The organism is Bradyrhizobium sp. P3_C3, from assembly GCF_056402655.1.
Genome location: NZ_JBFUGY010000001.1, coordinates 216,704 through 270,901, shown reverse-complemented (window position 1 = coordinate 270,901; position 54,198 = coordinate 216,704). Strand labels below are relative to the sequence as shown.

Sequence of the window (54,198 nt, the reverse complement as noted above, 5' to 3'; positions counted from 1 at the left end):
GATTGATGAACTGCGGATTGGCGACCAGCACGCGGTTGCCCGCGGGGACGAGATCGGTTGCGCCCCAGATCGTCCACCAGCGGCCGTTCCAGTCGCGCACGCGGCGGTCGGGGGCGCCGCGAGTCCTGAACACGCGCAGGATCTGCATCGCGCCGTCCATCCAGAACGGCGCCGCGCCGTCGATGGAGTTGCTGAGGATACTGATCGCGAGCTCGCAAGCGGGGATGGAGCAGGTCCGGGAGATGTAACCCTGAAAATGGCCGCCATGGCCGAACCAGTCCCAGCCGTCGGTTTTGCCGGCGTTGATGCCAAGGCCGTAATAGGCCTCGAAACTCTGCGGGATGCGCCAGTGATGCCGGGTCATTTCGCGGCGGCTTGCGACTGAGAGCACGCTCTTCCTGGCGTTGGGCGCAAGCTGCGCGAAGAAGCGGGCCGTATCGCCGGCGGTGGCGGCGAAGCCCGTAGCGGACGCCATCGCGTGCGTCGGATTGTCGCCGGGGATCACGCAACGCTCGCCCAAGGGCACCTTTCGCGTGTGGCCGCGCGCGAACGATGCGCCCTTGGGAAGCGGCGCATCCGGCTCAGTCTCGCGCAGGCCTGCGGGCTCGATGATCTCGCGCTTGATCCAGGCGGCGTAGGGCTCCTTCGACACGGCTTCGATGACGAGGCCGAGCAGGCCAAAGCCGTGGTTGGAGTATTTGAAGCGCGTCCCCGGCTCGATCGCGGTCGGCAGCTTCAATTCCGCGAGCAACTCCCTGGCGTTGAGATAGGGACGGTTGTCGATGAACTGCCCGGAATCGGCGCCATCGCGCGTCAGCCCCGCGCTGTGCGAGAGCACCTGCGCAATCGTCGTCTCGGCGACGCGCGGATGCAGGCCGCCGACATGTTGGCCGACCGTGTCGTCGAGCCGCAGCTTGCGCTGGTCGCGCAGCTTCATGATGCCGGCGGAGGTGAAGCTCTTCGAATGCGAGGCGATACGGCAGCGGTGGCGCGGGGTGAGTTTTTCGCCGGTGTCGAGATTGGCAAGACCAAAGGCGTGCTCGGCGACGATTTCGCCGCGATGGGCAAATGCGACGATGACGCCGGGCTGCTGGAATGTCGTCTGTTGGAATTCGATCCAGGAGCCGATGTAGTCGATCGCGGATCGCAGCCACGTATCCATTGCGCACCAATTTGCGAGGGGAGCACTTGATGCGAGAGGCTAACCGAGAAAGCGGAACGGGCACAACCCCGAGGTTGTGCCCGTTCGTTTCGTTCGAGGATGCGATGTCTCAGTAGACGAGCGTCGCGCCGGTCGGCTTGTCGAGCGCCGCGGCGAGCGAGCGATACTCGGAGCTGTCAGTGCCGGCGAGCGAGGCGATCTTGTTCAGGTGGTACTGCGCCTGTTCGCGGTTGCCCTGCTCGAGCTGCCAGAGGCCGTAATACTGCCAGGTGCGGACGTGGTTCGGATCGTCCTTCAGCGCGATCTCGTAATAGACCTTGGATGACTGGTAGTCGCCGAGCTTGCGATAGGAGTAGCCGATCAAATTGGCGACGTCGGCGACGTCGTCGCGCTCGAGCGACTTCAGCTGGCCGATCGCGCTCGTGTAGTCGTGACCGTCGTAGATCGTGGTGTAGGCGGTGCGATAGGCCGCGAGGAATTTGGGATCGCTGATGGAGGAGCTCTTCTTCTTCCCCTTCTTGGCCGAGCTGTCCGACTTCGGCGGCGGCGAGGGCTCGTCGCTGCCCGCGGCGTAGGCGCTGGTCAGCATCGGTCCGGCGGCCAACGCCATCGAGACAAGCCCCGGTACCAGAAGCATGGAAAGTTTGCGCATCTATCTTCTCCCGTATGGAACGTGGCGATCCTACACGATTGCCCAAAGACCGGAACACCCAGAGGGCAAAAACATTCCCGCTTCGCACGATCTATTCGCCCCTCCGCAGATGACAAACTTGTCATCGAGATGAACAGAAGCCTGCAAGGGACTTCAGACTGGGTTCAGCGCGCGCCGCCTAGGCTCCCACCCACGATCGAAGAGTAGGCGAGAGGGCGCCGCCTCAAGATCCTTCCAAGAGGAGACCAACCATGTTGAAGACCATTTCCGCAGCCTTGCTCGCCGCTTCCGTAATCGCAGCCCCGGCCTTCGCCGCTGAAGCCGGCAAGACCACCACGACCGCGCCGGTGATCAAGGCGGACCAGAGCCAGACCAAGGTGTCGACCACCACCGTGAAACCCGAGGCCGGCGTCAAGGCCGACACGAAGGCCGCCGACGTCAAGGCGGACGCCAAGGTGGATACCAAGTCGAAGGCGATGAACGCCAATGCCGCGGTCACGCCCGATGAGCACAAGGCCGTGCGCACGCATCGTCACCACCACAAGCATCTGTCGGCCAAGAAGTCGCTGAAGGCGCAGCCTGACGTGACCAAGCCGGCGGCCATCGACAAGCGCAGCTAACGACTGATCCGGCGCGGCGGCATCCCTGGCATTGCCCGCCGCCGCGTGCGGAATTCAGGCCCGGCCCGTCGTCTCGGCGTCAGCGCGAAAGCGCAGGCGCCGGCGGCGGGGCGGTGCGTTATTTGCGCAGCCTACGAGCAGGAGCGAATTCCCTTCGTGCAACCTTGGAGCTAGAACATCCTCCGAGTCTGATCGAGCGGAGAGCGTGGCCTGTGGGGCGATTGGCGAAGCGTGCGGTGATCTTGGCGTTGGTTCTGGTCTTGCCGCTGGCGCTCGCGGCATGTTTCGGCAGCGACGGTGATCGTCCATCCCTGATGGAGGGGACCCAGGCGGGAGGGCCGCAGCCGTTTCCCGACAATTTTCGCAGTGACACGCTGGCCTTGATGCGCGCTTACCTCAACAATCCCGTCGGCGTGCGCGAGGCCACCATGGCCGATCCGGTGCTCCGCGAGATCGGCGGACGGCAGTTCTACGTCGCCTGCCTGCACTTCACGCCACGCGAGACCGACGGCAGCTACAAGGGCATGCGCGAACGGGCCGCCGTGTTCGTCAACGGGCGGGGCGACCGCATCGTCGATCGCGCCGGCGAGCTCTGCGCCGGTGCGGTTTACGCACCCTTTCCGGAACTGGAAAAGATGGCGCGGTAGCGCAAAGCCGGCCTTCATCGGCAGGTGCTAGGACAGGGGCCGCCGGAGCCGCTGGATCACAATTTGGCGAGCTTTGAACGGGGCTGGTTTGCCTTGCGACAGATCGTTACAGCCCGCCTTGCGCAGACGACGAAAACAGTCGGTGCAAGCAGGTGTGACGGAACAAAATCGCGTTGTTGCCAACCCGTCACAGTTACAGACGATCAACGTTCCGGCATCGCCGCGAAGCAACCTAATTCACGCCACGTTGTTTCCTGAGTGTCGAATTTGAAAGAACGGGGATGATCATGAAGACGATTTTGCTGGGCGCCGTCGCTCTGCTGGCGCTGGCTGCACCGGCCGCCGCGGCCGACATGCAGCCGCGCACCTATACCAAGGCGCCCGCCTATACGCCGCCGCAGGTGATCTACAACTGGACCGGTTTCTACATCGGCGGCCATGTCGGCGGCGCGTTCGCCGGTGACAGCAGCTTCCAGTCGAGCGACGCCCGCTTCCTGGGCGGCGTGCAGGGCGGCTTCGACTACCAGTTCGCGCCCAATTGGGTGGTGGGCATCGAGGCCCAGTACTCCTGGCTGCCGACCAACAACAACGGTGTCACGTTCCCGCTGGGGACGCAGGTGACGTCCAACACCGACCAGCTCGGGTCGGTGACCGGCCGCATCGGCTACACCTGGGGACCGGCGCTGGTCTATGCCAAGGGCGGTTACGCCTGGCGTAATGGCGGCCTCGGCGTCAACGTCGCCGGCGTGGCGCAGCCCTTCACCGCCACTGGCAACAACAAGGACGGCTATACTGTCGGTGCCGGCCTCGAATACATGTTCGCACCGAGCTGGTCGGCCAAGGCCGAGTACCAGTACTACAACTTTGGCAGCACGACGTTCACCTCCGGTCCGGCCGACGTCGTCGGCGTCCGGGGCCGGGAGGACGAGCATACCGTCAAGGTCGGTGTGAACTACCGCTTCGGCTGGGGTGGACCGGCGGCCTCGCGCTACTGACGCTCAACAGCGACCACGACCTGACAAGGGCCGGCTCACGCCGGCCTTTCGTTTGCCAGGCCCTTGTTTGCCTGCCTGTTGTTTGCTTTGCGTGAACCATCTGGCGCGTCATTTGCAAGCAAACGGTCTGGCGCGCGCGTTCTCACGCGCGTCATGGGACTGGCGTAAAGCAAAAATAATTTTTGCCGCCTACGGAACTCGCGCTCCGGAAGGCGTTATATGAGAATTACCGGGCTGGTGGGACGACGGACATGCGTATCTTTGTGTCGGCAGTAGTGCTCTCGTGCTTCATCTCCCTGCCGTGCGCTGCACAGACAATCCTCAAATCCGAGCCTCTGATGCTGGCACCCTATGAGGTGGCCTTCGTCAAGGACGCTTCCTGCCCATCCGGCAAGGTGCTGAAGGTAACGGGCGCGATCCGCGGGCTGCACCGTCGCAAGGCGTGCGTGGTGCTGGCGGGCGAGCAGGCCTCGCTGGCGACCGCGACCCCCTGAGAGATCCCTTGCTGAGATACCCTGGGCTTGCGGCCGAACCTCAGGAATTCAGCTCAAGCTCCATCCTCGACTGCTGCTCGGCCTCGGCCTTGTTCCTGGCGGGGTCCTCGCCCTGGGCGGCCCGGCAGGGCTTGATCTCGTAATCATTGTCCAGGACCCGGCGCGGCCCGTGGCGCTGGTCGTCGGTGCTGACATCCACGACGAGGCCGCTTTGCTGCGCGAGCTGCCAGACGTCGGCCTCGCTGGGATAGGCCTTGCTGATTTGGGCGTCGTTGCAGAACAGGGCGTAGGGCATTCTTCCCGCTCCCGGAAAGCGCGTTAACGGCTTCACGGGGCAAGGGGTTCCGGGGCGATCACGGGGGCGTGATCGGGGCCGCGGGCCCTGAGTCTTTAACGAGTCCTGAATCCCCAAAAAAAGAATCCCTGGGACTCATTTGCCGGAATCAGCGGATGTTTTCGGCCATGACGACCGACCTCAAGACCTGCTGCGGGCACATGCTGTTGCCACTGACGCTGGGATTGCTCAGCGCCTGTGCGGCCAATCTCTGGTTGGTCTGGTCCTGGCTGTAGGTGTCCGATCGACCGTCGGCCCTAGTTTTCGGCTGGCGGACGGAGGGAGGGGTCGCGAATGGCCGCGCGGAGCCTGGTCAGGGTCGCCGCGCAATACTCCTCCCGCTCACGCTCGAATCGCTCCTGATGCTTGCGGAAATTGGCGATGCGGGCCTGCATCTCGGAGCGGAAATCGCCGCCTGTCCGTGCTGGCGGGATCATGACGGCTGGGGCGAGCGGGACTGGCGGCGGATTGATCTCGACCGCCAATGTCTCGACCGCCACGGTCTCGACGGTGACGCTCCCCACCGGCACGTCCGGTGCAGCCGTCGGTCTCTCCGGCGGATGGAAGTCACCCTTCTTGCCGGTTACCGATTGGACGAAGGCCATTGTCTGCGCGATCAGTGCGTCGCGCTCGCTGATCCACTTCATGGTCCACCTCTGTTGGAGCTATTCCAGCAAAGCTGGCCGGCCGAATCAAGGAGGTGTCCGGCTGGGGATTGCATATTTTTCCCGCCCGCCCGACAGTGAGGAATGGACGTCAAATCAGACCAGTCGGACGAAGCGCAGGGCCTGAGGCTCGTCCGTGCGTTCTTGTCGCTGCCGCCCGACAGGCGGGCGGAGGTGATCGCGTTCGTGGAGGAATTGGCGCGGGCCCAAGGCCGGCCCGAGGCAGGCGCAGAGGCATCGCCGACGTGAGCGCTATCGCTCGCGCGGGTTAATGTTGGGCTCGAACGGCGCCCCCACCACCCGGACTGGTGTCGGAGCCGTAACGTCGATCGCCGCGCGTTCGGCGACCTGCGTTGCCGGAGCCGGCCCTGGTGCCAGCTTGAACAGCGCAACGGTGCCGGCCACGGCGACACAGCACAGCGTCACCGTCGCCAGCAGAAACATGTTTCGGTTTTCTTCCTTGATCCGCATGGGCCGACAACGACTGACGCCGGCGACCGGTTCCGGCCGGTCATGTCCGGATCACGCCCCCAAAACAGGCAGAAGCTTACACGAGGCTTACGCCGACCCCCCGAATAGTTATTTTTCCGTAAGACTACTCGGGGGATTTGGCATCAATCTTAACGTCCGCCGGTTCCAATGCCCGTTGCTGGGATTATGCGTCGGCAGAAGCATTGGGGCGGCTGTTATGAGCTTTTTGAACAATCTGAAAATCGTGTGGAAGGTCGCACTAATCGTGGCGGTGATGGGATGCGCGATGCTCGCCGTCGCCGGCTTCGCCGCGCGTGAACTTTCGGCGACTGTCGACGGATTTACCGAACTCTCCGCCGCGCAATCCTCGGCGCTCAACCTGACGCGGGCCCAGCGCCGCGCGGAGACCTATCATGCCGCGCTCTATGCGGTCTTCACCGAAGCGACGGAGGCGGGCAACGCTGGCCGTCTCAAGATCGCGAACCAGAACCGCACCGAAATCAGTCAGTACCTCGATGCGGCCGTGCAGGACGACCCGTCGCGCGCCAGCCAGGTCAAGAGCATCGGGGACCAGCTGAAGGCCGCGTTCGCCAGCTGCGATCCGGTACTCCAGGCCGGCGCGCAGGCAAGCAGCGTGGAGGAGAATGCCAAGGCCGCCGAACGTGCGCACAAGGAGTGCGATCCGGTGCTGGACGCGGCCCTCGCACGCATCGTCCAGTTCGTGACCGAGTCCGCACAGGCGGTCAGCAACCGCAAGGAAGCCATCAACCGCGACGCCAGATCCGCGACCTGGACCGTGATCGGCGTCAGCGCCGGCGGCCTGATCGTCGGCATCGCAATCGCGCTGTTCATCGGCCTCAATGCGATGTCCCGGCCGATCGCCCGGCTCAAGCTCGCCATGGCGGGTCTCGCCCGCAACGATCTCAAGACCGAGGTGCCCGAGAAGGAGCGGAGCGACGAGATCGGCGACATGGCCAGGACCGTCGAAGTCTTCAAGACCAACGCGCTCGAGGTCGAACGCCTCAAGGCTGCGCAGCTCGAGATCGAGAAGCAGGCTGCCGAGCAGCGCCGCCGTGACATGGTCAACCTGGCCGACGGCTTCGAACGCGCGGTCGGCGAGATCATCGAGACGGTGGGCTCGGCGTCCACCGAGCTCGAAGCGTCGTCCTCGACGCTGGCCACCACCGCGCACCGCGCGCAGGAGCTGACCTCGGTGGTCGCGGTCGCTTCGGGTGAAGCCACCGGCAACGTGCAGTCGGTGGCGACCGCCACAGAGGAGCTGTCGTCCTCGGTCAACGAGATCAGCCGGCAGGTGCAGGAATCCGCGCGGATGGCGGGCGAAGCCGTCACCCAGGCGCGCACCACGACCGAGCGGGTCAGCGAGCTCTCGATCGCGGCGACGCGGATCGGCGATGTCGTCGAGCTGATCAACACCATTGCCGGCCAGACCAACCTGCTGGCGCTGAACGCCACGATCGAGGCGGCACGCGCCGGCGAGGCCGGCCGCGGCTTCGCGGTCGTCGCCTCCGAGGTGAAGACGCTGGCCGAGCAGACCGCGAAGGCGACCGGCGAGATCAGCCAGCAGATTTCCGGAATCCAGACCGCGACCCAGGAATCCGTCAACGCGATCCGCGACATCTCCGCGACGATCGAGCGGCTATCGGAGGTGTCGTCCACCATTGCCGCGGCCGTCGAGGAGCAGGGCGCCGCGACCCAGGAGATCTCACGCAACGTGCAGCAGGCCGCTCACGGCACCCAGCAGGTCTCCACCAACATCACCGACGTGCAGCGCGGCGCGGCCGAGACCGGTTCGGCGTCCTCGCAGGTGCTTTCGACCGCCAAGATGCTGGCGACCGACAGCAACCGGCTGAAGGACGAAGTCGGAAAATTCTTGCGGACCGTGCGCGCGGCGTAAGTGTGTGCGGCGGCACTCGTCCGCCGCGCTCGCCGCGCCTAATGCGGAAGCAAGAGGCCGAGCGCGAACACCAACAGCATGGCCGTCATGACGACGGCCGTCACGGCGCCGGCAACGATTTTGGCCTTCTCTTTGCTGGTAGTCGAGCGCATCGGATGCGCAGGCTACCTGATGTTGAACTCTGATCCAATCTGCGGTCAGGAGCCATCTTCGTGACCCGCCTCGATCAGGCGGCGAGCCTTGGCTGGAAGAACCGTGTGACGCGATCGATCGCATCGGATGTCATCGGGTCGGTGCCGGAGAAATCAAAGCCGTGGGCTTTGCCTGGATAGGGCACGAATTCGGCCTCGGCGCCGACCGACTTGCCGAGCTCGACCAGTTGCCGTCCCTTCGCGACCGGCACGTTCCTGTCCGCCTCGCCATGCAATGCGATCAGGGGCGGCAGGTGCTTGACCTTGGCGGCCATAGCGTCGGGCATGCCGCCATAGAGCACCGCGAGCGCGGTGATACGCGTGTCCCGCGCGGCGGTGTCGGCGGCGACGTAGCCGCCCAGCGAGAAGCCGAGCAGGCCGATGCGCCCGGAACTGTCGGACCGGCCCAGGATGGCCGTCACGGTGGCGGAGACCGTGTTGGCCCAATCGTCGAACCGCGTCGTGTCATAGGCATCGCGGCTCTCATGCGTGCTGGACTTCGGCGTCAGCGCGGCCTTATCGGCCGGTGTCATATAGCGGAGAAAATAGACGTCGATGCCCTTGGCGGACAGCGCATCGGCATATCGCTCGTAGGCGCGGAGCCTAAGCTCGATGCCGCGGGACCCGTGCAGCACGATCACGGCAGGGCGCTTCCCGGCCACCGTCGCCGCGTAACGTGATACGGGCAGGCTGTCATTGCCGGAGGTGACGCTGAACTGTTCGCCTGGTGCACCGTGTGCAGGGATAGACGTCAGCAGCGCGGCGATGCCGGTCATGGCCGTTCGTCGGGTAATCATCAGCGAACTCGCGCCAGGGAGATTTCGGAGGCGACGCGTCGGCTGTATAGTGTGCTTGCGACGGAATCTTGACACGAGTCCCGCCCGATGATCCCCAATCGTCCACCCGTGCTCGCCCATGAGCGCTTCGTTGCGGACCGCGAGAGCTTTGACGGCCTCGATCTCGCCGCGCGGTTCGAGCGGATCGAGCGGACCAACCTGTGGGGCGCGGCCACATCAGTCTCGGGCCTCGGCTCGGAGGACCCGGCGACCGCCGCGATCCGGGAGGAGCTTCCTCCTCTGCTGCAACGGCTCGACGCGCGCTCGCTGCTCGATGCGCCCTGCGGCGATGCCGGCTGGATCGGCCGCATCAAGCTCGACCTCGACTACACCGGCATCGACATCGTCCCGTCGCTGATCGAGACCAATCGGCGGCGTGTGGCCGGCGGCGAATTGTCCGGCCGGTTTCTCGTTGCCGACATCACGCGCGATGCGCTGCCGCGCGCGGATGTCATTCTGTGCCGGGACTGCCTGGTTCATTTGAGCTTCGACAACATCGCCCGCGCCGTGGCCCGCTTTGCCGAAAGCGGCGCGGGCTTCCTGCTGGTCACGACATTTCCAGAATGGGATGCAAATCGCGATTGCGCGGATGGCGATTGGCGCGCGCTGAACATGGAGAAGGCACCATTCAACTGGCCGTCGCCGCGTGCGCTGATCAACGAGCGTTGCGAGGAGGGCAGCGGCGGCTGGCGCGACAAGAGCCTTGCCCTATGGCGTCTGGATGAACTGCCCGATCGTATCCGCATGGCCACGGCGACGTGACGGACGCAGGCGGAACTCCATTGCGTCCGCGATCGCAATGGCGATACACTTCAGGTTGTGTGACGCGATCTTTGGGTCGCGTGTCGACGATGCCGGAGAACGCCATGAGGCCGAGTTTTGCCGTAGCGGCTCTGTTGATCTGGTGCTCCACGCCGGCACTGGCGCAGCAGGACGGCGCCGCGCTCTACACAGCGCATTGCGCGCAATGTCACGATGCCGGCGATGCCCAGAGCCGCGCGCCCGCGCGCGGCGCCATGCAGGCGATGTCGTTCGATCACGTGCTGGGGACGCTGACCTCCGGCAGCATGGCCGCGATGGCGAAGGAGCGCAGCGACGACGAGCGTCGCGCGATTGCTGCTTTCGTCACCGGCAAGGCCGCAATCAACAGTGCGTCTGACGGGCAGGGCCGCTGCACGCAGCAGATCAGCGGCTTTCCGCAACCGCTCGACGGTCCACGCTGGAACGGGTGGGGCGTCGATCTCAACAACAGCCGCTTCCAGCCGGCCGACATGGCGGGGCTGACCGCGGCGCAGGTGCCGCGCCTGCGGCTGAAATGGGCCTACGCGTTTCCCGGCGCCTCGGTGTCCTTTGCGCCGCCGACGATCATGGGCGGCCTGCTGTTCATCGGCGGCACCGACCGCAAGGTACATGCGCTCGACGCGGGAACCGGCTGCGCGCTGTGGACGTTCGCGATCGATGCGGCGGTGCGCGCCGCGATCACGGTCGCACCGCTTCCCGGCTCCGATCAGTTCGCGATCTTCTTCGGTGATTTGCGTGCCAACGCCTATGCCGTGAACGCGCTGACGGGGGCGTTGATCTGGAAGACGAAGGTCGACGAGCATCCGGCCGCGCGCATCACCGGCGCGCCGGTGCTGCATTCCGGCATGCTCTACGTGCCGGTGTCCTCGCTCGAGGAAGCCGCCGGCTCGCAAGCCTCTTACGAATGCTGCACCTTCCGCGGCAGCGTGGTGGCGCTGGAGGCCGCGACCGGCAAGCCGGTCTGGCAAGCCTATACGATCCCGGAAGTGCCGCATCCGACCGACAAGAACGCGAAGGGCGTGCAGCTGTTCGGCCCGTCCGGTGCCGCGATCTGGTCGGCGCCGACGATCGATGTGAGGCGCGGCGCGATCTATGTCGCGACCAGCAATTCCTATTCGAATCCGCCATCCGCGACGAGTGACGCGATTCTCGCCTTCGACCTTGCGACCGGAAAGCTGCTCTGGAGCCAGCAGGCCACGCCGAAGGACGCTTATGTCGTGGCATGCTACGGCGTGGACAAGACCAATTGTCCCGAGGATCACGGACCCGACCACGATTTCGGCCAGTCGCCGATCCTGGTAACTCTGCGCGACGGCAGGCGCGTTCTTGCCATCGCACAGAAATCCGGCGTCGTGCACGCGCTCGATCCCGACGACGGCGGCAAGATCCTGTGGCAGACGCGGATCGGGAAGGGCGGTGCGCTCGGCGGCAGCGAATGGGGCTCGGCCGCCGATCAGGATCGCATCTATGTCGCGAACTCCGACGTGCGTTTCCTGCGTGACGGCACCAGGCGTCTCGACTCCACGCAAGGCGGCGGCCTGTTCGGGCTCGACCTCGCCAGCGGGACAGTCGTGATGGAGGTGCCTCCGGTCGCCTGTGGCGATCGACTCCAATGCAGCCCCGCGCTTTCGGCGGCGGTGAGCCTGATCCCCGGCGTCGTGTTCTCCGGCGGCGTCAGCGGCTTCCTGCGGGCCTATGCCAGCGACGGCAAGCTGCTCTGGGAGTTCGACACCGCGCAGGATTACAAGGCCGTCAACGGCGTCCCCGCCCATGGCGGCGCGATCGACGGTCCCGGACCGGTCATCGCCGGCGGCATGCTCTACACCAATTCCGGCTACGGCCAATGGAGCGGCGTCGCCGGCAACGTGCTGCTGGCGTTCGAGGTGGGGACGGAGTGAGCGCGACGTTCGGAGGCGCGATGATCGATGCCCGATGCAGTTGTGGCGCCGTTGCATTGTCGCTCGCGGGGCCATCCCGCGCGGTCGTTGCTTGTCACTGCATGGACTGCCAGCGCCGAACCGGTGCGCCCTTCGGCGTCGGCGCCTTCTACGCGGCTGAGGCCGTCACGATCTCGGGGACCCCAAGCGAATACGTTCGCAAGGCCGCGAGCGGCGGCAACGTCCGCAGCTATTTTTGCACCCATTGCGGTTCGACGGTCTACTGGAAGGCGGACAATCTGCCAGGGATGATCGGCGTCGCCGTCGGCGCGATGGCGGATCCGAATTTCCCGGCTCCGCTAAGATCGGTTTTCGAGCAGTCGAAACATGGCTGGGTCGAAATCAGTGGTGCGGAGCACTTTCAGCAAAGCGGTGCGCCAAAGAATGCAAGCTGAGGTTTCCACCTCAAGCGCTGGTGCCGGCTGAGGGGATTGGACCCCCGACCTTCGAGGCGATCTACGAAGCTTGACCACAGCGCTGGGCATGTGGTGCGCGTTCCCGTTCACTGCGGCACTGCTGTTTGTGGTGCTCGGTTGAAGCGGCTCACGCTCGCGGCCGCCTTCGGGGGGCGCATTGTCGGCCGCGCCGGCGCCTGCCGCCGATCTCGATCCATACGCCTGTTTCGGCGGCGCGCGTTACGTCGCCATGGGCACCGGCTTCCAGTGCGCGGATCTGCCGGCGTTCTGTGCCGGCGCGCGGGTCCTGCTGGCCGAGGCTGGCGGCAATGAGGCCGCAGCCGAGAAGCTTGCGCGAAGCCGCGGCCATGGCCGGCTGTCGATCGCGCTCGCGCACCGTTTCTGCAAATAGGGAGGGACGCATGCGGAGCTATGTCATCGGCGCCGTGCTCGCGCTCGTGGGGCTGTGGTTCGTGGCTATCCGCGCGCTGATGTTGAGCTGTGGGAACGCTAGGTTCTTAGTTCCGGTTCCGCAATGAAGCTCAGCTTAGATTGCCACATAAGTCACCTTGCCGCGCGGTGAAAAACCGCGCGACGATGAGTAGCATTGCTTTTTTGATCGCCCAGTTCGTTCTTCTTGGAGAGCAGATCTTGTCGATCGTGGGTGCACTCTCGCGAGAAGCCAGCACGTGATTGAGCTTTGGAACAAGTGGTACGGGACCTTGGCCTCTGTCGAGGCGCTGGCAGCCGTCGTCGTTATTGCCGTGGTGACCGCTGGCATTCTTACGTTAATTGAGAGTCAGCGGCATAGGACAAAACATTGATGGGGAGACGTCGGAAAACGATCAGCTAGACCAGAGTAGTTCAGCAGGTGAGTGGCGCTAAAAAATGCTCCTATGCAGGAGGATCAAATGATCCTTTCTCGTGCAAGTTGGACAAACAGGAATGCTTCTTGGCGGCAAGCATTTTGCACATGCGCGGTGTTCAGCATACTGGTCGCAGCTCCTGCATTCTTGATGATACTCCTGCTGGATTCCCAGCTCGTCTTACCAGCGCTCAGTATTCTATTTTTCTCAGACGCGATGATCACTGCGGTCTTGGCTTGGGCAAAGTCGGGAAATGCGACATTAGAAAATGTAACGCTATGGGATGTTGCCGGGGCATTGACCATGTTGGGTTGTGCCGCAGCGATTCTTGGCGAACCAGATCAAGTGGCACTTCTTTTCGAGCAACCGGTCAGACTACATTCGGACGCGGCTCTAGGCGATAGCGCTAGCCCCTGATAACCGGCGGCGTTAGGACCCCCGTTTCTTGGGGGCAGGTATCGGTCAACCGATCCGATAGACGTATGCGATCTCGCTTGCAGCTGCCCATTCCCCTGCGGCGGGGACATGACCCGTGCCTGATTATTACGATACAGATGTCCTTAGCGTTTTCTTGCAGATCGTTCTGATCGATCTGGTGCTCGCTGGCGATAACGCCATCGTCATCGGTCTTGCTTCAGCCGGACTTCCTGAGGCGCAACGAGGCAAGGCGATTTTGATCGGTATTGTTGCCGCGACGATACTGCGCGTCTTACTCGCCGGGTTGGCGACGCAAATCCTCCAGATCGTCGGCCTCTTGCTCGCTGGCGGGATCCTGTTGTTGTGGGTATGCTGGAAAATGTGGCGAGAGTTGCGCACATCCTCCACAGGGCCAACAGGTGCGATGGACGCCGCTGGAGCAATTGCAGGCAGCAAAGCTCGCAAAACACTCGCTCAAGCGAGTTGGCAGATTGTCGTGGCCGACGTTTCCATGTCTCTCGACAACGTTCTGGCCGTGGCAGGGGCAGCACGCGAGCATCCGATGATCTTGATTTTCGGCCTGGGGCTTTCCATCGCGATGATGGGCGTGGCCGCTTCTTTCATTGCGCGCCTTCTGCAAACTTATCGATGGATTGCTTACGTCGGTCTAGCCGTCATCCTTTATGTGGCGGGTGACATGGTCTTTCGCGGGACGTTGGATGTCATCAACGTTGCGTCGATATGAGATGCTGTTTCACCCTAGGTATCCTAAGTCGTCAGGCAGAATTCGAACGCAGTACGCATAGGCTGCAGATGGGGTGTGAAGCCCGCAGAAGAAAGGGCCGCCTTTGTGGGGCGGCCCTGTCCAAAGTCTATCGACGCCGATCAAAAAAATTAGGTTAGAGCAAAGCCAGCCCCGGGAATGAAAACAACTAAGGGTACAAGCGCCGCGCCCGGTTGAGGGACATCGAAATAGAACAAGCTAAGCGCTGGTGCCGGCTGAGGGGATTGGTCAGTTTAGCCGACAGGATTCGCCGGGGATTGTGAGCTTCGGAATCTGGTCGGAGCAGAAACCGCCCGAGCAAGCCCTCCCAAGCGCCGTTAGGCCCGCCGGTCGTTCTTAGAACGTTCTGATTTCGCCATCCGTTCTCTTGGACGTAGTGTCGCTGGCCTGTTTTAACCCCTAGTGGCCCAAATTGATTTTCGGAGTGGCCCGTTTTCGTTTTGTGCCGACCTTGAGATAAATCAAGGCATTGAGTCCGCCCGGAACACATTGCGAACGCGAATATGGGCGGAACGCCAGTAGTGAGCAATTTTGCTCAGACTCCACGATGCGGACATGCAATTCGTGCCGCACCGGGGTTTTGCAAATCTACCCGGGGCTGGGAAGCCGCTGCCCGCGACACATATTAAGCGGGCGGCGTTCTTTCCATGAAGTAAGGCCGCCTCAGTGGGCGGCCTCTCCGTTAACAGTCAGTACCGACGATAGCCCCGGTGATAGCCATACGCACGGTGGTATCCGTAACCCCGACGCACGCCATAGCCATAGCGACCGACGCCATAGCCATACCGTCGATAGGCCGGTGCTGTGCGGACACAGCCGTTCGGACCACATACCAATGCGACGCTCTCAACGTTTGATGTTTGTCCGAAAGGGGCGAGCGGCATAGCCGATGCCGCACTCGCGGTGAACGCGGCGCCGCTGAGCGCGATTAGTCCAACGAGTGCGAACTTGAGTTTCATGTTTTCCTCCTGTGGAGCTTAGAACGTATGGCACCGTAGGAAGATGCACATGAACGAGAGGTGAGCAGGAAGTTAAATTCCCGGCAACAATTGAGAACCCGGACGAACGTCTGCAGAATTTCTGCCACAAGCGCGTGGGCAAAATGCAGCATGAACGAGAGCGTCCGCTGCGATCACTGCGAAGAAGACTTCGAGCCAGAAGAGTTGACCGTTATCGACCACCGGCCGGGAACGGCGAGTCTATCTGCGCTCGCTGCATCGAAATCATGGCTCCGACGAGCCGTCGCAAAGCTACCCCGCGATAATTGATCCGCTTGTAAATCACATTCTGTGATTCCGCCCGGCAGCGCACGCCGGGGTTTTTTCGTGCGCACAACAGAAAGACTATAGTGAGCCAGAAACTGGAATTTATTGCCTATCTCAAATCAAAACTTACTGCCGCTTCCACGAAGTTGCTTGCCGCGAACCCGGCAAACACAGATTCGGCCGGCCGTCTTGACCACATCGTACGCACGGCGGACGACAATGTGTCTGACGGTCATTGGGCGCGCATCGCGCCCCTGTACGAACCGTTTGCGCCAAAGCTGCAGTTGGCAGTGATGCATCTGAACGCAGATATCATTGCCGGGCTGAAGGTTGCGCCAAACTTCGATACGTACTTCGCGCTGATCGCGGCGGAAGTGCAGAACTGACTCCATTTCCCGTCGCAAATTAGCGGCGGGCTTCTCCCTTGCAAAAACAGAAATTGAAAATGAATAACGATAAAGAAGAATGCATCGAGTCTATTTCCAAAACCTTAGAACGCGCGGCGGCTTGGCGGAGATCCTTGACTGTTCGTTGGCCAGGTGACCCCCGGAATGTTCGCGCTTCCACTTGGCTCGACCAACTCGCCGCGGACGTCGTAAACCTCACAGACGAACAATTTGCCACGTTGCAGCCCCACTACAATTGGGCGTCGACAATTTGGAGGGACACTCTGAATCAAACCGCGAGGCAGGTAGGCTTTCATCATCGCAGCGATGATTTGGATTACTTTATCAAGGCACTCGCACAGAACCTGTCGGTGTCGAAGAGCGTTGCCGCGTAAGCAGAATCAATAAATGTCTTTTTACGATCGCGACCCGACCGTTCCGTTTTGGCGGTCGAATGTCGACGTTGAGTCTCTTTTCGCAGCTCACGCGCACCGGCCGGAAAGGGCCAAAGCTTGGCTCGCATTTCGCGATGCCGCCATCGAACCGGCCGCGGTGATGCGCGGTCATTTTGAGGGAGGAATACTAGAAGGCCATACTTATCATTGGACGTTCACCCCAACGCACAACGGGGACCTTGCCGTCGTTGTCCCCGTCTATGAAAACTTCCGGCTCGTCGATGTGCTGGCCATATCTCGCCACAACCATGGTGTCTGGGGTTGCATATCGGGTGCGGGCCAGTTTGTTGGCAGCGCAACGGTGCAGCGCATGGATAGGAACAGCCCGCTCAGAGTGTTCAAGACTCCTATCAACTGGCTTCTAGCCAATTGCGGAGGCATCCTGCCGCTGTCCAAGTCATTCTTTCCGCAACTACAGCACGCCGCGAGCCTCATTGCGGAGGGGTATGAACACGCCCATGAAATAGCAGAACAGGCCTTCATCGCACCCGCTGAACGGCTTGGCCTAGATTGTGACGCGGCAGAGCAAGCCGCGCTAAGCAAGATCGGATTCGAGGTGGAAGAATGAAGATCGTTTCATTGCGACAGGCGACCATTCTTCCAGCAAGTGTCACGTCTGCCGCTCAGTCAAATCCGCTTCCAGTAATCGACCCTCGCGATTGGCAAGGCAAACCAGTGCCGGACCGCCAATGGTTTGTCGAAGGCTGGATACCACACCGCACGGTGACCAACTTGAGTGGGGCCGGTGGCTCCGGCAAAACTGAGATCATTCTGCAACTAATCGCAGCGTCCTCTCTCGGAAACCAATGGTTCGGTCATGACGTTGCAGTTGGCCCGTGCCTCTATTTCGGGGCGGAAGACGAGGCAGACGAATTGCATCGCCGACTTGGCACGATCGTGGACCGTGCCGGCCGCAAGTTGTCGGACCTTGAGGGCGTGCGCCTCATTCCATTGGCCGGCTCTGATGCGGTATTGGCCGAACCCGATAGGAGAGGGACTTTGGCTGCCACTGCGATATTCGGGAAGCTTGAAGCGGAAGCAAAAACCTTGTGCCCAAAACTGATCGTCATAGACCCCAGCGCTGACGTGTTCGGCGGTGACGAGATCAATCGGGCGCAGGTTCGCAAGTTTGTTTCGATGCTCCGTGGGTTGGCGATCGATTTTGATTGCGCTGTTCTTTTGCTGAGCCATCCCAGTGTTGCCGGCCTGACCAGTGGTACCGGTACGTCAGGCAGCACCGCTTGGAACAACTCAGTCCGAAGCCGCCTCTACCTAGAAGCAGACGATAAAGACCCCGACGCTCGCGTTCTAAAGGTCGTCAAGGCCAACTACGGTCGTGTGGGTGCTTCGATAGCCCTCCGATGGGACGACGGCGTCTACGCCCTCGACAGCGGCCCTGATCCGGTCATTGAAAGTTTGATCGGCAGCAAGGCGGACGCACTGTTCTTGGAGTTGCTCGCACTGTTTACCGAACAGGGGCAAAATCTAGGGCTTCAGCCGGGGACATCATACGCGCCAGTCAAGATGGCCAAGCACTCGAAAGGAAAGGGGTACAGCAAGGACCAATTCGCCAAGGCGATGCAGCGGCTATTGGACGCCAAGCGGGTTGCAGTCGTGACGGAAGGACCTCCGTCGCGGCAACGTTCACGGTTGGTGGCGGTTCAAGCTTAGGCTTCCACCGCCTTCTTCCACCGGCTTCCACCCCCTACCACCGGCCTAGCCACACCACCCCCCATACCCCCCAGTGGCGGTGGAAGCACCGCCAGCCCGGTGGAAGCCGGGCCGGCGCTGCCACCGTCACTATCTCGAATTAAGACGGTGGATTGGCGTCGGCTTTCGGGGAGACTGCGGAAGAGCCGCTCCTGCGCGGTCGGGTCCGAGTGTGACCCTGAATGGACATTGAGGCCAGCAAATGCAGACAACTGCGAAGGTAAGTCTATGTTCTAACCCCCACAAGCTGTGCCACATTGTGATAGAGGTTGCGCGGCGACGTGACCGACCGGCTGCATCCTTTACGATTGGGGAAGGCACGCGGAATGTTTACGTTTCGAACCTCAATCACCTTCGCGGTGATGGCGTTTATCGTCGCTCTAACCGCGTTGCTGATCGCTATTCAGGTCCGGGCTCTTCATTGGGCCACGCAGGAAGCCGCCTATGCCTATATGGACGCGACCAGTACGAAGGCCTTCGGACGCCTTCAGGCGGAGTTAACCGCTATAACTTCGTTGGTGAACGTGTTGGCGACCAGTTCCAGTGTGGCCGATTCAAATGAGAGAACCGAGACCGGCCGCGCGATCCCACTATTCAAAGCCGTACTGCAGGAACTGCCCCAAATGGACAGTATCTATGCCGGTTTCGAAAATGGCGCCTGGTTGCAGGCGCGGCGCCTTGGCGAACTCAACGACGAGCAGCGAGGGAGACTACGTGCGACGCCTGGCGCTACCACTGCCATCAATTTGGTCCGCCCCAGCCCTAGCGGCGAACTGCCCATGCGACGAATTTTTGAAGATGAGCAAGGCAACGAAGTCGGGCAACTTGATCTATGGAAGTACGGATACGACGCGCGCAAGCGGCCCTGGTATCACGAGACGATGAAAGCCGGCCGACCGCTGGTCTCATCGCCTTATCTTGCGTTTAGCATCGGCGCCCCGGTGATCACGGTTAGCGCACCCTTGCGAGGCAAAGTGCCCGGCGTCATTGCCGCCGATCTCAAGCTCGACACCTTCAGCGATTTCGTCCAAGCGCAACGGCCCGGAGAGCACGGTATCGTCTTGATCTTCGACTCGACCGGCTCGCTTATAGCCCACCCAAATTTTGCACAATTCGTGGTCGATGCGATGACGCATCCATCCCAACAGCAATTGCCGAACATCAAGGAGATCAACTCCGGGGTCGTGGCGGCAGTCTTGCAAAGGTCGCATGGTCGCGACCAATACGATGGTAGTATCCGTGATGACCAAGGGCGGGACTATCTGTTCAGGGTAGCGAAATTCACGCTGGGCAACCAATACAATGCCCACATACTGTTGCTGGCAGCCGAAGACGACTTTGTCCAAGGTGTTCGGAGGCTTCAGTTCACCGGACTAATCCTCGCAATTATTGCTGGCGGTGCCTTTATTCCAGTCGTTTGGATATTTGGTAGCGGAATGTCTCGATCCTTGAAGAGCATAACGGCTGAGGCAGTTAAACTCCAGAAGCTGACTGAGCCCGACTCCTCGCCAGTCGCTTCACGCATCAAAGAAATAGACGAACTTGGCAGTGCGATGAATCTCGCGCAGCGCGCCATATGGTCGTTCGCCCACTTTATCCCTAAGGAGCTTGTCCAGCGGGTTATCGATAATTCCATCTCCACGGAGCTTGGCGGAGTCCGAGAGGAGATTACCGTTGTTTTCACCGACGTTCGGGATTTTACGACCATCGCCGAGTCCGCCGACCCCGATATCCTCATGCACCAAACGTCGCGCTATTTCTCAGTGCTTACACAGGCTTTCCTCGCCGAAGGCGGAACAGTCGATAAGTTCATTGGTGATGCCGTGATGGTGTTCTGGAACGCACCCAATCCGCAGCCTGATCACGTCGAGCGAGCCTGCCGCGCAGTTCTGGCGGGCAAAATGGCGTGCGAAAAGCTCAACGCTCAGTTCGAAGCTGAGGGTCTGAAGCCATTCTTCACGCGGTTTGGCATTCATGTCGGGGAGGCGATCGTCGGCAACCTCGGCTCGACAGAGCGCATGAACTACACGGCCCTTGGCAATACGGTGAATCTGGCGGCGCGCCTCGAAGGCCTGAACAAGCAATTTGGGACATCTATTCTTGTGAGCGAAGGCCTCCATTTGCGGGCTCAGCACTGCTTCCAATTCAGAGCCCTCGAGTCGGTCGTTGCCAAGGGCATGACAAAGGAAACCCGCATTTTCGAGCTCGTCAGGGCATCGACATGAAGTCATCGGTCCTACGATGTATCGTGCTGTTGGAATTGCTCGTTTTGCAGCTTGCTCTCGTCGTTCCTGCGGCTCGCGCAGACGCAGACACCATCAAAATCGGTATTCTGCATTCTCTGTCCGGCACCATGGCAATCAGCGAGGCGGTACTCAAGGACACCGTTCTCATGCTGATAGAAGACCAAAACAAAAAAGGTGGGCTGCTCGGACGGAAATTGAAGCCGGTGATCGTTGATCCCGCGTCTGATTGGGACGTTTTTGCGAAAGAAGCCAGGGAATTACTTTTGAAGGAAAAGGTCGCAGTCGTATTCGGTTGCTGGACCTCCGCCTCCCGTAAGTCCGTGCTCCCGATTTTCGAGGAGTTGAACGGCCTGCTCTTCTACCCAGTGCAATACGAGGGTGAAGAAAGCTCGCGCAACATTTTCTACACGGGGGCCACGCCAAATCAGCAGGCAATTCCGGCCGTTCGATATTTGATGAGCAAGGAGGGAGGCGAGGTTCGCAGATGGGTTCTGCTCGGTACTGACTACGTCTATCCGCGCACGACCAACCGAATCTTGAGCGCGTATCTTACCGCAGAGGGGGTATCGTCAGATGATATTATGACAATCTATACGCCGTTCGGCTTTTCCGACTGGCAAGAGATCATCAAGCGGATCAAGGCCTTCGGCGCGGAAGGAAAAAAGACCGCGGTGATATCAACCGTTAACGGGGACTCGAACACGTACCTCTACAGGGAACTGGCAGCCCAACAGGTAGACGCCAACGCAATTCCGGTGATGGCTTTCTCGATCGGCGAGCGCGAATTGCTCGGCGCGGACATTGCCCCAGTCGGGCACTTGGCGGCCTGGAATTACTTCCAGTCCGTCAAGTCAGCAGAAAACGAAGCGTTCGTGAAGATGTGGACGGACTTCACCAAGCAGCGAGACAAAGTCACGAACGATCCGATGGAAGCTACCTTCATTGGCTTCAGGATGTGGGCGCAAGCCGTTGCCCAAGCGGGCACGACCAACGCGAATGCAGTCCGGCAGGCCATGTACAGTCAAAGAATGAAGGCGCCGAGTGGCTTCGAAGTTGTGATGAACACCAATCATCACCTTTCCAAGCCGGTCATGATAGGCAGAATAAACTCTTCCGGGACCCTTGATGTCATTTGGCAGTCAATCAATCCGGTTCGAGCCGATGCCTGGAGCAGGTACATCCCCGATAGTGCCAAACGAACGGCTGATTGGACCTTTCCTTGGGTCTGCGGAGGGTGCATCGAGCCGACATTCAAGGAATGGTGACCGTCCCGGCGTTTTCGAGCCATGCCGCGGCGCGTTCGAATCATGCGCGGAAGACCTTACATTTCCGCAAATGGCCCTTCTCGGACCTGACCTGATGCCAGCATGACATCCGCACCGCAACCCAAAGCGGACATCGACCCCGCGTACCCCTTAAGCCGTAGGCGTTCGCAAAAGTGCAAGCGGGTCGATTTGGACGGGCTATTGGGGCGGCACTCGGTCGGTGAAAAGTGAAGAGTGGAAACGGGGTCGATTTCTGTAGCGAAATCCGCTACAGCTGTAGTCGTCATCGCAAAGGTGTGGACCTTGAACAGCCTAGTTTTTTGTACTGAAATCCGCTACATCTGGCGACATTGAAGCTAAATCGATTTTGAGACCGCCGCTCTGCGGCACGGGGCACCACCAAGATAACCAATCGGCCGGCGCATCCGCCTAAGCGGAGGCTTCGCCTTGCGTTGAGGAGTCATCACGGCTCGCTGCTTAGCGGAGCTGCGATCTATTGCGACCCGACTAGCCAGAACGGCAGCGGGATATCTTATTCATGGGATTTTAGATGCGAAGAACAGTTTCAGACGGCATGCGTGATGAAAAGCACGAGCTGATTTCCACTCGCAACGTGGATGTTGGCACCACACTGGACGGTAAGTGGCACGGAATAGGCGTGAGCTATCGCCCCAGCACGCCTCTGCGGGAAGCTACTAACGTCAATGTCCTGGACATTGGGCGGGTTCAGCAGCCAGCAAACGACACAAAACCGGCCCGCTGTCACCTGAAAGAATTGGCACAACGCGGTGAGCTTGGAGTGAACGAAGCGGAGAACCGTCGCCACGCATTCGCTGCGGAACGATTGAAGCGAGATATCGCCGTGTTCAATGGTGAGCCGTTGAATGACTCCGCAGCGTACGACTGGCGAGAACTAGCGCTCCACCAACTCGGTGAGCAGATCGAGTCGCTGAGCGAAGACGCAGGTTTGAGCCTGAACGACGAGAACGAATTTCAAGACTCCGACGTACCCGGAGAATGCAGGGTAGTGGATAACGCCGAAGGCGACTCTGATCAAATGCGACTGGTCCACACCCGGCAGGTTGTAGTGCTTGCCAAAGACGTTCTCGGGGACGACTACGGGGTTTTGGAATCCGTCATCGTCAACAACTGGGCGGCGCAAGCGGTCGGAGAAAACGAGCTTTTCATGCATCGCACAACGGCGAGCGCGTGCGGTAAGGGAATGATCCGGTCGGCGTTGCGCAACCTTGCCCGCTTCTATGACCGCCTCGATCGTTTGGAATTGAGTGGTGATCGCCCGCTAGATGTTTGGCCTCTTATCGGAACACAGTATCCGACCGTAAGATATCCGCGCGAATTTCGCTTGAAAGCGTCCTACATGAACCAGTCTCGAAACTACGTCGTGCGACATCCGGAGTCCCGGGCTGCTTAGCAACCTTGCTTTTTCTTGCGTTTTGGTCGGTGTCGACACCACGCATTAGCAGTGGGGTACATTAAGAATAGAGGTTGCGTTTCGCACCGCCCTCGATCCTCATGACCAACTTTTTCACGCAGCCCGTGCCCCCTCGCGGGCTGCTCTCTTTTTGTTCTCTTGAGAGAACCCCAAACACAGGAGGCCGTTGATGGCCAACAAACCGGTCCGTCGGACCTTCAAGAAAAAGGAGGTCGTCGAGGCCATCGCGATCCCTGAGTCGACATTTGAGCACTGGACCGACCGCAAACTGATCGGTCTTGCCCCAGAGGACATCCCGGGCGATGGCCGGGGCAAACCACGCCGATTTAGTCAGCGCACCGTCGTGAAGCTGGCCATCGCTCACAAAATCTCGCTGCTTGGCATTCCCGCTAACACCGCCGTGGCCTTGGCTTCGAAGTTTACAGATGTGCCACAACATGGACGGCCGATCGGCGCCTTATTCCCAATTGGTCGTACTGTACTTCTGGCTACGCCAGACGGGGCGGGGACCATTCGCAATATTCAACCGGATGGTGACCTTGATTCACTCTTCAAGTCCGACTCGGCCATTGTGGTCGACATCGGCGCAATCGTGTCAAACCTACATATGAGGCTCGCTACGCTCCCATGAAAATTTCCACCCCCGCCGAAGTGAATCCTCGTCTCGCTGAGCTAGAAGCGAAACGAAATAGTCTGCAGGCCCAAAGGACAGCCAAGGTAGCTGAGGCCGCGCTCATGCGCGCTCGTATCCAAGAATCGCCAAATGCCGGAAATGCAGCCGAAAACAAAGTCCGCGCGATACTAGGGGAACCCCTCCTGCCGGCCGCGGCGCCTGATATGCAGCGTCTCGAAGAGTTGCTTGTCGAACTAAGCACGTTAAACGCAGCGCTTGGAAAACTGGACGGACTAATCGAGAAGGAGAAATCCATCGCTTCGCGAGTGGTCTGCGAGCAAGTTAAGCCGGAGGTTAGTCGCCTTGGGAAGAAGTTCGCGAAGGCGTTGATCGATCTGCACGGCGCTCAGAATGAGTACCACGCGCTGCTCGAAAGGGTACAAGACACTGGCGCAGCGATCGGCTCCCTACCTCACGTATTCATCAGCGGCTTAGGCAGTGCGAGAGATCGTTCAGGAATGTACAGTTACGCCATCAAGGACTTCATTGAGGCCGGCTATTTGTCTAAGTCAGACATGCCGAGGGCGCTTGCTTATGATTAATATCGACGCCGCCGACATGCGTGTCATCGAACGGATGAACCGACGCTACGGAAGCATCCTAAACCGGATGCGCGTTTCGCGTGAGCCGGCAAACGAAGCCGCGACCGGCTTGGCGCTCGACGGCTACGGAGTTGTCTACAATGAGCCGCTGATCTACGAGCACGAAATCTGGGTTTTTGAGGCTGGCTGTTTCTCGAATTCACTCAAGGCAGGCCAAGCGGTTCATTTCCAACTTGATCATGATGATAAGCAGCGGGTCGCTTCGACGCGTGACGCGTTGAGCTTTGAAGACGATGAAATTGGCTTGGCGTTCCGTCTAGACCTGAGTGAAGTCGAACGGGGCGCGGAGTTGAAGCAAATGGTCGACACGAACCGGCGTGCGGCCATCTCTGTTGGAATCAAAAACGAAGAAACGCATATCAAGACGATCGGTAAGCATCCCGTCCGCTTCATTACCAAGGCGGATTTGATTGAGGTTTCACTAGTCGGGGCGGGGAAGTGCCTGAATGCTTTTGCTGGCATCGTGAACGCGGGTTTTGAGGCGCTTGAGCCGGGCAAGAAGGGAGTGATGTTCATCGCTAACTTTGCTGATCACAAACTCAAGCGAATGAAGAAGTCTGTTGCAGAGCGCAGCGAGGCTATCGACTCGATATCGGCCAAGCTGAATCGCGTCGAAGGCAAACGGCCGCTCGCTTCAGTTGAAGCTAACCCGCAGTCCCCTGCCGAACGGTGGTATCGCAATCGTAACGAGGAAGCATCTCCGGCAATCGCCAAGTGGTACAAGACTTGGAACGCGTTTAGCTAGATGCGTTTTGGCGCGTGCCCGCTGCTGGGCGATTGATTGTAACGGGCAACCCCGCAGCGGGCATGAGACGTCCCGGCAAGGCAAAGGGTAGGGGGACATCAATACCTGGGCGGTTTGCCCCCCTGGAACCGGCTGGGTCGTCCGTATGCAAAAAGCCAATTCGAAACTTTTCAAGAATCCAACAGAATCAATATTTTAGGAATTTTATCATGCCAAGGCGTCGTACGCCGTTGGCCAAGGCGAAAGCTACAGGCCAGGACAAAAATCACGCAAGCAGGTTCAAAAAGCGGCGTGAGCCGAAAGCAAACGGTGAGCTTGGTGATCCACCGAAGTGGATGACCAACAAGCATCATATCGAAGCTTGGCGAACGTTATCGGCCGAGGTCCCATGGTTGACTAGTTCACACCGCGGGTTGGTAGGGATCGCGTCCGAAATTCTCGGCAAGCAGATGGCCGGCGAGGAGTTAAGCGTGAATGCGCTCAACTTGTTGCGCCTAACGCTGGGGCAGCTCGGTGCTACTCCCGTTGACTCCTCCAAAGTCGCACTGCCCGAGGACGATGACAAAAGCAACGACCAAAGCGCAAAGTACTTCTAACTCATATTCAAAGGACTATCGCCTCAATGGGCATCTCCATCAAGACAACTTCCGTTTCAGTTTCCGCAGCTTCACCGACGCCATTGGTAGGCGCAAACAACGATAGGAAGCATTTGTGCATCATCGTCAACGGTGTAAATCCGGCAACAATCAAATTTGGCTCGGCACCGACTAGCGCGACGGATGGCATCAGCCTTGATGGCGCCAGCATGTCAGGCGGCCAAGGAGGTTCGCTCTGGTACGGTGAACTCGACGCGCCAACCGATCCGGTTTTCGCGTGGTCCACTCTGGGTTCGACTATCAGCGTCGCACAGGGGACTTAGCCAAGCGCCGAGTCACGAGCATCTAAGATCGTCTAACAGATGCAAACTTGGTTTTGCCGGCCATATCAAGGAGCTTCGATTGCGCTCTCGCTGGGTAGGGGGCCGATCATCTCTAGCAGTAAAGCGGCTAGAACCACGAATCGGGCGTTAGCGGCTAGCGCATGTGCCCCAGCGGAACGCCGAGCGTCTGTGCCTTTTGACGCAGTGACCCAACGGTCCGCTTCATTGTCTTAGCGATCTTTACAACAGGGGTCTTCGCCTTCGAATGAGCGCGAAGCTCTTTGATGTCTGCCTTCGTGTATTCGCGACGGACGATCTTTTTCACTTTCTTGGCCATTGCCGCTCCGTTGATTGAGCGGCGCTTCTAGCCGATATGGCGGCTGAAGAATAGCTCCTTCGACAGACGCCCGCTTTGAAATGGGGAGCGGACGCTTTGCGTCAATGGAGCAATGACCGCAAATGACCGATATTGTTGCAAAAGTCGATTTTCGCCGATGACCAAAATTCTGCGGGCCGTGGGCGCGACTTTCGCGTATAAGATGCGAGGGACCTCACGGCCTCACGCAAAATTCACAGGCGACTTCGGTAGCGCGATTGAGGTCATACGAATCAGCGATCACTCGCTGCTTAGTGTTTTCGCGAAAAATCTTGAGCCCTGCAACTTTCGACTTTTGCAACACAATCGACCCACAACAGACATCGACCCGCCGCGCCTAAAAGGCGTCCTAAGAGCTGCTTTTGACCCTAACTCGGAATCCGATCCTACCAGCCAGGACCAACTTCGTTCATTCTTGATCTAACTTGAAATCGAACGTTTGGGCGGGCGGCTCCTTGTGAACAGCTGCGAACTGCTTGAGTGGCAGATTTATCGCAACTGAAGAGGAGTTAAGGTCGGTTAGTTCAAGTTTGAGCTGTTGACCAGCTTCCATTTGAGCAGTCATAGGCGGGTCAATTCCAAGCGCCGCGATGCAGATATTGGTGAGGCACCAGTTGAAAGGAACTTGGATTGGGCTGCCCTGATCTACCGTCACCTTGACTCCGTGCTGCAGATTCGCTCCTTGCGGAACGAACAGCTGCAAGCGAGCCGGACCGTCAGCTCGTTCGATCAAGTCGACACGCACCAATACCTGATCGAGGTCGTCCGTGCCGGTTGATGTCGTTCGGCATATCGTGGTGCCATCGGATGAGGCGAAACAAAGTTTTCGCCAGGTCGAGTATTGAATGTTTTCAGGAAGGCGCACTCGCGGCGGCCTCGCCTGGGACTCCTTCTGGGGTGAAGAGCTGCTGACTTGCTGTCCTAGCGGTGTGCCGGTTGCTGAATGCTTCTCTAGAAATTGAGTTACCAAGGGCGACCATATCGGCACTGCGTCCACCGAATCGATCATGAAGTGCCCGTCACTTCCAAAGGGCGGTAGCATACGATACTCGGCATTTCCGCCCGCTTCGACAAAGGCTTGATGCATCCGCTTCGTCAATTCCGGTCCGAAGTAGGTATCGTTTTCCGCGTAGATCCAAAGCATCGGTACGCGTGCGGTGCGGCCGAATTCGGCGGTAGCGGCAACGAGCTTGTCGGGAGCACAGTTGTTGTTGGGTTTGCCATCAACTCGGCCTCCACGGCCAGCTGCAAAGGTAATGATGGCCCGAACTGATGACGGGTTCCGGCTCCCAAGAGCAATCGAGCCCCATCCGCCACCCGACTGGCCAACGACGACAACCTTACCAGGCTCGATCATCTTCTTCTTGCTCATGTAGTCGATGACCCACTCGTTCAGAGTGGCGATGGCGAGACCGGGTCCCCGGAAGTTCGGGTTGTCGCAACTACCGACGTGGGCAAAGACAGCGCCGTAGAGACCCTGATCTTTGTCATCAAGACTACTGGCCCCGTACCTTATAGGCGAGATGACCACATAGCCGCGGCGCGCGAACCAACGTGCTGCGTCCCGATACTCAACCATCGGAAACATCGTCCGCTGATTGGCGTCGAGCGAAATTCCGTGGTTCATGATTACCAGGGGAAACGGACCCTCTCCGACCGGTCGTACCAGATACGCAAGCACAGGTAGTGGAAACGGCAGCGCCCAAATTTCCTCCTGGATTTGTAATCCAGCAGTTCGGTCATCTGCTGCGGCAGGGGAATGGTATGCCGGGGACATAACCATCAAAAGAAGAATGGCCAGCAAGCGCTTCAGCATCTTCTTTCTCCGACGATGTGGTGGTCTGACGCTAGGTCTGGGCGGTGGGAATCCGTTGATCTGGATCAAGGACAAACCGCAAGTTCCCGAAGTCATGCGGGTTAGTGGCCCAGTGGTAAGGGCGTCGTCGGAAACTCGGATGGAGCGTCCACGGCTTTTTTTGCGGCTCCTGGCTTCTTGGGGCCTTGAGGCCGGTTTCGAACTTTGACGCCGCCGCCGTTATCGTCGCTGGTCTGCTGCTGGCACTTTTCGGACCTCGCGCCATCCGCGGCGCTTGTCCGAAGATCCCCGCTAAGCGGACATCGACGGGCACGCCAGAATCGACGCGAATGACCCAAAGCGGCCGTCGGCACCTGGGTCTACGGAACGTCTTTTCCGATCCGGATCACACTCGTTTCGGTCCCAAACAAGGTCGGAAGGCTGCGGTACAATGTAGCGATCCAGGCAATGCCCACCAGGAGAACGATGCCCAAGACGCTGACGAGCATCTGGGCGACGATGCCACCTGCAACCTGCACCAGGATCCAGTGAGCAGCGAATGACAGCAAAACGCCAAAGCAGAACACGGAGAGCGAGCGTTGCCCACACAGTATCAGCGGGCGCAGCCATTTTGAGGTAAGCCCCGGTACATCCGGCGGGAGAACATGCAGCAGCACGACCATCAGTGCGATGAAATGCGTGAGACGCAGCGGATCGAGATTGGTCTTGTCGATGGGATAAATCGCGTGAATCAGCGCCTGCGGCACAAATCGCTCTAGGGTTGGCACGTGCCATGTCATCACGATCAGGAACGCAAAGACGAGCCATGCCGCCGCGACTATCGTGACCGGGCGGGACAATGCTGCTGTCCTTATTGTGGGACCGCCACCAAAACCACACCAAACGCCGAAGACGAACAAGAACTGCCAGGCGAAGGGATTGAAGTACCATTTGCCGCCTGGAAACGAAGGCAAGTTCCAATCGAAATGTCGAGCTGCGACGTAGAGAACCGCTGAGCACAGCAGCGTCCAGTTCGGCCGACGCAGCAGGCCCCACAGCACCACCGGCGCCGCAAGCACCAGCACGATGTAGAGAGGCAGGACATCGAGGTTGACTGGCTTATACTTGAGCAAAAGGGCCTGCCCGATCGTTATATCGGTACGGTCGAGAAACTGCGCGACATTGAACTCGTCCTTGTACATCGGGTTGTCAAACCGGGCTGCGGTGCGAGCAATCTGAGCTGTGAAGAACAGAAACAAGAAAATATGGGCGACGTAGAGTTGCGACGCGCGCGTCCAAAGGCGCTTGGCCGCAGCTACAAACTGGTCAGCTTTGACCGCTGGTCCATAGGCAAATCCGATCGAATAGCCGGAAATGAACACAAAAATTTCGGCTGCGTCACTGAAACCGTAGTTGCGAAGGGTGAACCAGTTCACGAAGTTGTACGGAATATGGTCCAGGAAGATCATCCACTGGCCGATGCCTCGCAATAGATCAAGCCGCAGGTCGCGTTTACCGGGGCCTGCTAGAACAACGGTACGAGCCTCGCCAAAGTTCTCGTGCATGCTCTAAACCTTTCGCAGAAGCACTTGGGCAAAACAGGGCCACGTAAAACCGACACCTAGTTCGTAACTGCGATTGAGCAGGCTCGTTCTTCGATCCTACATTGATCCAGATCAAAGATGCCGCCGCGACTAGAAGGACCTCACCGACCTACGATCATCCGGCAAGGCCGTCTCAGTTGGCGCCCTCTTTCAGTTCGAATGTCGGCTGTTGGCCCTTAGCCGAACTACGCAGGAGCGCTCCGAAGGACGGGTATTGGGATAGCAGCGGACGTGCCCGCGCTTCGGAATCGGCAGGGCGTCGGGCTATGAACGTACCCGTCAGTGTGACCATTGACGCACGTGGAGCAGACGAAGCCGGCCTTGCTCGTGTTCAGTCGCAGTTGCGGACCTGAAGGCGAGCTTGCCGAATGTCATCGTTACGACCGTCAGAAAAGCAAAACAGCCTCGAAGGCTTTAGGTGGATGGCGGCACGCCACCCACTAACCTTTGAGTTTGGACGGGCGCTGGTCGTTTCCAATACGCCAGACTGCGGTAGGGCCGCCAATTCCAGACGCAGCCGGTATTTTAGCCGTCATCCTTGATGCGGAAGCAACAAGGTCACCGGCGAGTGAAATAGAGTTGTCGGTCGAGGCATCGCGCACTTTCGGAAATATTACGCGCGGAAAGTTCCCAACTTGATCGATGGTTGTCTGACTGACTCGTTGATCTTTGATGGTCGGAAGTACGTGCGAGCGAAGGTAATCGCCTTCACCGCATAGTATTGGCTCCGCGATATCGTCGAGTCCGAACGCTTCGTTTAGCTTGTCGTTGATCAACAGTTGCCGCAGATCAACGCTTGAGGAAATCTCTATTGTACGCACGAACGCCTGCGAAGTTGCAGGATCGTACGATGCAATTACAACCGACGAACTGAACCCCTGTCCGGATATCGCTGGCGACCAGTATGGGTGGGTCGCGAAGTACGAAATTAACGCATCATTGCAGCGTCGGGCGAGCTCTTTGACGTCCAGCTTTCTTAAGTCGACATCCGGAGTCGTTTCCTCAACGAACGCCCTCGCTATTTCTCCAATGTCTAGCTCTCTTGGAGTAGACGCGACATAAGCGCAGATGTCGTGAATATGAGCGTTGATCGCCATCGGATAGAAGCCGCGGCGTCCCGTTACGGCGATTAAGAACCGGTCTGGCCTAGACGGAGTTAGAATCTTTTCTGCGCCATCACAGTAGATTCCGTCGCCAAGAGTCTGACGGCTATCAGACGCGATGGTCAGGCCATCTTTCGATGCAACAATAACAATGAGAGTTCCGTCCGACGAAGGAATCATGCGTTTTACGTCCTCCATCACAAGCGCCGTCACGGTCAGCGCGATGATACATGCCGCGACGACCCAAAGCCTATGGATAAGTCTTAGACGTGCCATCAGCGAACAGAACCTTTCGTACCGCGAACCGCGTTTTGATGTTCGCGAGGTCTTCGTTCTTTAGTCTGTTGTGATCGTCCATGAACTGATTGTATTTTATTCCGCCAGACCAGTCCGTCGTTGCTCCTGCGCTTGCCGCGTTGACGAGCTCACTCAGTGGTCGCCGCTCCTCGGTGACCGGGTTGTTGAAGCCAACAACGAAAACTCCGAAGCAGGCGTGATCATTAGCGTTCATAGCGGCAAGTCGTTGGTTAAATGGCCGCATAGCGATCGCCCAGTCAGTTGGGACAAAGCTAATCTTGAGCCGGCGTGGAGTGCATCTTGATGTCAGCTAAGAAACAGAGCGTTCCGTCCGAACGCGACAGTCTTGATACTCCAAGCAGGCGAAAGCCCGTCCCTATTCCCGGTCGTGTTTCGAACGCCGAACTGCAAGCCGAAATTGATGGTACGCTGGACATGAGAATTGTTGGCGGCAAGAAGTTGCGTGATCTCTTAAGGCAGTTGCCTTCAAAATAGGTGCGAAGTATTTTGGATTTGACAGGGCGTTTCGGACCACCGGGACGGCATATCACTTCCTCGGTTGTTCGCTCGGCGGATCCGAGGGAGGAAGCGCCAGCACCGGCGTTTTGTCGGGTTCGGGAAATTGTAGTTGAGGCGTTACTGCCTTCAGCGTCTCGAATGACGCGGCGCTCGTTGATTGCGCCTCGCTCTCGCTCGGCGCTGGCGGAGGCAGGAACCGAACCTCGACTGTCATTCCGCGCTCTACGCGACTTAGTATTGATTCAAGCGCCCACTTCATATCGCCACGTTGTTCGTGATGTCTTCCGGCGCCATCTTTCACGGGGACGAGTTCGTTCACTTTCTGATCAATAGCAATCGCTACTTCCTCCTGTATCTTGCGATCAAAAATTTTCTCAATTTCCTCTGGCTTGAAGCTTTTGACCTTCTGCGTTTCTGCCCTAATCTTTCTAATCTCCTCCACGTCCTTCCAAGTCTTAAGGGCCCAGGTCATCGCAGTGCCCAATAAGGCAATCGTTGCGGGATCGAGGCCAAAAAAGAAGATCGGATCGCTCGTAGATATCTGATGAACTTCTACGGGTTCGGCTTCGCCTGTGGCCGCCTCCGAAAACGCCCGGATTATGCGGTTCAAGGTATGAAGTTCTTTGACCAGACCGCCTAACTCATTGTTGAATAGATCGCGCGGTAACAGCAATCCAACCTCAGCGCTTTCCGGCTCAAGCTTGTATGGCTCGATGCCCACGCGCTTCAGGCTGTCACGAAGCGCATTGATCGTTGAAGTAAATTGTTCACGTTGAGTTCTGAATGCATCGATTTCGTCCCGGATCACAGCGGGTGTGATGTTGTTATTTCTCACGACCTCATCCAAGTGAGAGGGGGCATCGTCGAGAAAAAATGGAGCGCCGCCGATTTCGGCGATGAGTTTTACCTGCGCGGGCGAGAACGTGCTCGACATGCCGGCCCATGCGGATCGGAATCGGGCTAGCGTCTCAACAAATTGAGTTTGGGCAGGAGCATGCGCCGGATTGTTGATGATCGCATGTAGCTCAGATACCAACTGTTGAAGCACTGCTTGCACATTATGTTGTGCATCCACAGTGATCAATAAATCAGACAACTCACGCAATCTCTCTGCGTTCATTTCAAAGGCCCCCTAGGCGCTGCACCCCTACGTTGGAGGTTAACTCAGCGCAACCATATTTAGAGTGTCAAGTGCGGGGTCGCTTATTAGCTCGTGCTGTGAACAACTTCGTCGGCCACTTGCGAAATTCAACGCCGCGTTCCGTAAACACGATTCCGGCGTTGATCAGCTCACCCATAAGAACCGTGAGCGTCGCTTCATGTGGCTCGCGCTTGCCCGACTCAAGATCGACCAGCGTAGCACGGTGAATATTGCAGCTTTCGGCTAGGTGGGCTTGAGACCATCCCAGCAGGCCGCGTGCCGCCCTGATCTGCGCTGCCAAAAGCGATAGGTCACGGGCCGTCATCAGATTCCGTTGCGCGTTGTGATCCGACAAAATGTCGTATATACTTTAGATTGATCATGAGGAAGATATGTCTGGAAGTCCATGGCCGATGTCGGCCAACGATGGTCTCGAACCGGGTAAAATGTTCGCTAGAAATATTGCTCTAGCGTTGGGTGATGCCGACACAAATGCCGCTTTGAGCGACTTCGTTATTGCGTTGGCCCGCAATCAGGCGCGTATCGACCACCTTGAGGCAATCGGCGCAAATGACAACACGAAGCACTAAGCCAAAAAGGGTCGCGATATACTCGCGCTATTCGTCCGATCTGCAAAACGACAGGTCAATTGAAGATCAGATAGCCGTTTGCGAGAAGTTCGCGGCGCGGCAGGGCTGGAGCGTCGCAGGCAATTTCTATGATCGCGCTGTTTCTGGCGCTTCACTGTTTGGGCGGCCACAGTTTGCCAGGATGGTTAGCGATGCGCATGCAGGCGCATTCGATATTATCTTGTCGGAGGATTTAGATCGCCTGTCACGCAGCCAATCGGATATCGCTCAGCTTTTCGAGCAAATGAACTTCGCTGAGATTGAGATTCATACGATAGCTGACGGCCTAACTACTGAGATGCACATTGGCCTTAAAGGGACCATGAGTGCCCTTTTCCTGAAGGGGTTGGCCCAAAAGGTTAGGCGAGGGCTCGGCGGTGTGGTGCGCCAAGGCCGCAATCCCGGAGGGGACCTTTACGGATACACACCGCGAAAGGGAGAGCCGGGCGTACTTGATATCAATCCGGAGACATCCGCGATCGTAAAACGCATTTTCGGAGAGTACGTGGCCGGTGCATCACCGCGCGTGATCGCTGCGGCCTTGAATGCGGACAATATTCCGGCGCCGCGCGGTGGCCAATGGAATGCTTCAACGATTAACGGTAATACCGCGCGAGGGCAGGGCCTCCTTCTGAACGAGAGATTCGTAGGGCGTGTGGTGTGGAACAAGCGACGGTCGGTTAAAGACCCCAAGACAGGAAGGCGGATAACTCGCACAAATCCAGAAAGCGAGTGGGTCACTCAAGACGTACCCGGCCTCCGGATTTTGGATGACAGATTGTTTGAAGCCGCACGAGCTAGGCGGTTAGAAGCTGGTACCCCTGCATCACGTCGAAAGCCAAAAACCATCCGGTTGCTGTCTGGTCTTCTTCGCTGTGGTGCTTGCGGGTCCGGAATGGCAGTGCTTGGCTCAGATCGGTCGGGGCCGCGGGTGCGGTGCAGCCGCAACAGGGAAAGCGGCTCCTGCAAGAACGCGGCGCGATACTATCTCGAAAAGATTGAGCGGCTTGTACTCGATCGACTCAAGGTGCAAATCGACAATCCGGCCCTCATGGGGCAGTTCGTCGAAGCTTATCTTGCTGAACGGCGAGCACTGTCAGCCGACGCTCGCCGTGACAAGGTGAAGATCACAGCCAAGATTGCGACGTGCCAGAGGGCAATAGAGAACCTGATCACCGCCGTCGAAAACGGCACACTTGGATCAGATGAGGTCGCAATGCGGCTACAGGCCCAGCGTTTAGAAAAGGGTCGGCTGCAGCAGGAGCTGGCGTCGGCAGACGAATTTGTTGCGTCGGTCGATCTTCACCCGACCGCAATCAAACGCTTCAAACAAAATCTGGAGCACATAGCAGGGGCACGAGGCGAAACAGACCCTCAGGTTGCGGCCAGCTTCCGCGAACTCGTGGATAGCGTCGTTGTCATGGCTAGGAAGGCCGGTGAGCCTTACACGGTGGAGACGCGCGGACGGATCGCAGCATTGATAGGGGCGCCCGCTGGGTGTCCTGAGGCCGCTCAAGCGGCCTTATCTTTGGAGGCTAGATCGGCCCTTAAAGATAAGGCCGCAGCGTCGGCTAAATCGGTGGTGCCGGCTGAGGGGATTGAACCCCCGACCTTCGGTTTACAAAACCGCTGCTCTACCGCTGAGCTAAGCCGGCAAAACCAAACAATTATAAGCAGTTAACGAGAAGAAACTTGTCCGGTCGGCACGTTGGGGTGCACGGTCGGGCAGCGTTTGCGTCGATATAGCCGCAGTCGGGGTGTAGGTCTAGTCTGACTGGCTTGCGCTCTTGTCCGCACCGCCGCCTGGCAGAAAATGTGTAGAGCCGGAGAACGCTTTGTGAAACCAGACTGCCCCCGTTGGAGGTACGGGCGAAGGATGTCAGACCAAAAGAGCGGATGATCGTCGACGCAACCGTCAATCAATTCTTGGAAGACTAAAGCTGACAAAACGATGGTGCTCCAAAGCTGTCAAAGCCTTGCGCGGTCTCGGAACCAAATACGTCCCTTTGGAGTGAGGACGAGACATGAAACGCTTTCTCGCCATCGCCGCTGCACTCGCAGCCGCCGACGCTCAGGCGGCGCCTCTAGACGATGCAATCAACTGCGCGAATTACGCGACTATTGATGCCGTCTGTCGTGAGCAAAAAGACCCAAGCGACCCTTTGCTCGGCAAACTCAAGACTGCAGCAGGCGTGTTGCACGGTCGCAGCATTCGCATAGGTGCGCAGGCTGGCGTTTCCAAAGAAGCGGTTGGAGCCTTGGCTACTATCGCCAACGACAAGATGACAAACGAGATGTCGCGCAAGTGCGACAACATCAAAGTGTTGCGTGATCAATTCGAGGGCACTTGCCGCCCGGTGATGGATCAAGCGTATCAAGATACGCTCATGATGATAGACGAGATCATGAAGAGAAAGGGTCGCTAAGAAGTTAGCGAACGCGCCGCGCTAAAGCATTAGCGACCGCGATGTGGTCGTAACCCTCGGCGTAGTCCTTTTTCCAGCGTGAATTGTTTCGGTACATCCGGTCGAGCTTGGCTTTCTCCTTCGCATCGGCCACGGTCAGGATACCCTTGCAATAGAGTTCGAGGGAGGCGTTCGCAAAACCGTAGTCACTGGCGGCCTTGCCGTGATCGACCGCGTGCGCGGCGCCGGTCAGGGCGAGCAGTGTTGCGGAGGCTAGGACGATGGCGGCGGTGCCGGGTAGTCGTTTCATGTGTCACCTCATATCCGCGAAGTGAACTTTTCGGCATTCCATGCTTCCAGAGGTGCGTTTCGCCGCCATGAAACAGGCGGCCCGTAGGGCCGCCTGATCCTCTTCACCCGACTTGTGCCGTGTTACTGGCAGATGTGCTGGAGGCCGTCCGCTCCCTTGTACCAGGTCCCGGGCCGGCAAACGATGCCGTTGCGGGCCGCATAGGTATCCCAATTGCCGTACCAGCCCATTTCGCTGCGGCCGCCGGCATACCCACCGGAAGTGTCATAGGCGTAGGAATTGTCCCAGCCGCGGAACGGCGCGGATGCAACGGCTGCCGCGGTGCCGACGGCGGCGCCAGCAACGGCGCCCGCGGTGTCGACCGGCCAAAAGCCCGATCGAGTTCCGTCATCCGGATTCACTTGGCCGCGGGCCATGTGCCGGCGCCGATAGGCGCGATCGGTGGTGGGATTGCCGGGGGTGAGATTCTGGCAATTGGGATCCTGGAAGAGCCCCGTGCAGGGGCCCGAATTGTCGACTGTGGTTTGCGCGAAGGCCGGTGTTGCCAGCGTGGACGCGACGATCGCGGCCAAGCCAAGACGCTTCAGGCTCGTCATGGCATTTGCTCCATGTTGTTGAGACCTGTGCTAAGCGCGCCATTCGGCAGTCGTTCCGCGGATTCTCGCATGTGGGGTCACATCGACGTGAGCCCGCGGAGGATGTGCGGTTTGTGTCACGCAACCTCGTGCGATCCAGCATGTGCGGCGGGTTTGTGTCCCGTTAACGCTTCGCTAGCGCAGCTTGCGGCATTTGAGCCGCTATCGACCCTTGCACGTTAGGCTTACCGGAAATTGGTGAGCGGGCCTTAACCCTCTCCGCGTGGCGATCGGATAGGTTGAGCGTCGGATAAACCGGGATCCTTCCATGCGCGCTCTCGCGCTCGCCGCCTTTCTGATCGGATTGCCCGCGACGGCGTTTGCCGGCGGCGGCTTCGATATCGTCGTTCCTGGCCGCCCGGGCGTGCCCATCATCATCGACAACATCGACGCGTCCTACAGCGTGGTCGAGGGTGTCTGGGGTCTCGGCAAGAACGTCCAGGTGCAGCCGACCATCTATGGCGGGCGCTACATCGCGGAGCGGCAGCCCGAGGACGTCGGCCATTATTATCCGACCATGGGCTTGCGGCCCGGCTACGGCCGGCTCGAGGTCGAGCCGCCCGCCAACCGCAAATTGCCCAGGCCCGCCGAGAGCTATCACCAGAGCTGGGGTGTGCAATCGGCGCCGCTGCCGCCGCAGATGGACGTGCCCGTCAATCCGCCGCCGGTGATCTTTGCGCCTGAGATCAACGACCGTCCGCGGCGTCCTCGGCCGCGGCCGCATGCACAGGCGCCCGGAAGGCCGCCAACTTAAGAAACGTCAAAAATTCAAGAAAAAATCCAAGATACGAAAATCAACAGGAGAGAGTAATGCGTCAGATGATTTCGGGACTGGTTGCGGCGGCTGCCGTGATGTTCGTCGCCACCGCGCCCGCCGCGGCTTGCGGCTTCAGCACGTGCGCACCGGTTGCGCCGGTCTATAGCGGCTGCAACACGGGTTGCGGTAGCTGGGGCTATGGCCCGGGTTATGGCGGATGGGGCTTTGAGCACCTCGCCGAGCCAGCCACGCAGTATTACTACGTCAACCAGGGCCCGACCTACACCGGACCGGGCGCATTCGCGCCGTACCCGACCTATCGTGAGGACGCAGTCGTCGCGCCCGCCAACTACGGCTACGGCCGTGGTTATGGCTACGGCAACGGCTATGGCTATCGTGCCGCCGCCGCCTATCCCTATCAGCGCCCGTACTACCGTCCGTATCGCTACGGCTATGGCCCGCGCTACGGCTATCTGCCGCGCACGCACTACGGCTACGGTCCGCGCTACGGCTACGCCCACCGCGCGCCGTATTACGGCGGCCACCGCGTGCTGCGCCGCTATTACTGATCGTTTGATTGGTTGTGTTGACGAAGCGCCCGTCCGCGCGATGCGGATGGGCGTTTTGTTGTTTGGATCCTTAGTTTGACGCGTTTTCTTGACGCGAACCGGTATCCAATTCGCTCGAAAACGCTCTACCGCTTCATCAGCCCGAGCCGGCTCGCGCCGACATAGAGCGAGAGCACGGCGGCGTTGGAGACGTTGAGGCTCTTGATCTCGCCGGGCATGTCGAGCCGCGCCACGACGCTGCATGTCTCGCGGGTCAATTGCCGCAGGCCCTTGCCTTCGGCACCAAGCACCAGCGCGAGCGGCTCGCGCAGCGTGACGTTCGAGAGGTCCTCGCTGCCTTCGCTGTCCAGCCCAACGGTCTGGAAGCCGCGTTCATTCAACGCGGTCAGGGCTCGGGCGAGGTTCTGCACGGTCACCATTGGCACCAGCTCGAGAGCGCCGGAGGCGGCCTTGGCCAGCACGCCGGTTGCCTCGGGGCTGTGGCGCGCCGTGGTGACGATCGCCTTCACCGCGAAAGCCGCTGCGGAGCGCAGGATGGCGCCGACATTGTGCGGATCGGTGATCTGGTCGAGCACCAGCACCATGCCTTCCTGGTCCAGGGTCTCGATGTCGGGCGAGGGCAGGGCGTCGGCCTCGGCCAGCAGGCCCTGGTGCACGGCGTCGGGCGACAGCAGGCGGTCGATCTCCTGGGGCCGGACGATCTCGGGCGCGACGCGGGTCGCGATGTTCTCGTCCGCAAGCCGCTTTGCGGCGTTCTCGGTCAGCGTCAGCTTGCGGATCTGCCGCTGAGGGTTGGCCAGCGCCATGGTCACGGTGTGCCAGCCATAGAGGATGACCGGTCCGTCGGACTGCGAATCGCGGTCGCGCCAGGCCGGCCGGCCGGCTGATTTTCCGGGCCTGTTGAAGGGCTTAGCCCCGCCGCGGGGGCCCCTTGGGGTGAATTTTTTGTCCTTCATGGGCTCGCTTGTGTCACGGGTCCCGGAATATGGCAATTTGGGTGGCTTCGGGGGCGATTTTAGCTGTTCGCCTCGGTTGACTTTGCCCCACCGCATCGCCCATAAACGCGCCCGGTCGCGCCCCCATCCGGGCTGTCGCGGCCTTCACGTTCCATGGCCGTCTTCGGTCGCCGGCAAGGTCCGGCCCGATTGTGCTGCCGTCGAGCGGGGGAGTGTCCCGAGTGGCAAAGGGAGCTGACTGTAAATCAGCCGCCTCATGGCTTCGCAGGTTCGAGTCCTGCCTCCCCCACCAGCCTTCGCTCGCTTCGCGAGCTACGGCTGGGCAAGCCTGACCAAATCACCGTCACGCGAAGCTAGCGAAGGCTGTCACGCCGTAGCCCGGAGGGCGCAGACGGACTGGTCCAGAGCGTAAGTCACCCCATCATCTCCCTGACCATTGGCACCACTTTCCCCCCGTAAAGCTCGATGCTCCGCATCAGCTTCTCGTGCGGCAAAGGCCCCGCCGAATACTTCAGCTGGAAGCGCGAAATGCCAAGCGCCTTTGCGGTCTTGGCGATCTTGCGCGCGACGGTTTCCGGCGAGCCCACATAGAGCGAGCCGTGCTCGGCCTCATTGACGAACTCGTCGCGGCCCATCGGCGGCCAGCCGCGCTCCTTGCCGATCCGGTCGCGCATCGCCTTGTAGTCGGGCCACAGCTCTTCGCGCGCCTGTTCGTCCGTCTCGGCGACGTAACCGGGCGAGTGCACGCCGATCGGCTGCGCCGGGCGGCCGAACTCCTTGAAGGCGCGGTGATAGAGATCGACGTAAGGCGCAAAGCGCGCGGGATCGCCGCCGATGATCGCGAGCATCAGGGGCAGGTCGTAATGCGCGGCGCGCACCACCGATTGCGGGCTGCCGCCGACGCCGATCCAGGTCTCAAGCCGGCCGTTCTCGACCGGCGGATAGATCAGCTGCTCTTTCAGCGGCGGACGCAGCTTGCCCTCCCAGGTCACCGGTTGCTGCGACAAGAGTGCCGTGAACAGGTCGAGTTTCTCCTCGAACAGCGCCTCGTAAGCGCGCAGGTCGAAGCCGAACAGCGGAAAGGATTCGGTGAAGGAGCCGCGGCCGAGGATGACCTCGGCGCGGCCGTTGGAGAGCGCATCGAGCGTGGCAAAGCGCTGGAACACGCGAATGGGGTCGTCCGAGCTCAGCACCGTCACGGCCGAGCCGAGATGGATGCGCCTGGTGCGCGACGCGATCGCGGCCAGCACGGTCTCGGGCGAGGAGATCGCAAAATCAGATCGGTGATGCTCGCCGAGGCCGATGAAGTCGATGCCGAGCTCGTCGGCCAGCACGGCTTCGTCGACGACGTTGCGGATCACCTGCGCATGCGCAAGCGTCTTGCCTGTGCCGTCCTTGGTGACGTCGCCAAAGGTATCCAGTCCGAATTGAAGCGGTGCGGTCATCGATCAGGTCTCTGCGGGGGAGGATCGACGACATGTGGTGGATGGCCGCCGGGTCACAAGGCGGGTTTCGGAAATGCTCGGTTTCCGTTTGGTAGACCCTTGCTCTCTGCGCGGTCACGAGGCGGCAGATGTCGTTGCCGCCTCGTGCTCATGACAGTCAGAGCGGATCGCGGATCAGCGGCGAGGTCGAGCAGTGGATGCCGCCGCCGCCGAGCGCGACCTTGTCGTAAGCCACAACGCGCGTGGTGATGCCGGCCTTGACGAATTTCTCCATGGTCCGCGGCGAAATGCCTTCGGGCAAGATGACATGGCCCGGGCGTACGGCGAGACAATTGATCACCCAGTTCTGGTCATCGGGACAGACCTCGATCTGGCGAATCCCGAGTTCCTTCAGTTTTTCAAGGAACCAGAACGGTAGCAACGTCGGGTTCACGAAGGCGGTATCGCGGTCGATCATCACGAACATGCCGTCGATGTGCAGCCGATAGCCGGTCAGCTGGACGCGCAGCAGCTCCACGCCCTGCGTGCGCAACACTTCCTCGAGCTGGCGCGCGCCTTCCTCGTCGACGCGGCTCGACAGCCCCACGACCGCGACCTTGGGCGTGATGAAGGCGAAGCTGCCACCTTCCATGAGTCCCGTGCCGGAGATCGTCCTGAGGATCGGCATCCCGAGCTTGGCCAGGGTACGGCTGACCGGCAGCTCTTCCCCGCGCCTGATCGGGGGGCCGAGGCGGGTGACGATGGCGCCGCCGTCGACGGCAATCACGCTGTCGCGCGTGTAGACGGTCTTCATCTTGCCCGGCGCGCATTGATCGACATAGACGACCTCCGCGCCTTCCTCGCGTAACGCCTGAGCGAGCGCGTCATGCTGGCTCTGCTGTGCGGCCAGATCCGGGATCACGTCGCCGCGCCAGTACCAGCCTTGCTCGGGGTCGCCGAAGGCGCCGATCTCGGGCAGGCGCTTGTTCGCGTCAACGATATTCAACTCGGCGCCGGGGCGATGCATGAGCACCATCCGGATCTGGCCGACGTCGTTGTTGCAGCCCCAGCGGCGCCCCCAAACGCCGACCTGCTCCGATTCCGTCTCGAAGGCCGGTTCGGCGCGCGACGGAAACGCTTTGATCAGCATGTTGTAGCGAAATTCTGGCTCGGAAATGATCGACATGAGGGGCTCCTGCGGGAAGTGGTTGGTGTGGCGCATGCGGGCTCAACGCGAGCGGTACGCCCGGACTGCGATATCGATGAAGAGAAGACTGACCGTGATCAGGATGAGCACGGCGGCGACTGCGGCCATGGTGGGATCGAGTTGTTCGTTGATGCCGTCCCACATCCGCCGCGGAAGCGTGAAAACCCCGCGGCCGGCAATGAACAGCACGATCACCAGCTCATCCCAACTGTGGATGAAGGCGAAGATCACACCGGAGATGATGCCCGGCAGAATGTTCGGGATGATGACCATGCGCAGCGTCTGGCCAATGCTGGCGCCGAGGTTGAGGGCCGCCTGTTCGAGCCTGGGGTCGAAGCCGGCGAGCGCCGTCGAGACGGTGATGATCACATAGGGCATGCCGGTCACCGCATGGGCGATGATCACGCCGGTGTAGGTATCGATCAGCCTGAGGTCCACCCAGACCTGATAGATGCCGAGCGCGTAGACGATGGTCGGCACCATGATCGGCATCAGCATGACGAGGCGGACGATATTGCTGGCACGGTTGCCGAGACGCCAGCATCCGATAGCGCAGAGCGTTCCGGCGACCGTCGCGATGACCGTCGAGCAGATCGCGATGACGAGGCTGTGCAGGATGCTCGTCAGCCAGGCCTGGCTGGTCAGCAGGTTGCGATAATATTGCAGCGAGACGCCGTCGCGAGGCAGCGACAGATAGGGACGATCGGTCAGCGACACCGCGAAGACGATGGTGATGGGCAGGACGAGAAAGCAGATAATCGCCCATGCGATCGAGCGCGTCATAGGCGAGGAGCCTTCGAATGCGGTGCTGCTGGTGCTCATATGGACCCGAACAGCTTGCGCAGATCGACGACGCGGGCGAGCGCGACAAGCAGCCCGCCGATGATGATGAGCAGGGTGCCGGCCAGCATACTGCCGACGCCCCAGCGGACGATCTCGAGAATCTGGACCTTGATATATTCGGCGATCATCAGAGTCTTGCCGCCGCCGAGAATGGCCGGGGTCACGAAGAAGCCGAGGGAGAAGATGAACACGAGGATACTGGCGCCGACGACTCCGGGCATCGACAATGGCAGGAACACCTGGCGGAACGCGACGGCGCGGCTGGCGCCGAGGCCCCGGGCTGCGGCAACGCATCGTTGATCGATGTCGCGCATGTTGGCGTAGATGGGGAGGATGCCGAAGGGCAGCATGTAGTGGACCATGCCGATCAACACACCGGTCTCGTTCCAGATCAGGCTGAGCGGAGCGTCAACCAGTCCGCTTGAGATCAGGATGTTGTTGATGAGACCCTCGCGCCGCAGCAGCACAAACCAGGCGAAGGCGCGCACCAGGACAGAGATCCACAGCGGCACGAGAACGCCGAGGAACATCCAGCGGCGGACCCGCTCGCTCGAATGGACCAGCGCGTAAGATACGATGTAGGCGAGCACGAGCGTGATCAGCGTGCTGATGACGCTGATGCGCGCCGTCGTCGCCAGCATGCGCTGGATCGACGCGCTGGTCGCAAGCATGGCGTAGTTGTCGAGGCCCGGCTGCGGCTCGGTGACGCTCAACCAGAGCACCTTCGAGATCGGGTAGATATAACAAACGATCATCAGCGCCAGGGCCGGCAGGATCAGCAGCCAGTAGCGCGCGGTTACGCCGAAGCCCGGACGGGACGGCGAGGGCGTCAGCTGATCTGCAGGAGAGCTCATCGATATCGGACCCGGGCGCTCGGGGCTTTGCGCGGTTTTGGCGAGGTTTTGGCAGCGCGGCGCCGAGGAGCGCCACGCCGCCGGTAACGGACGTCAGGAGGAGATGAAATCCAGATAGGCCTGGAAGGTCTTGGAATGGTTTTCGATGTACCAGGCCGCGTTGATCCTGGCCTGAACCGCTGCGTTTGCGGGATCGGCCGGATTGGTCGCGCGCAGCGCTTCCGGCACCATGGACTGGGCCGCCGGGTTGGAGGGACCGTTGCCCATCGCAGTCAGAAGTTTCACCTGCCCCTCCGGCTGCTGCATGGAGGCGATGGCGCGGAAGGCCTCGGCGCCGGCCGGATTGTTCTTCGGCACGACCCACAAGCCGGGCTGCAGAAGACCGTCCTTGAAGGTGTAGGCGATGCGGTTATTGGTCTCGGCCTTGAGGACGTTGGCGCGGGTGTGCCACAACAGGCCCATGACGCATTCGCCGTCCCGCATCAGGCTCTGGCTTTCGGCGCCGCTGTTCCAGTAGAGCACATCCTTCTTGATGGTTCCGAGCTTGGTGAAGGCGCGCTTGACGTCCAGCGGATAGAGCTGGTCGGGCGGGACACCGTCGGCGATCAGGCACAGCTCGAGCATGGCCTGGGAATCCTTGCGGACCATGCGGCGGCCTGGATATTTCTTCAAGTCGAAGAAGTCTGCGAGGGTCGGCGTCTCCTTGACCTTCGCCGTGTCCCAGGCGAGCACGGAGGAGAACATGTAGTTCACGACGCCGTTCTCGTAGGCGAATTCCGTGGCGACCTTGCTCTTGTCGACGATGCTGTAGTCGATCTTCTCCAGGGCGTTGCGCGGCCCGAGCTCGGCCAGCGTCGTAACGCCGCAATCGCAGATGTCCCAGGTGACGTTGCGAGACTGGACCATCGTCAGGATCTTGCCGTTGAGGGGGCCGCTGCCGTCCAGCACCATGCGGCCGCCCTGCGCGGCGAAGGGCTGCACATAGGCTTCGTCGAAAGCCTTCATGGCGGCGCCGCCGTAGTTGACCACGACGACCTCCTTGCGCGCCTCTGCGCGGGCAGCGCCGGCGGCGAACACTGCGGGAGCGGCGAGAAGGCTGGCGCCTCCCTTCAGGAGGGCGCGCCGGGTCGGGGTGAAAATTGAATTGCGTTCGTTCATGACGGAAGCCCCATTCGTTCGTTTCGACTGTTGCGGCACTGCAGTTCAGGCATCGGTGACCAGCGTCCCGGCGCTGTGGTCCCAACCGATCGTTACGGCGTCGCCGGCGACGGGCGGCTCGCCATGTCGCCAGGTCGGCATCATCACGACGACGTCGCCGAATTCCGGCGTGGCGACCACGAGCCGGAATTGTGAGCCCAGATAGCTCCACTCGGAGACGACGCCTTTGAGCGTATTGTCGGGTTGACCGGTTTTGCCGGCGAGGGTGATCTTCTCCGGCCTCAGGGCGATCACGACGGGCTGGCCGATCGCCGGGCGATTGCAGTCGTCGCTCGCCTGGATGATCCGCACGCCCTGATGGGTCAGCACGAAGCCGCCGGCCACGTGATTGTCCACGCTGCCCTTGAGGAAATTGCTCTTGCCGAGAAAGTTGGCGACGAAGCTTGTCGCGGGCCGCTCGTACAGCTCGGTCGGCGATCCCTGCTGGACCATCTTGCCGTCTCGCATCACCACGATCCGGTCTGACATCGACAGGGCTTCGTCCTGGTCATGGGTGACGTAGATGAAGGTCAGGCCGATCCGCTTGTGCAATCGCTTCAGCTCGTCCTGCAGCTCTGCGCGCAGCTTCTTGTCGAGCGCGCTCAGCGGCTCGTCCAGCAGAAGCAGGTGAGGCGTGAAGACCATCGCGCGGGCAAGCGCGACGCGTTGCTGCTGGCCGCCGGAGAGCTGGCGCGGATAGCGGCCGGCTTGCGAGCTCAGCTGCACCAGATCGATGGCGGCATCGACCTTGCTCTTGATCTCGGCGGCAGGCCGTTTGCGCACCTTCAGCGGGAACGCGACGTTGTCGTACACGGTCATGTGCGGAAACAGGGCGTAGCCCTGGAACACCATACCGAAATTCCGCTGCTCGGGAGGGAGTCGCAGGATGCTCTGTCCGCCCAGCAGGATGTCGCCGCGATCGGGCTGGACGAAGCCGGCGATGGACATCAGCAGCGTGGTCTTGCCTGAGCCCGAGGGCCCCAGCAGCGTCAGAAATTCTCCGCGCTTGACCGTGAGGGACACATCGTTCAGCGCGGCGAAGTCTCCGTAGAACTTGACGAGCCTCTCGATCTTCAAATCGTGATCAACTCCTGCGGAAGCTGACACACTTATGAAATTGTTGCTGGTCATTCTCGTCTTCTGGCTACGGCGGCAGAACGTGCGGAGATCCGTGTATCCCTGCAGATTGGCCGAGAGCTAAAATCGCAACAATCATCTAATTTGCATCTGTATGGTGTGTTTTTTGAACGATTGACCCGCCGGTGGCCGACGGTTGCAATCAGTGCGTTCGGTGTGCCGACGATGAGCGTCGGCGTTGTCGCTGGACAGGCGGCCTATTCAGAACGAGCCGCCGCATCGATTGTCCTGGCGATGCCCCCCTGGAATGCTTCCTTCAACCAGCGGCGCAGCACCACCAGTTCGGGGTCGCCCCAACGTCTGGCAACAGCGACGAAGTAGTAACCGCCGAGACTGACGGGGTGAGGGCTAAGATCGACCAGTCTGCCTGCGGCGAGGTCCTCCTCGACGAGCAGCGTGTTTGCGAGTGCGACGCCTTGTCCCTGTCTTGCGGCCTCGATCGTCAGATGGGCATGCCAGAGGTGCGGTCCTCGCAACATCGGCAGGTCGGTGACCCCCGCATTTTCGAACCATTGCTCCCAATAGAGCGTCGAGGCTTCGTGGATCAGCGGCAGGTTCAGGAAATCGGAAGCCTGAGTGACGACGGGATGGCGCGCCCTGAACGCGGGGCTTGCGACGGCATGAATCTTCGGCGCCGCGATCAGCTCGGTCCTGACCTTCGGGCGGCTGATCATCATGTTCATGTGAACGATCTCGGCATCAGCCTCGCCGCGCGTGAAGTCCGCACGCGACAGCGTTGGATACAGGGCGATGTCGTAGTTCGGCAGGCTGGCCATGAGCGCGGGCAAACGGGCGAGCAGGCGCTGATTGATGATGCCGGGAATGCACCAGATCGTCAGGGTTCGGCGGCTGGCCGGACGAACATCTTCGTTGGCCTGGCGCAGGATGTCGAAGGCGCGGGTGACCCGAGCGTGGAATGCTTCGCCGGCGGCCGTCAGCAGCAGGCCGCGTCCGTGCGCCGCAACCAGCGCGACATTGAGGTCGAGCTGGAGCTTGCGGATGTGTCGGGAGACGACGGTCGGACTCACCGACAATTCATCGCTTGCCGCCTTGATGCTGCCGGTGCGGCCGACAGCCTCGAAGGCTCTCAGGGCATTGAGCGACGGAAGCCGCAGTGACAAGCGATCCTCTGGCAAAAGCCACCTCTTTCCAGATGATCTAGCTCACCAAACCAGTCAGCGAAAGCAGGATCCGCGCCAATCCGAGGGATCGATGTACTGGGATTCGGGTCCACCTACCGCCACATCCCGCGCATCCGGGCCCCGATATCGATCTTCGGGCCCTGCGCCGCCGCGCGGGCCGCAGCCGAAGCCGCCTTCGGCCAGGCGGTGCGCTCGAACAGATAGACGAGGGATTCCGGGATGAAGCGGGTGCGCGAGGCGTAGACGTGGCGGTCGCCCTTGGCTTGCTGGCCGTGGGTGAAGAAGCGCTGCGGCACGACGAGGTGCAGATCGTCCTTGGCGCGCGTCATCGCGACATAGAGCAGGCGGCGCTCCTCCTCGAGCTCGGCCGAGGTGCCGGCGCCGAGATCCGACGGCATGCAGCCGTCGACGACGTTGAGCACGAACACCGACTTCCATTCCTGGCCCTTGGCCGAATGGATGGTGGAGAGGATCAGATAGTCCTCGTCGCGGAGCGGAGGACCTGATTTGTCGCTGGTCGCATCCGGCGGGTCGAGCGTGAGCTCGGTCAGGAATTTTTCGCGCGAGGCATAGCCACTCGCGATCTGCTCGAGCTGCATGAGGTCGGCGCGGCGCGTCTCGGAATCCTCGTGGATGCGATCGAGATGCGGCTTATACCAGAGCCGCACGCGCTCGAGATCGGCGGGCCATTCCGAGTAACGCAGATTTCCGACCGTGCGGACGAAGTCGGTCCAGTCGGCGCCGGTGCGTGGCGGCACCGCAAGCTGGCCGAGCGCGGCAAGCGGATCGGTGCTTTCCGCCATCTGGTCGAGCACGCGCTGCGCGGTGGCGGGGCCGACGCCCGGCAACAGGTGCAGGATGCGGAAACCGGCGACGCGGTCGCGCGGATTTTCGGCAAAGCGCAGCAGCGCCAGCACGTCCTTGACGTGCGCGGCATCGAGAAATTTCAGTCCGCCGAACTTGACGAAGGGGATGTTGCGGCGGGTCAGCTCGATCTCCAGCGGACCGGAATGCGAGGACGTGCGGAACAGCACCGCCTGGTGCTTGAGCAGCGCGCCTTGCTCGCGGTTGGCCAGCACCTCCTCGACGATGTAGCGCGCCTGGTCGGCCTCGTCGTGGACGGTGACGAGCTGCGGCTTCTGCGACGAGGTGCGGTCGGTCCACAGGTTCTTGGTGAAGCGCTCGCGCGCAAGCCCGATGACGCCGTTGGCCGCCGCCAGCACGGGTTGCGTCGAGCGGTAGTTGCGGTCGAGCGTGATCATCTCGGCGTGGGGGGAGAAGCTTTGCGGAAAATCCAGGATGTTGCGGACGGTGGCGGCGCGGAACGAATAGATCGACTGCGCGTCGTCGCCGACCACGGTCAGCCCGCGTCCATCCGGCTTCAGCGCCAGCAGGATCGAGGATTGCAGGCGGTTGGTGTCCTGATATTCGTCGACCAGCACGTGATCGAAGCGGCCGCCGATCTCTTCGGCGATCAGCGCATCGCTCATCATCTGCGACCAGTAGAGCAGGAGGTCGTCGTAGTCCAGAACGTGCTGGGCCTGCTTGGCCTCGACATAGGCCGCGAACAGGCCCTTCAGTTCGGCGGCCCAGCCCGCACACCAGGGATAGTGCTGGCCGAGCACCTTTTCGATCTCCATCTCGGCATTGACGCAGCGCGAGTAGATCGACAGGCAGGTGCCCTTGGCCGGAAAGCGGCTCTCGGTCTTCGACAGGCCGCGCTCGTGCCGAACCAGATTCATCAGGTCGGCGGAATCCTCGCGGTCGTGGATGGTGAAGGCTGGATCGACGCCAATCCGCTCGGCATATTCGCGCAGGAGCCGCGCGCCGATGCCATGGAACGTGCCGGCCCAGGTGAGGGCGTCGCGCATGATCGCGGCATTGTTCTCGCCCAGCACCTTTCGGGCGATGCGCTCGACCCGGCCGGCCATCTCGGCCGCGGCGCGGCGGGAGAACGTCATCAGGAGGATGCGGCGTGGATCGGCGCCTGCGACGATCAGGTGCGCGACGCGATGGGCGAGCGTATTGGTCTTGCCGGAGCCCGCGCCGGCGATGACGAGCAGGGGGGCGCCCACGGTCGCGCCATCTGCGACGCCATGCTCCACGGCGCGGCGCTGCTCCACATTGAGCCTGTCCAGATATGTCGCCACGAATCGCCCCGGTGAAAGGGTGAGAGTCGGCGATCCCGGCGCGAATCGCAATGCGGCTGGACGGAACCAATGTTAAGACCTAGGGACAAGACGGCCCGAAGTTCCAGCCCGAGAACCACGCAACCGGCATGACCGAGCTCAAGCCCGACCAGTTCGAGATGCGGCGGCTGGAGTCGCTCAGCAACACCATCTTTGGTGTCGCGATGACGCTGCTCGCCTACGACCTGCCCAAGGCCGCGGTGTTCACCAGTGCCCCGAGCTGGAGCGATCTCGCCCATGTCTATTCCGGCAAGCTCGCCGGTCTCGCGCTCAGCTTCATCATCGCCGGCGTGTTCTGGATCAGCCATCACCGCCGGCTCGCGCGCCAGCCCGTGGGCAGCCGCGGCATGGTGATCCTCAACCTGTTCTTCCTGCTCTCGATCGTGCTGCTGCCGGTGACCAACGGCCTCTACACCAATTACAGCATGAGCAGCGCGGTGGCCGTGCTCTACGGCCTGCATCTGACCGCGATCGCCGGCCTCAATGCCTGGCTGTGGTGGACGATTTTGGGCGGTTGGCGCCACGAGATCATGGCCTCGATTTTTCCGCTGCTGGTGTTCATTCCGGGCACGATCGTTGCGGCCTTCGCGCCGCACGTCGCGCCCTACGTGTGGTTCATCGCCTTTGGCGGGCTGCTGATCCAGCGCTTCTATGTCGCACCGACCGGGCCAGGCGCGTGAGGTGGCGGCTCACCCTTTTGTCGCGCCGAACCCGTCGACCGGCACGTAAAGCTTGACCGGGCGGATTTCGTAGACCGCCGACGGGTTGACCTCGCGCAGCTTCCGCGCCGCCGCGATCGCTTCCTCATCGGTATCGTAGTCGACGAGATGGAAGCCGAGAAGCTGCTCCTTGGTCTCGGCAAACGGGCCGTCCAGCACCATGCCCGCGCCGGGGCCGCGCAAGGTGTGCGCCTTTCGGGTCTCATCCAGACGAGCGGCCGGCCCAAGGTGTCCGCTTGCCCTCAAGGGCGCCTGAACCTCGATCACTTTGGCCACGACCGCGGCGTCCTGCTCGGGCGTCCAGGACAAAATCTCGTCTTCCACGTGGTAGGCCAGGATGGCGTAAAGCATCGTCACCTCGTTTGTTTTTCAAGCTCGCAGTCGGAAGGATGTATGAGCGCCGCCGAGACCGACAATCCCGGAGACTAACATATTGCGTCGCGGAAGTTGCGACGAAACCGTCCTGAAACCCGATTGCCGCCCTCGGAGGTGAACGCTGCCCAAAGCCGAGGCGACTGATGGCCACCAAGAACACTTCGGAGGCGGCCATGTCGACCATAAAGATCATCTGCGACGCGCGTCGGGCGGGAAAGTCGGAAGCCGCGGATTTGCACGACCAGTCCGGCCACCACCGCTATTACGGCAGCTCGGCCGAGAACGGCGGCGAGCGGATCGTCGAAAGCCGCCGCGGAAAACGCCCGCGCGCGCTCAATGTGTGTGGCTTCTGACGCCTTCGGCGACACCGTCTCTCGACATGGACGTCCTGCAAATATCGATCGCGGCGATGCCGTTCCTGCTTGCGCTGATGAGCCGGACGCGAAAGGCAATCGCGCCGTGCTTGCTGACGAGCACCATCACCGTGGTGCTCGGCGACGAGCCTCATCGGGCGGTCATGGCCTGGTGCGTCGGCGTGTTGATTGCCGCCGTTGCCCTGCGTGAGCGGCTTCGCGCGAGCTGACCCGGCGCCGTCACGGCGCACTCAGGACCTGTTTGACCAGCGCCTCGCGCAGCGTGGCCAGCTCGCCGCTCGCTTCCATCTGCGCGATCACCTTGCCGACCTTCGGCACCAGATCGCGATGGCGTTCGTGCAAATAATGGTAGATGTGGATGCGCTCCAGCGGAGGCGAGAGCGGGACAATCCTGGCCTGCAGATTGAGTTTCCTCACCGCGACGAGCCCGCTGAAGAGGTCGGTGACCATCACCTCGAAACGGTCGGCGTCGAGCATCCTGATCATGTTCTCGAGGCTGGTGGTCGCGGTGACGCGGGCCATGCCGCGTGTCCCGGCCTCTGAGGAGCCGACGCCGCGGACGATTCCGATGCTGTACTCCCTGATCGAATTCCAGCCGGCGACGTCGAAACGAAGTTTCGTCGCGAAGACCGCCGGCTCGATGTAGTTGATCGCCGGCGTCACCTGAATCAGCGTCGGGTAGTCGCTGGAGAGCGTTCCGATCCGCTGGATCTCGCCATCGACCTCGCCGGCGCTCGACAGCGCCAGCGCGCGCTTGCCGGGGACGTCCTCGAACTCCAGCTTGATATTCAGCTTGGCGTAGACGGCCCGAAGCATCTCGCCGCCGACATATTGATCGGGGATGTCGGCGATCCGCGCCAGCCGGATCAGCTCCTGCGCGTGCGACGGAGCGGCGGCGAGCAATGACAGGCAGGCGACGATGATCCGCCACATGACGCGTCTCCTTTGCCCTGCATGGCTACCATTGGATTCGGACGGCCGCGATCCACCGGCGTGGCGGCCGCACCGCTCGCCCGTCTTGCAGGCGACTGCGGACTTTAACCAATGTCATTCCAGTACGCGAAGTGATAGTTTGCGCGGGAATCCTGCTGCTGGGCGCAAGACAAGACCCAGCCAAGCCGCCCAAGGGCCGGCAGGATCGCCACGCAGGTCGCGTGATGAGAGAATTTCAACTGTCGAATTGCTCGCGGCTGCGACCCGCCGTGCGGAGCAGGGGGCCGCCATTCCGGGGACGTGGTGCATGGCCAACGCAGGCGACGAGGACTCCAAGCGCAGCAGTCGCGCCGGTGCCCCAGCGGCCGCGAAGCAGGATTTGAGCGGGATCGGTGCTGCATTTGCGCCAGGGATGATCGGAGCGCTGCTGTCGCGGATCTTCAACTGGTCGCGCAGCGGCGTCGGGCCGCGCCTGCTGGCCGCCGTGCTGCTGTTCTCCTCGATCGTCACGCTGATGCTGACCGCCCTTCAGCTCTATCTCGACTACGACCGCGAGGTCGGCGTCATCGAGACGCGGCTCGACGAGATCGGCCGCAGCACGACCGGAAGCCTCGGCGAGAGCCTGTGGAATCTCGACCAGAACCAGCTCAAGCTCCAGCTCGACGGCATCCTGCGGCTGCCCGACATCCGCGCCGCCGAGGTGCGCGAGATCGCCGATCGTCCCAATCCGATCCGTGTCGCGGTCGGCGAGCCGAGCACCCGCTCAGCCGTGACACGCGACTATCCGCTGAACTACAGCGTCCAGGGGACGTCACGCCCGATCGGCGTGCTCCATGTCGAGGCGACGCTGGCCGAGGTCTATCAGCAATTGCTGAACCGGGCCCTGGTCATCCTGGCAAGCCAGGCCGCGAAGACCTTTGTCGTCTCGCTGTTCATCATCTACATGTTCCATCTGCTGGTGACGCGGCATCTGGCCGCCATCGCCGAGTTCGTCGGCCAATACAGCCTGTCGCGGCCGCCGCCGCCTTTGCACCTCGAGCGCCGGCCGCCCCGCGATCCCGACGAGCTGGACAAGGTGATCGACGCCTTCAACGCGATGTGCGCGAACCTCGAGCGCGCCTATGGCGAGCTGCGCGAGGCCAACGCAAATCTCGAGCGCGACCTGAATATCCGCCGGCGCGCCGAAGAGGACGCGCGTGCCAGTGAAGAGCGTTTCCGCGACTATGCCGAGACCGCGTCCGACTGGTTCTGGGAGACCGGACCGGATCATCGCTTCACCTACGTATCCGACCGGGCCGGCGCCTTCGGCATGGACAACAAGGCGCTGGTCGGCAAGCACCGCACAGATGCCGCCTCCGACCGCGACGCCGAGCCTGAGAAATGGCGCGCGCACGTGGCGACCTTGGACCGCCACGAGCCGTTCCGGAAGTTCGAGTATCGCGGGCGCGACGTGGCCGGCCGCATGCATCATTTCAACGTCAACGGCCAGCCGATCTTCGCGGCGGACGGACGCTTCATGGGCTATCGCGGGTCGGCCACCGACCTCACGGTGCAGCACGAGGCCGAGGAGCGGCTGCGCCAATCCCAGAAGATGGACGCGATCGGTCAGCTCACCGGCGGCGTCGCTCACGACTTCAACAACGTGCTCACGGTCATCACCGGCACCATCGAGATCATCCAGGAGGGGCTTGCGGACAAGCCCGAGTTCGCCGCGATCGCACAACTGATCGACGATGCGGCGGCGCGCGGCGCCGAGATCACCTCGCAGCTCCTGACCTTCGCGCGCCGCCAGCCGCTGGAGCCCCGCGACATCGACGTCAACGCACTCGTGGTCGAAACCGCGAAGCTGCTCAAGCCGATCCTCGGCGAGCATATCGAGATCGTGACCCGGCTCGCGGACGACGCCTGGTCCGCGATGGCAGATCCGTCGCAGCTCTCGTCGGCGATCGTCAATCTCGCCGTCAATGCGCGTGACGCGATGCCGGGCGGCGGCCGGCTCACGCTGGAGACCGCAAACCGCGAGCTCGACGGCACCAGCGGTGCCGGCGACGGCGATGTCATGCGCGGCGCCTTCGTGATGATCGCGGTGGCCGACACCGGTCATGGCATCCCGGCAGATATCCGCGAGCGCGTGTTCGAGCCGTTCTTCACCACCAAGGGCGTCGGCCGCGGCACCGGACTTGGGCTGAGCATGGTCTACGGCTTTGCCCGCCAGACCGGCGGGACCGTCGTCATCGAGAGCGAGGAGGGGCGCGGCACGGTGATGCGGCTGTTCCTGCCGCGGTCGAAGGGCGAGGCGCCGGCCAGGACGGCGCCGGTTCAGCCGCCCGCGGCGGCACGCGGGCACGAGACGATCCTCGTGGTCGAGGACGATCCGCTGGTGCAGGGCTATGTCATCGCCCAGCTCGGCACCCTCGGCTATCGCACGCTCGCCGCCAGCGACGGCGCAGCCGCGCTTGCGCTGGTCGACCAGGGCGTCAAATTCGATCTCCTGTTCACGGACATCATCATGCCCGGCGGCATGAACGGACGGGAATTGGCCGAAGCCGTCCGGCTCCGCCGGCCGGGGGCGAGCGTGCTCTACACCTCCGGCTATACCGACGACACCATCGTCCACGAAGGACATCTCGATCCCGGCCTGGCACTGCTCAGGAAGCCGTACCGGAAATCGGAGCTGTCGCAGAAGATCCGCGAGGTGCTTGCAGGCAAGCCGCCGGCCTGAGCGGAGCTCATCCATGCAGGCGCCACCCACGAAAAAGGCGCGGCGGGAAGGCCCCGTCGCGCCCGATTTCTTGCTCGCTGGTCCA

Annotated in this window: 58 protein-coding genes, 2 tRNA genes and 1 pseudogene (1 of these 61 running past the window's edge); 34 read left to right on the top strand and 27 right to left on the bottom strand. The window is 61.0% G+C overall.

Features of this window, described 5'->3' with window-relative positions:
• Together AC1DW2_RS01520 and AC1DW2_RS01515 are read right to left on the bottom strand one after the other, a co-directional pair.
• Positions 1–1,162, bottom strand: partial view of a serine hydrolase domain-containing protein gene (locus AC1DW2_RS01520; protein ID WP_208087497.1) — the 5' portion only. Its footprint begins 227 nt before the window's first position; 1,162 of the gene's 1,389 nt are visible here — the first part of the coding sequence; it begins with the start codon at positions 1,160–1,162; its stop codon lies beyond the left edge, outside the window.
• Positions 1,163–1,271: 109 nt separating this feature from the next.
• Positions 1,272–1,814 carry a tetratricopeptide repeat protein gene (locus AC1DW2_RS01515; protein WP_028150223.1) on the bottom strand — a complete coding sequence of 181 codons (543 nt, stop codon included), beginning with the start codon at positions 1,812–1,814 and terminating at the stop codon, positions 1,272–1,274.
• Between the two features lie 251 nt (positions 1,815–2,065).
• On the opposite strand from AC1DW2_RS01515, the gene AC1DW2_RS01510 reads away from it, so the two are divergent.
• The 4 genes from AC1DW2_RS01510 to AC1DW2_RS01495 all read left to right on the top strand — a co-directional run bounded on the left by AC1DW2_RS01510 (position 2,066) and on the right by AC1DW2_RS01495 (position 4,570).
• The gene (locus AC1DW2_RS01510) at positions 2,066–2,434 is read left to right on the top strand and encodes a His-rich protein BRANT (protein ID WP_354098557.1); all 369 of its coding nucleotides are present in this window, start codon (positions 2,066–2,068) and stop codon (positions 2,432–2,434) included.
• A 212-nt stretch (positions 2,435–2,646) separates the two neighbouring features.
• On the top strand, positions 2,647–3,081 hold the full coding sequence (locus AC1DW2_RS01505; protein ID WP_187388016.1) for a hypothetical protein: 435 nt from the start codon (positions 2,647–2,649) through the stop codon (positions 3,079–3,081).
• A gap of 287 nt (positions 3,082–3,368) precedes the next feature.
• Complete coding sequence (locus AC1DW2_RS01500; RefSeq protein WP_071917379.1) at positions 3,369–4,076, top strand: outer membrane protein; 708 nt, start codon at positions 3,369–3,371, stop codon at positions 4,074–4,076.
• Between the two features lie 251 nt (positions 4,077–4,327).
• On the top strand, positions 4,328–4,570 hold the full coding sequence (locus AC1DW2_RS01495; protein ID WP_038935984.1) for a DUF6719 family protein: 243 nt from the start codon (positions 4,328–4,330) through the stop codon (positions 4,568–4,570).
• Positions 4,571–4,610: 40 nt separating this feature from the next.
• Here the strand turns inward: AC1DW2_RS01495 and AC1DW2_RS01490 are convergent, their stop codons facing one another.
• Both AC1DW2_RS01490 and AC1DW2_RS01485 read right to left on the bottom strand, forming a co-directional pair.
• Entirely contained in the window at positions 4,611–4,865 is a 255-nt protein-coding gene (locus AC1DW2_RS01490; protein WP_028150218.1) for a hypothetical protein, read from the bottom strand.
• Positions 4,866–5,161: 296 nt separating this feature from the next.
• Positions 5,162–5,551, bottom strand: a complete 390-nt coding sequence (locus tag AC1DW2_RS01485; RefSeq protein ID WP_208087494.1) for a hypothetical protein — start codon at positions 5,549–5,551, stop codon at positions 5,162–5,164.
• Positions 5,552–5,653: 102 nt separating this feature from the next.
• Between AC1DW2_RS01485 and AC1DW2_RS01480 the strand changes: the two genes are divergently transcribed.
• A complete protein-coding gene (locus tag AC1DW2_RS01480) occupies positions 5,654–5,818 on the top strand; it encodes a hypothetical protein (RefSeq protein ID WP_354124984.1) in 165 nt (54 codons plus the stop codon).
• 3 nt (positions 5,819–5,821) lie between these two features.
• Here the strand turns inward: AC1DW2_RS01480 and AC1DW2_RS01475 are convergent, their stop codons facing one another.
• Positions 5,822–6,040 carry a hypothetical protein gene (locus tag AC1DW2_RS01475; RefSeq protein ID WP_225005256.1) on the bottom strand — a complete coding sequence of 73 codons (219 nt, stop codon included), beginning with the start codon at positions 6,038–6,040 and terminating at the stop codon, positions 5,822–5,824.
• 217 nt (positions 6,041–6,257) lie between these two features.
• On the opposite strand from AC1DW2_RS01475, the gene AC1DW2_RS01470 reads away from it, so the two are divergent.
• Positions 6,258–7,955 carry a methyl-accepting chemotaxis protein gene (locus tag AC1DW2_RS01470; protein WP_477005122.1) on the top strand — a complete coding sequence of 566 codons (1,698 nt, stop codon included), beginning with the start codon at positions 6,258–6,260 and terminating at the stop codon, positions 7,953–7,955.
• Positions 7,956–8,181: 226 nt separating this feature from the next.
• On the opposite strand, the gene AC1DW2_RS01465 is transcribed toward AC1DW2_RS01470, so the two are convergent.
• Positions 8,182–8,943 (bottom strand): dienelactone hydrolase family protein, encoded by a 762-nt coding sequence (locus AC1DW2_RS01465; protein ID WP_225005254.1) that lies wholly within the window; start codon positions 8,941–8,943, stop codon positions 8,182–8,184.
• 87 nt (positions 8,944–9,030) lie between these two features.
• Between AC1DW2_RS01465 and AC1DW2_RS01460 the strand changes: the two genes are divergently transcribed.
• From AC1DW2_RS01460 to AC1DW2_RS01435, 6 genes are all read left to right on the top strand, one after another.
• On the top strand, positions 9,031–9,744 hold the full coding sequence (locus AC1DW2_RS01460) for a class I SAM-dependent methyltransferase (RefSeq protein ID WP_208087491.1): 714 nt from the start codon (positions 9,031–9,033) through the stop codon (positions 9,742–9,744).
• A 104-nt stretch (positions 9,745–9,848) separates the two neighbouring features.
• Positions 9,849–11,681, top strand: coding sequence for an outer membrane protein assembly factor BamB family protein (locus AC1DW2_RS01455; RefSeq protein ID WP_477005121.1), 1,833 nt, complete (start codon positions 9,849–9,851; stop codon positions 11,679–11,681).
• Positions 11,682–11,701: 20 nt separating this feature from the next.
• The gene (locus AC1DW2_RS01450) at positions 11,702–12,115 is read left to right on the top strand and encodes a GFA family protein (protein WP_208089474.1); all 414 of its coding nucleotides are present in this window, start codon (positions 11,702–11,704) and stop codon (positions 12,113–12,115) included.
• Positions 12,116–12,293: 178 nt separating this feature from the next.
• Positions 12,294–12,527, top strand: coding sequence for a hypothetical protein (locus AC1DW2_RS01445; protein ID WP_208087489.1), 234 nt, complete (start codon positions 12,294–12,296; stop codon positions 12,525–12,527).
• Positions 12,528–13,026: 499 nt separating this feature from the next.
• Positions 13,027–13,398, top strand: a complete 372-nt coding sequence (locus AC1DW2_RS01440) for a hypothetical protein (RefSeq protein ID WP_225005250.1) — start codon at positions 13,027–13,029, stop codon at positions 13,396–13,398.
• Positions 13,399–13,513: 115 nt separating this feature from the next.
• Complete coding sequence (locus AC1DW2_RS01435) at positions 13,514–14,143, top strand: TerC family protein (RefSeq protein WP_477005120.1); 630 nt, start codon at positions 13,514–13,516, stop codon at positions 14,141–14,143.
• Between the two features lie 728 nt (positions 14,144–14,871).
• On the opposite strand, the gene AC1DW2_RS01430 is transcribed toward AC1DW2_RS01435, so the two are convergent.
• On the bottom strand, positions 14,872–15,141 hold the full coding sequence (locus tag AC1DW2_RS01430) for a hypothetical protein (RefSeq protein ID WP_477005119.1): 270 nt from the start codon (positions 15,139–15,141) through the stop codon (positions 14,872–14,874).
• A 389-nt stretch (positions 15,142–15,530) separates the two neighbouring features.
• Here AC1DW2_RS01430 and AC1DW2_RS01425 point away from each other — a divergent pair, with 389 nt between their 5' ends.
• The 11 genes from AC1DW2_RS01425 to AC1DW2_RS01375 all read left to right on the top strand — a co-directional run bounded on the left by AC1DW2_RS01425 (position 15,531) and on the right by AC1DW2_RS01375 (position 25,901).
• The gene (locus tag AC1DW2_RS01425; RefSeq protein ID WP_477005118.1) at positions 15,531–15,833 is read left to right on the top strand and encodes a hypothetical protein; all 303 of its coding nucleotides are present in this window, start codon (positions 15,531–15,533) and stop codon (positions 15,831–15,833) included.
• 408 nt (positions 15,834–16,241) lie between these two features.
• The gene (locus AC1DW2_RS01420; RefSeq protein WP_477005117.1) at positions 16,242–16,856 is read left to right on the top strand and encodes a hypothetical protein; all 615 of its coding nucleotides are present in this window, start codon (positions 16,242–16,244) and stop codon (positions 16,854–16,856) included.
• Positions 16,853–17,959: an AAA family ATPase gene (locus tag AC1DW2_RS01415; protein ID WP_477005116.1), complete on the top strand. Its 1,107-nt coding sequence runs from the start codon at positions 16,853–16,855 to the stop codon at positions 17,957–17,959. The genes AC1DW2_RS01420 and AC1DW2_RS01415 overlap by 4 nt, the downstream gene beginning before the upstream one ends.
• A gap of 320 nt (positions 17,960–18,279) precedes the next feature.
• Positions 18,280–20,223 (top strand): cache domain-containing protein, encoded by a 1,944-nt coding sequence (locus AC1DW2_RS01410; protein WP_477005115.1) that lies wholly within the window; start codon positions 18,280–18,282, stop codon positions 20,221–20,223.
• Positions 20,220–21,509, top strand: a complete 1,290-nt coding sequence (urtA, locus tag AC1DW2_RS01405; protein ID WP_477005114.1) for an urea ABC transporter substrate-binding protein — start codon at positions 20,220–20,222, stop codon at positions 21,507–21,509. Before AC1DW2_RS01410 ends, urtA begins: the two co-directional genes overlap by 4 nt.
• 550 nt (positions 21,510–22,059) lie before the next feature.
• Positions 22,060–22,941, top strand: coding sequence for a hypothetical protein (locus AC1DW2_RS01400; protein WP_477005113.1), 882 nt, complete (start codon positions 22,060–22,062; stop codon positions 22,939–22,941).
• A 190-nt stretch (positions 22,942–23,131) separates the two neighbouring features.
• Positions 23,132–23,593 carry a hypothetical protein gene (locus AC1DW2_RS01395; RefSeq protein ID WP_477005112.1) on the top strand — a complete coding sequence of 154 codons (462 nt, stop codon included), beginning with the start codon at positions 23,132–23,134 and terminating at the stop codon, positions 23,591–23,593.
• Positions 23,590–24,177, top strand: coding sequence for a hypothetical protein (locus AC1DW2_RS01390; protein WP_477005111.1), 588 nt, complete (start codon positions 23,590–23,592; stop codon positions 24,175–24,177). Before AC1DW2_RS01395 ends, AC1DW2_RS01390 begins: the two co-directional genes overlap by 4 nt.
• The gene (locus AC1DW2_RS01385) at positions 24,170–24,982 is read left to right on the top strand and encodes an HK97 family phage prohead protease (protein ID WP_477005110.1); all 813 of its coding nucleotides are present in this window, start codon (positions 24,170–24,172) and stop codon (positions 24,980–24,982) included. Before AC1DW2_RS01390 ends, AC1DW2_RS01385 begins: the two co-directional genes overlap by 8 nt.
• A gap of 209 nt (positions 24,983–25,191) precedes the next feature.
• Positions 25,192–25,578 carry a hypothetical protein gene (locus AC1DW2_RS01380; protein WP_477005109.1) on the top strand — a complete coding sequence of 129 codons (387 nt, stop codon included), beginning with the start codon at positions 25,192–25,194 and terminating at the stop codon, positions 25,576–25,578.
• Between the two features lie 26 nt (positions 25,579–25,604).
• On the top strand, positions 25,605–25,901 hold the full coding sequence (locus AC1DW2_RS01375) for a hypothetical protein (protein WP_477005108.1): 297 nt from the start codon (positions 25,605–25,607) through the stop codon (positions 25,899–25,901).
• A gap of 154 nt (positions 25,902–26,055) precedes the next feature.
• Here AC1DW2_RS01375 and AC1DW2_RS01370 read toward each other — a convergent pair whose 3' ends face one another.
• The 4 genes from AC1DW2_RS01370 to AC1DW2_RS01355 all read right to left on the bottom strand — a co-directional run bounded on the left by AC1DW2_RS01370 (position 26,056) and on the right by AC1DW2_RS01355 (position 30,977).
• Positions 26,056–26,238 (bottom strand): hypothetical protein, encoded by a 183-nt coding sequence (locus AC1DW2_RS01370; RefSeq protein WP_477005107.1) that lies wholly within the window; start codon positions 26,236–26,238, stop codon positions 26,056–26,058.
• Between the two features lie 448 nt (positions 26,239–26,686).
• Complete coding sequence (locus AC1DW2_RS01365; protein WP_477005106.1) at positions 26,687–28,093, bottom strand: invasion associated locus B family protein; 1,407 nt, start codon at positions 28,091–28,093, stop codon at positions 26,687–26,689.
• Positions 28,094–28,452: 359 nt separating this feature from the next.
• On the bottom strand, positions 28,453–29,637 hold the full coding sequence (locus AC1DW2_RS01360) for an OpgC domain-containing protein (protein ID WP_477005105.1): 1,185 nt from the start codon (positions 29,635–29,637) through the stop codon (positions 28,453–28,455).
• Between the two features lie 479 nt (positions 29,638–30,116).
• Positions 30,117–30,977 carry a hypothetical protein gene (locus tag AC1DW2_RS01355; protein WP_477005104.1) on the bottom strand — a complete coding sequence of 287 codons (861 nt, stop codon included), beginning with the start codon at positions 30,975–30,977 and terminating at the stop codon, positions 30,117–30,119.
• A 402-nt stretch (positions 30,978–31,379) separates the two neighbouring features.
• Between AC1DW2_RS01355 and AC1DW2_RS01350 the strand changes: the two genes are divergently transcribed.
• Complete coding sequence (locus AC1DW2_RS01350) at positions 31,380–31,571, top strand: hypothetical protein (protein ID WP_477005103.1); 192 nt, start codon at positions 31,380–31,382, stop codon at positions 31,569–31,571.
• 52 nt (positions 31,572–31,623) lie between these two features.
• Here AC1DW2_RS01350 and AC1DW2_RS01345 read toward each other — a convergent pair whose 3' ends face one another.
• A complete protein-coding gene (locus AC1DW2_RS01345; RefSeq protein ID WP_477005102.1) occupies positions 31,624–32,715 on the bottom strand; it encodes a hypothetical protein in 1,092 nt (363 codons plus the stop codon).
• A 67-nt stretch (positions 32,716–32,782) separates the two neighbouring features.
• A complete protein-coding gene (locus AC1DW2_RS01340) occupies positions 32,783–33,061 on the bottom strand; it encodes a helix-turn-helix domain-containing protein (RefSeq protein WP_477005101.1) in 279 nt (92 codons plus the stop codon).
• Between the two features lie 88 nt (positions 33,062–33,149).
• Between AC1DW2_RS01340 and AC1DW2_RS01335 the strand changes: the two genes are divergently transcribed.
• The gene (locus AC1DW2_RS01335; RefSeq protein ID WP_166342358.1) at positions 33,150–33,326 is read left to right on the top strand and encodes a hypothetical protein; all 177 of its coding nucleotides are present in this window, start codon (positions 33,150–33,152) and stop codon (positions 33,324–33,326) included.
• Positions 33,307–34,380, top strand: a pseudogene (locus AC1DW2_RS01330) (recombinase family protein); the annotation flags it as partial. The gene AC1DW2_RS01335 and the pseudogene AC1DW2_RS01330, both read left to right, overlap by 20 nt.
• Positions 34,381–34,945: 565 nt before the next feature.
• Here AC1DW2_RS01330 and AC1DW2_RS01325 read toward each other — a convergent pair.
• Positions 34,946–35,020, bottom strand: a tRNA-Thr gene (locus AC1DW2_RS01325).
• A 369-nt stretch (positions 35,021–35,389) separates the two neighbouring features.
• Here AC1DW2_RS01325 and AC1DW2_RS01320 point away from each other — a divergent pair.
• A complete protein-coding gene (locus tag AC1DW2_RS01320; RefSeq protein WP_208087473.1) occupies positions 35,390–35,791 on the top strand; it encodes a hypothetical protein in 402 nt (133 codons plus the stop codon).
• 4 nt (positions 35,792–35,795) lie between these two features.
• On the opposite strand, the gene AC1DW2_RS01315 is transcribed toward AC1DW2_RS01320, so the two are convergent.
• Both AC1DW2_RS01315 and AC1DW2_RS01310 read right to left on the bottom strand, forming a co-directional pair.
• Complete coding sequence (locus tag AC1DW2_RS01315) at positions 35,796–36,080, bottom strand: hypothetical protein (protein ID WP_208087472.1); 285 nt, start codon at positions 36,078–36,080, stop codon at positions 35,796–35,798.
• A gap of 122 nt (positions 36,081–36,202) precedes the next feature.
• Entirely contained in the window at positions 36,203–36,676 is a 474-nt protein-coding gene (locus tag AC1DW2_RS01310) for a hypothetical protein (protein ID WP_477005100.1), read from the bottom strand.
• A gap of 307 nt (positions 36,677–36,983) precedes the next feature.
• On the opposite strand from AC1DW2_RS01310, the gene AC1DW2_RS01305 reads away from it, so the two are divergent.
• A complete protein-coding gene (locus tag AC1DW2_RS01305; protein ID WP_071912719.1) occupies positions 36,984–37,469 on the top strand; it encodes a hypothetical protein in 486 nt (161 codons plus the stop codon).
• Positions 37,470–37,525: 56 nt separating this feature from the next.
• Positions 37,526–38,041, top strand: a complete 516-nt coding sequence (locus tag AC1DW2_RS01300; protein ID WP_063982537.1) for a hypothetical protein — start codon at positions 37,526–37,528, stop codon at positions 38,039–38,041.
• 125 nt (positions 38,042–38,166) lie between these two features.
• Here the strand turns inward: AC1DW2_RS01300 and rlmB are convergent, their stop codons facing one another.
• Complete coding sequence (gene rlmB / locus AC1DW2_RS01295) at positions 38,167–38,997, bottom strand: 23S rRNA (guanosine(2251)-2'-O)-methyltransferase RlmB (protein ID WP_477005099.1); 831 nt, start codon at positions 38,995–38,997, stop codon at positions 38,167–38,169.
• 206 nt (positions 38,998–39,203) lie between these two features.
• On the opposite strand from rlmB, the gene AC1DW2_RS01290 reads away from it, so the two are divergent.
• Positions 39,204–39,289 (top strand) — tRNA-Tyr (locus tag AC1DW2_RS01290).
• A gap of 121 nt (positions 39,290–39,410) precedes the next feature.
• Here AC1DW2_RS01290 and AC1DW2_RS01285 read toward each other — a convergent pair.
• The 8 genes from AC1DW2_RS01285 to AC1DW2_RS01250 form a co-directional block, all read right to left on the bottom strand.
• On the bottom strand, positions 39,411–40,442 hold the full coding sequence (locus tag AC1DW2_RS01285; RefSeq protein ID WP_477005098.1) for an LLM class flavin-dependent oxidoreductase: 1,032 nt from the start codon (positions 40,440–40,442) through the stop codon (positions 39,411–39,413).
• A gap of 157 nt (positions 40,443–40,599) precedes the next feature.
• Entirely contained in the window at positions 40,600–41,607 is a 1,008-nt protein-coding gene (locus tag AC1DW2_RS01280) for a dimethylarginine dimethylaminohydrolase family protein (protein ID WP_477005097.1), read from the bottom strand.
• Between the two features lie 42 nt (positions 41,608–41,649).
• The gene (locus AC1DW2_RS01275) at positions 41,650–42,450 is read right to left on the bottom strand and encodes an ABC transporter permease (protein ID WP_063982540.1); all 801 of its coding nucleotides are present in this window, start codon (positions 42,448–42,450) and stop codon (positions 41,650–41,652) included.
• Positions 42,447–43,325: an ABC transporter permease gene (locus AC1DW2_RS01270; protein WP_084795074.1), complete on the bottom strand. Its 879-nt coding sequence runs from the start codon at positions 43,323–43,325 to the stop codon at positions 42,447–42,449. Before AC1DW2_RS01270 ends, AC1DW2_RS01275 begins: the two co-directional genes overlap by 4 nt.
• A gap of 93 nt (positions 43,326–43,418) precedes the next feature.
• Complete coding sequence (locus AC1DW2_RS01265; protein ID WP_354124072.1) at positions 43,419–44,483, bottom strand: ABC transporter substrate-binding protein; 1,065 nt, start codon at positions 44,481–44,483, stop codon at positions 43,419–43,421.
• A gap of 45 nt (positions 44,484–44,528) precedes the next feature.
• The gene (locus tag AC1DW2_RS01260) at positions 44,529–45,599 is read right to left on the bottom strand and encodes an ABC transporter ATP-binding protein (protein ID WP_225005249.1); all 1,071 of its coding nucleotides are present in this window, start codon (positions 45,597–45,599) and stop codon (positions 44,529–44,531) included.
• 257 nt (positions 45,600–45,856) lie between these two features.
• The gene (locus AC1DW2_RS01255) at positions 45,857–46,780 is read right to left on the bottom strand and encodes a LysR substrate-binding domain-containing protein (RefSeq protein WP_063982543.1); all 924 of its coding nucleotides are present in this window, start codon (positions 46,778–46,780) and stop codon (positions 45,857–45,859) included.
• Between the two features lie 113 nt (positions 46,781–46,893).
• A complete protein-coding gene (locus AC1DW2_RS01250) occupies positions 46,894–48,951 on the bottom strand; it encodes an ATP-dependent helicase (protein WP_477005096.1) in 2,058 nt (685 codons plus the stop codon).
• Positions 48,952–49,079: 128 nt separating this feature from the next.
• On the opposite strand from AC1DW2_RS01250, the gene AC1DW2_RS01245 reads away from it, so the two are divergent.
• Positions 49,080–49,670, top strand: a complete 591-nt coding sequence (locus AC1DW2_RS01245; protein ID WP_354124074.1) for a TMEM175 family protein — start codon at positions 49,080–49,082, stop codon at positions 49,668–49,670.
• 9 nt (positions 49,671–49,679) lie between these two features.
• On the opposite strand, the gene AC1DW2_RS01240 is transcribed toward AC1DW2_RS01245, so the two are convergent.
• A complete protein-coding gene (locus tag AC1DW2_RS01240) occupies positions 49,680–50,060 on the bottom strand; it encodes a YciI family protein (protein ID WP_135216597.1) in 381 nt (126 codons plus the stop codon).
• Positions 50,061–50,227: 167 nt separating this feature from the next.
• Here AC1DW2_RS01240 and AC1DW2_RS01235 point away from each other — a divergent pair, with 167 nt between their 5' ends.
• Both AC1DW2_RS01235 and AC1DW2_RS01230 read left to right on the top strand, forming a co-directional pair.
• A complete protein-coding gene (locus tag AC1DW2_RS01235) occupies positions 50,228–50,437 on the top strand; it encodes a hypothetical protein (protein ID WP_014494462.1) in 210 nt (69 codons plus the stop codon).
• A 26-nt stretch (positions 50,438–50,463) separates the two neighbouring features.
• Complete coding sequence (locus AC1DW2_RS01230; RefSeq protein WP_354124075.1) at positions 50,464–50,667, top strand: hypothetical protein; 204 nt, start codon at positions 50,464–50,466, stop codon at positions 50,665–50,667.
• Positions 50,668–50,677: 10 nt separating this feature from the next.
• Here the strand turns inward: AC1DW2_RS01230 and AC1DW2_RS01225 are convergent, their stop codons facing one another.
• Entirely contained in the window at positions 50,678–51,391 is a 714-nt protein-coding gene (locus tag AC1DW2_RS01225) for a substrate-binding periplasmic protein (RefSeq protein ID WP_354124076.1), read from the bottom strand.
• Positions 51,392–51,698: 307 nt separating this feature from the next.
• Here AC1DW2_RS01225 and AC1DW2_RS01220 point away from each other — a divergent pair, with 307 nt between their 5' ends.
• Positions 51,699–54,113: an ATP-binding protein gene (locus AC1DW2_RS01220; RefSeq protein WP_354124077.1), complete on the top strand. Its 2,415-nt coding sequence runs from the start codon at positions 51,699–51,701 to the stop codon at positions 54,111–54,113.
• Positions 54,114–54,198: the final 85 nt, after the last annotated feature.

What these genes read in the sequence shown, in the direction of transcription:
- AC1DW2_RS01515 (WP_028150223.1), bottom strand. Translation starts at nt 1,814, where the DNA reads ATGCGCAAACTTTCCATGCTTCTGGTACCGGGGCTTGTCTCGATGGCG.
- AC1DW2_RS01510 (WP_354098557.1), top strand. Translation starts at nt 2,066, where the DNA reads ATGTTGAAGACCATTTCCGCAGCCTTGCTCGCCGCTTCCGTAATCGCA.
- AC1DW2_RS01500 (WP_071917379.1), top strand. Translation starts at nt 3,369, where the DNA reads ATGAAGACGATTTTGCTGGGCGCCGTCGCTCTGCTGGCGCTGGCTGCA.
- AC1DW2_RS01495 (WP_038935984.1), top strand. Translation starts at nt 4,328, where the DNA reads ATGCGTATCTTTGTGTCGGCAGTAGTGCTCTCGTGCTTCATCTCCCTG.
- AC1DW2_RS01490 (WP_028150218.1), bottom strand. Translation starts at nt 4,865, where the DNA reads ATGCCCTACGCCCTGTTCTGCAACGACGCCCAAATCAGCAAGGCCTAT.
- AC1DW2_RS01485 (WP_208087494.1), bottom strand. Translation starts at nt 5,551, where the DNA reads ATGAAGTGGATCAGCGAGCGCGACGCACTGATCGCGCAGACAATGGCC.
- AC1DW2_RS01480 (WP_354124984.1), top strand. Translation starts at nt 5,654, where the DNA reads ATGGACGTCAAATCAGACCAGTCGGACGAAGCGCAGGGCCTGAGGCTC.
- AC1DW2_RS01475 (WP_225005256.1), bottom strand. Translation starts at nt 6,040, where the DNA reads ATGCGGATCAAGGAAGAAAACCGAAACATGTTTCTGCTGGCGACGGTG.
- AC1DW2_RS01470 (WP_477005122.1), top strand. Translation starts at nt 6,258, where the DNA reads ATGAGCTTTTTGAACAATCTGAAAATCGTGTGGAAGGTCGCACTAATC.
- AC1DW2_RS01465 (WP_225005254.1), bottom strand. Translation starts at nt 8,943, where the DNA reads ATGATTACCCGACGAACGGCCATGACCGGCATCGCCGCGCTGCTGACG.
- AC1DW2_RS01460 (WP_208087491.1), top strand. Translation starts at nt 9,031, where the DNA reads ATGATCCCCAATCGTCCACCCGTGCTCGCCCATGAGCGCTTCGTTGCG.
- AC1DW2_RS01455 (WP_477005121.1), top strand. Translation starts at nt 9,849, where the DNA reads ATGAGGCCGAGTTTTGCCGTAGCGGCTCTGTTGATCTGGTGCTCCACG.
- AC1DW2_RS01450 (WP_208089474.1), top strand. Translation starts at nt 11,702, where the DNA reads ATGATCGATGCCCGATGCAGTTGTGGCGCCGTTGCATTGTCGCTCGCG.
- AC1DW2_RS01440 (WP_225005250.1), top strand. Translation starts at nt 13,027, where the DNA reads ATGATCCTTTCTCGTGCAAGTTGGACAAACAGGAATGCTTCTTGGCGG.
- AC1DW2_RS01430 (WP_477005119.1), bottom strand. Translation starts at nt 15,141, where the DNA reads ATGAAACTCAAGTTCGCACTCGTTGGACTAATCGCGCTCAGCGGCGCC.
- AC1DW2_RS01420 (WP_477005117.1), top strand. Translation starts at nt 16,242, where the DNA reads ATGTCTTTTTACGATCGCGACCCGACCGTTCCGTTTTGGCGGTCGAAT.
- AC1DW2_RS01415 (WP_477005116.1), top strand. Translation starts at nt 16,853, where the DNA reads ATGAAGATCGTTTCATTGCGACAGGCGACCATTCTTCCAGCAAGTGTC.
- urtA (WP_477005114.1), top strand. Translation starts at nt 20,220, where the DNA reads ATGAAGTCATCGGTCCTACGATGTATCGTGCTGTTGGAATTGCTCGTT.
- AC1DW2_RS01400 (WP_477005113.1), top strand. Translation starts at nt 22,060, where the DNA reads ATGCGAAGAACAGTTTCAGACGGCATGCGTGATGAAAAGCACGAGCTG.
- AC1DW2_RS01395 (WP_477005112.1), top strand. Translation starts at nt 23,132, where the DNA reads ATGGCCAACAAACCGGTCCGTCGGACCTTCAAGAAAAAGGAGGTCGTC.
- AC1DW2_RS01390 (WP_477005111.1), top strand. Translation starts at nt 23,590, where the DNA reads ATGAAAATTTCCACCCCCGCCGAAGTGAATCCTCGTCTCGCTGAGCTA.
- AC1DW2_RS01385 (WP_477005110.1), top strand. Translation starts at nt 24,170, where the DNA reads ATGATTAATATCGACGCCGCCGACATGCGTGTCATCGAACGGATGAAC.
- AC1DW2_RS01380 (WP_477005109.1), top strand. Translation starts at nt 25,192, where the DNA reads ATGCCAAGGCGTCGTACGCCGTTGGCCAAGGCGAAAGCTACAGGCCAG.
- AC1DW2_RS01375 (WP_477005108.1), top strand. Translation starts at nt 25,605, where the DNA reads ATGGGCATCTCCATCAAGACAACTTCCGTTTCAGTTTCCGCAGCTTCA.
- AC1DW2_RS01370 (WP_477005107.1), bottom strand. Translation starts at nt 26,238, where the DNA reads ATGGCCAAGAAAGTGAAAAAGATCGTCCGTCGCGAATACACGAAGGCA.
- AC1DW2_RS01365 (WP_477005106.1), bottom strand. Translation starts at nt 28,093, where the DNA reads ATGCTGAAGCGCTTGCTGGCCATTCTTCTTTTGATGGTTATGTCCCCG.
- AC1DW2_RS01360 (WP_477005105.1), bottom strand. Translation starts at nt 29,637, where the DNA reads ATGCACGAGAACTTTGGCGAGGCTCGTACCGTTGTTCTAGCAGGCCCC.
- AC1DW2_RS01355 (WP_477005104.1), bottom strand. Translation starts at nt 30,977, where the DNA reads ATGGAGGACGTAAAACGCATGATTCCTTCGTCGGACGGAACTCTCATT.
- AC1DW2_RS01350 (WP_477005103.1), top strand. Translation starts at nt 31,380, where the DNA reads ATGTCAGCTAAGAAACAGAGCGTTCCGTCCGAACGCGACAGTCTTGAT.
- AC1DW2_RS01345 (WP_477005102.1), bottom strand. Translation starts at nt 32,715, where the DNA reads ATGAACGCAGAGAGATTGCGTGAGTTGTCTGATTTATTGATCACTGTG.
- AC1DW2_RS01340 (WP_477005101.1), bottom strand. Translation starts at nt 33,061, where the DNA reads ATGACGGCCCGTGACCTATCGCTTTTGGCAGCGCAGATCAGGGCGGCA.
- AC1DW2_RS01335 (WP_166342358.1), top strand. Translation starts at nt 33,150, where the DNA reads ATGTCGGCCAACGATGGTCTCGAACCGGGTAAAATGTTCGCTAGAAAT.
- AC1DW2_RS01320 (WP_208087473.1), top strand. Translation starts at nt 35,390, where the DNA reads ATGAAACGCTTTCTCGCCATCGCCGCTGCACTCGCAGCCGCCGACGCT.
- AC1DW2_RS01315 (WP_208087472.1), bottom strand. Translation starts at nt 36,080, where the DNA reads ATGAAACGACTACCCGGCACCGCCGCCATCGTCCTAGCCTCCGCAACA.
- AC1DW2_RS01310 (WP_477005100.1), bottom strand. Translation starts at nt 36,676, where the DNA reads ATGACGAGCCTGAAGCGTCTTGGCTTGGCCGCGATCGTCGCGTCCACG.
- AC1DW2_RS01305 (WP_071912719.1), top strand. Translation starts at nt 36,984, where the DNA reads ATGCGCGCTCTCGCGCTCGCCGCCTTTCTGATCGGATTGCCCGCGACG.
- AC1DW2_RS01300 (WP_063982537.1), top strand. Translation starts at nt 37,526, where the DNA reads ATGCGTCAGATGATTTCGGGACTGGTTGCGGCGGCTGCCGTGATGTTC.
- rlmB (WP_477005099.1), bottom strand. Translation starts at nt 38,997, where the DNA reads ATGAAGGACAAAAAATTCACCCCAAGGGGCCCCCGCGGCGGGGCTAAG.
- AC1DW2_RS01285 (WP_477005098.1), bottom strand. Translation starts at nt 40,442, where the DNA reads ATGACCGCACCGCTTCAATTCGGACTGGATACCTTTGGCGACGTCACC.
- AC1DW2_RS01280 (WP_477005097.1), bottom strand. Translation starts at nt 41,607, where the DNA reads ATGTCGATCATTTCCGAGCCAGAATTTCGCTACAACATGCTGATCAAA.
- AC1DW2_RS01275 (WP_063982540.1), bottom strand. Translation starts at nt 42,450, where the DNA reads ATGAGCACCAGCAGCACCGCATTCGAAGGCTCCTCGCCTATGACGCGC.
- AC1DW2_RS01270 (WP_084795074.1), bottom strand. Translation starts at nt 43,325, where the DNA reads ATGAGCTCTCCTGCAGATCAGCTGACGCCCTCGCCGTCCCGTCCGGGC.
- AC1DW2_RS01265 (WP_354124072.1), bottom strand. Translation starts at nt 44,483, where the DNA reads ATGAACGAACGCAATTCAATTTTCACCCCGACCCGGCGCGCCCTCCTG.
- AC1DW2_RS01245 (WP_354124074.1), top strand. Translation starts at nt 49,080, where the DNA reads ATGACCGAGCTCAAGCCCGACCAGTTCGAGATGCGGCGGCTGGAGTCG.
- AC1DW2_RS01240 (WP_135216597.1), bottom strand. Translation starts at nt 50,060, where the DNA reads ATGCTTTACGCCATCCTGGCCTACCACGTGGAAGACGAGATTTTGTCC.
- AC1DW2_RS01235 (WP_014494462.1), top strand. Translation starts at nt 50,228, where the DNA reads ATGGCCACCAAGAACACTTCGGAGGCGGCCATGTCGACCATAAAGATC.
- AC1DW2_RS01230 (WP_354124075.1), top strand. Translation starts at nt 50,464, where the DNA reads ATGGACGTCCTGCAAATATCGATCGCGGCGATGCCGTTCCTGCTTGCG.
- AC1DW2_RS01225 (WP_354124076.1), bottom strand. Translation starts at nt 51,391, where the DNA reads ATGTGGCGGATCATCGTCGCCTGCCTGTCATTGCTCGCCGCCGCTCCG.
- AC1DW2_RS01220 (WP_354124077.1), top strand. Translation starts at nt 51,699, where the DNA reads ATGGCCAACGCAGGCGACGAGGACTCCAAGCGCAGCAGTCGCGCCGGT.